This window comes from Desulfuromonas thiophila (genome assembly GCF_900101955.1).
Classification (GTDB): domain Bacteria; phylum Desulfobacterota; class Desulfuromonadia; order Desulfuromonadales; family Desulfuromonadaceae; genus Pseudodesulfuromonas; species Pseudodesulfuromonas thiophila.
In genome coordinates, this window is record NZ_FNAQ01000021.1 from 1 (window position 1) to 41101 (window position 41101).

Below are 41101 nucleotides of genomic sequence, written 5' to 3' on the forward strand. Positions count from 1 at the left end.
CGAGGATTTCCAGCGGTTCTGGGACTATCAACGCCCCGACTTCGCGGGAAAGTTTCTCGACAACTGGGTGACCCGGGCACTTCAAACCGACTTGGAGCCGATGAAGAAAGTAGCCCGGATGCTGCGCAGCCACAAGCCGCTGATCCTCAACTGGTTCAAGGCCAAAGGGCGGCTTTCCAGCGGGGCCGTGGAGGGTATGAACCTCAAGGCGAAACTCACCATGAGAAAAGCCTTCGGTTTTAAAACCCTGAAATGCCTGCAAATCGCCTTATATCATGAACTTGGCAAGTTGCCGGAACCTGATTATCTCCACAGATTCTGCTGACGAGCCCGATTTTTTTGAACAATCTCAATTATCACAGGCAGCGTATGCCACAGGTTTAACTAAAGGGTTATTTGGTGGTGGGGTAGAGGGTAGCCCCAATGATTATGCTCAGTTGTTAATTCATGGTGGCATGTCTGAAACTCAAGCCATCGCCTTCGCCAACAAATACACCGTTATTGACCAATACACTGATCCGGTAAGTGGATTTTCGGCTACGGTGTTTCAGGATACCTCTGGTCAGCAGTGTTTGGCCATTCGTGGTACACAAACGGATTTAGGCTTCATTATGGATGGCATTACAGACGTCGGTGTCTTTCTGGGGCTTAATGGCACTCAGCAATATCAGCAACTGCAGGCGTTTTATCAATCCCTAGTCGCTTCGGGAGATGTTCAGCCTGATAGCTTAAACGTTACTGGTCATTCACTGGGTGGACTGCTGGCACAAATGTTTGCGGTAGACCATTCCGGCGATGTTGCCCAGACCATGACTTTCAATGCGCCGGGAGTGGGCGGAATTGGCGCAGAGATTCTGGATTTGGTTGGAATTATCCCGGGTAGTGTTCCTGCCGGAAATGTTATCAACGTTATTGCCGATCCGGGTTGGTCTGTGACTGCCGGGCTGGGTATGCTACTGGGCGATATAAGTCATGTATTTATTGAGGATTCCGGGTTGATTGCAGGAAATCTTCTGGTTGAGAATCACTCTATTGCCAAACTTACCGATACCCTCGCCGTATATAATCTCTTTGCTACTGCTGCGCCTGGGCTGGATAGCACAGAAGGTCTCAATACCATTACGGCCATTCTTCAAACTTCATCAAGTAAAGCCGACCACACCCTCGAATCAGCCGTCACAGCATTGGGGAAATTGTTCGTCACCGGGTTTACCCCGCGCACCGGCAAAGAATACGACACCAACCGTGACGATCTGTATATCGATATTGCAAGCATTACCACCGTATTGGATGAGCTGGGCGACACCTCCGGCCTGAGCATCGAGGTGTTGGCCACAACCGATACCGAAGGCAACGTCACCCCTTTCTCCCCCTCCGCCATCGAAACCCAAGCCCGCAACAACATCGCCTACCGCTACGCCCTGGTCAATCTCAACCCTTTTGCCGTGGTCGGCCCGGATTCCATGTACGACGACTTCAACCAAAACGGCGAACTGGATATTTTTGACCCGTCCACCGGGGAAGGGCAGTTGAGTGACATGTATCTGACCGACCGCGCCGAGATGCTGGCCAATCTGATCTATTGCAATATCCATGATACCACCGATGTCGGAGGTGATGGTTCTCCGATACTGTATACAGATATCAGAGCGGGAGCTGAGAATCTAAGTATCAGTTCAGGCGACCATCAAATCCTGCTGGATCAGGCTCGCTACACCTTTGGTTCGAATGAAAGCGATCCTCTTATTCCCGGCACTTCAAATAACGATCACCTTTTCGGCATGGGAGGCAATGATACGCTTGACGGAAAAGGCGGCGACGACTGGCTCGAAGGTGGAAAGGGCCAGGACACCCTGAACGGAGGTGCCGGTGATGATGTGTATGTATACGCCCCCGGTGATGGAAAGGATATCATCATCGATACCGAAACATCTGATTCCGGCACGAACCATATCGTCATCTGCGATTTGGACCTCAGTGATGCGGCTATTGAATCGTATTATGGCAACGCTTCCCTGTCGCTCTATACGTTCACCGATTCAACTTACGGCCTCTCTTTCGAGTGGAATCCGCTGTCCCAGACCATGCTGATTACGGGTACCGCTCTGAGTGGGACAACCACCAGTACTGACAACAGCATGACTATCAACGATATCGACAACCCGAATCAGCTGCTGGAGCGCTTTGGCATTAACCTGACCTTTTGCCTTGAAGCCGCGCTGGCTCTTGACACCACCAATCCGTTCACCCTGCAAAACTACATCGCCGATGATCTCTCCTCAACCTTGACCGAATGGGGCTCCTTAAGTTTCAGCCTCGGGGTGAACCAGGCGTTATCATCCGGTGACAAAATCGTCATTCAGGTTTCCGGGTCCATTGATAGCAGTGTGTTGGCCTTGGTGTACAAAGGACAACAGCTCGATTTCGTCAATGGTGAAATCACCATCGACATCATTGAAGGGCAGTCCCTTTTTGCTTTTGCATTACTCCAACAAGGCGAACTCGTTGCCGATGCAAGCGCTGCTATTACAGCCACACTTATTACCGTTGATGATGACGGCAATGAAATGGAATACGATATTCTCAATGCGCTGAACATTAGCGTCGAAGATAACAATTTTATTACAGGCACCGCTGCTGCGCCGGTAACAACACGCGACATTGTCGGTGATATGAGCCCGGTTGATGCGGACCCCGATCAGGAGGGCATGCAATACAGTTATGATGATCTCGGCAATGTCGTAACCGATGACAATTCCGAGACACGAGACGACATCCTTTACGACAGTTCAGCAAATGACACAATCATCAGCGGCGAAGGAAATGACACTGTCTATCTGAATCGTGGCGGAGAGGATGTCGTAGAGCTTGGTGAAGGCGACGACTGGCTGTTGGTTGAGAGTGAGCACAGCGAGAGGATTATAGCTGACGGCGGTGACGGGCGCGACTATCTTGATGGTGGCCAGAACGGGGATGTTCTGAAGGGTGGATCGGGCGCAGACTTGTTACATGGCAACAGTGGTGATGATTTGCTGTTTGGTGACCACGAGGGCGACTGCGAGAATTTCATTCTCAACGGCGCGACTGAGGAGGCCAGTGGAGTCAAAGGTGATCTAATGGATGCCGCTGATGGCAATGATCAAATCTTTACGGGTGCCGGGAATGATTTTATTGCCGCAGGTTCCGGTGATGACCTGATCGTCACCGGGGGAGGCGATGATTTTATTCGTGGCGATCAGAACATTCATTCTCCTGACTGGAAAAACTGGGGACTGACATCAAACATTACTACGGATGCAAACGGCAGCACCACATACACCTATACCTATTCCAACCTAGCCGTCGAGGATGGCTCCGGTAGCGGCAACGATACCGTCTATGCCGGAGCCGGCAACGATACTGTCTTTGGCGAGAATGGTGATGACACGATTTTTCTGGAGGCAGGCGATGATATAAGCTGGGGTGGTGCCGGAACCGACATCGTCCTTGGCGGCGCGGGCGATGACATGATCAACGGCGACAATGGTGTTGCGCAACTGCCTGAAGCCCTGCATGGGGATGATTTTCTTGATGGCGGCATAGGAAACGATAAACTTTATGGCATGGGCGGTTCGGATATTCTGTTTGGCGGTGCGGGCGATGACAACTTGTACGGAGACAGCTCGGAACAGCAAAGCGGTGGAAATGATTATCTCAATGGCGAAGAAGGCAACGATACCCTGATAGGTGCCGCCGGAAACGATACTCTGGTTGGAGGTTCTGGCAATGATTTGTTGCTCGGGCTTGAAGATAACGATGTTCTTATGGGCGGAACCGGAGATGATGAATTACAGGGTGGCGATGGGAATGATTACCTTTGGGGCGAAGAAGATACCGACATCCTGTTTGGCGGGGACGGCGAAGATGTACTCAGCGGCGGTGCTGGCAACGATGAATTGCAAGGGGGTGTCGGCAATGACCAGCTCTATGGAGACGATGGTGATGATCTCCTTTTCGGCATGGAAGATGATGACTCGCTGTATGGTGGCACCGGAGATGATCAATTAGTTGGTGGAAATGGTTGTGACCTGCTTAACGGGAATGATGGAGCAGACTCACTTTGGGGAGGAGAGGATAATGATCTCCTTTTAGGCGGTACAGGCAGCGATGAATTGCAGGGTGGAGATGGTGAAGACATCCTTAATGGCAATGAGGACGCGGATATCCTGCTTGGAGATGAAGGCAACGATCTTCTCTATGGCGGCAGTGGCAACGACCAGCTGCAGGGCGGTGTTGGGGCAGATATCCTCTATGGCGAGGAAAATGATGATATTTTGTTCGGGGAAGAGGGCAATGATCTCCTATTCGGTGGCAGCGGAGATGATCAGCTTTACGGAAACGATGGTGCCGATATTCTGATGGGTGGTGATGGGGATGATCTGTTGCTCCCCGGCAGTGGTGCAGATATCATGAATGGTGGTCAGGGTAATGACATTTACTATTACGATATGGGCAGTGGAATAAAACATTTAGAAGATGATGGCGGTTATGATCGTCTAGTTCTGCGTGGCGGCATCAATCTGAGTTCGTTACGCTTATCTCTCGGCTCCTTGATGATCAATAGTGGGACAGAAGGTGATGAACTTCATCTTGATGGGGTCGACTATAGCAACTTAGCTGAGACTTCTCCTATCGATATTGTTGAGTTTTCTAATGGCCAGGCAATGGACATGGCAGCTGTAATTGAGGCCGTCGGCATTGATCATGTAACGACGGAAGATGTTGATGCCGTAACCGGAACTTCTGTCCGTGACAACATCAATGCCTTGGCTGGCAACGATGTAATTGATGGCCGTGGTGGAAACGATGTAATTGATCTTGGCGCTGGCGATGATTATGCACATGGCGGAGATGGAAACGATTCGGCACAGGGTGGCAGCGGAATGGACACCATTTACGGCGATGCTGGCGATGACACACTGAACGGTGGCGCAGACAACGACACGCTGTTCGGCGGCGCGGGCAACGATCTGCTCGACGGCGGCAGCGGTAGCGACACCATGACCGGCGGCGATGGCGATGATACCTACTATGTGGACAGCGACACGGACACCATCACCGAAGACGCGGATGCCGGAGACGATCTCGTCGTCAGCACCATTGATTATGTGCTGGGCGATAACCTGGAAAACCTGCAACTGGCTGAAGAATTAACGGCCGTAAGCGCAACCGGCAACAGCCTCAATAACCGTTTGGAAGGCAACAGTCTGGACAATACCCTGTTGGGATTTGCCGGAGATGACGAGCTGTTTGCCGGTGCCGGTGATGACATCCTCGATGGCGGTGCGGGCGCCGATACCATGAACGGCGGCGATGGTAATGATCAGTATCTGGTCGATGACGCTGCCGATACCATCGTCGAAGGGGCAGCTACCGGAACCGATCTGGTCACGTCCACGGTCAGCTACACTCTGGCGGACAACGTCGAAAATCTGGTTTTATCCGGCACGGAAGCTGTTACCGGTATCGGTAATGACTCGGCAAACGCGATCTACGGCAATGATATGAACAATGCCTTGATTGGAGGAGGTGGGGGCGATTACCTCGTCGGCGGCGCTGGAGACGATATCTATGATGTTGATGATGCCTCTGACGTCGTGATCGAAAACGCCGATGAAGGTATCGACACGATTGAAAGCACGGTTGATTACACCCTGGCGGATCATGTTGAAAATCTTACCCTGAGCGGTGAGGAGAACCTGACCGGCACCGGCAACGACCTCGTCAACATTCTTATCGGCAATGCCGGGGACAACGCATTGTCCGGCGGCGAAGGCGATGACGAACTTTACGGCGGTGCCGGCGCGGACACCTTGACCGGCGGCAGCGGGAGCGACACCCTGTACGGTGAGGCCGGTGACGACACCTACGTGATCGATAGCATTGAGGACACCTTGGTCGAGTTGGCGGATGAGGGCAACGATACCGTTGAAAGTTCCGTCGATTACACCCTGATTGATCATATCGAAAACCTAGCATTGACAGGCAGCGCTACAACCGCCGTCGGCAATGCTCTGGATAACAGCTTGACCGGCAATGACCTAGACAACTCCCTGGATGGCGGGAGCGGCGACGACGTTTTGTCCGGTGGCGATGGCGACGATACCTATTTTACTGACGCAAGCGGAGACCAGATTATTGAAGACGGCTATGCCGGGGACGATACGGAAATCCGCAGCTATGAGTCAACGACAGACCTTGCCGACAACGTTGAAAATCTGACGTTGGCCAATGGCATTCTCACTGGAATCGGCAATGCGCTGGACAATGTGCTGACCGGCAATGACGAAGACAATACGTTGTCTGGAGGGGAAGGAAATGACTATCTGGACGGCGGCGCGGGCAGCGATGTTCTCGAAGGGGGCGCCGGCAACGACATCTATGTAATCAATGATGGCGATACCATTACCGAATACGCCGATAAAGGAACAGACACGGTTGAAACCGCCGGAGATATCATTCTGGGAGCCAATCTGGAAAATGTTGTCCTGACCGGAGATGCAGTCGTTAACGCAACGGGTAACGAACTGAACAACCTATTGATCGGCAACAGTGCCGCCAATATCCTGGATGGCGGTTCAGGCGGAGATGAGCTGATCGGCGGCGACGGCGATGACATTTACTACACAGATTCCGAGAGCGATGTCATTACCGAGTCGGCGGACCAGGGGACGGACACGGAAATCCGTAGTCACGAATCCCTTTATCTTCTCAGTGCCAACGTTGAAAACCTCATCCTTACTGGCGCAGTCTATCGCGGCAATGGCAATGAACTCGACAACGTCATTAATGGCAATGACAGCGACAATAACCTGTGGGGGCGCGAAGGTCACGACACCCTGTGCGGTAATGGCGGTGATGACCAATTGATTGGCGCGGATGGAAATGATGTGCTTTACGGCGGTACCGGCAGTGACTTGATGAGCGGCGGTGCGGGTGATGATACCTTGGTTGGTGGCGATGGCGCGGATCAGCTGGATGGCGGTGGCGGAACAAACACTCTACGAGGCGGTCTCGGTGACGACATTTACGTCTATGGCGCTGATGGTGGGGTGAGCACGATCGACAACAGTGACGGCGGCATCGATTGGCTACTTTTTACCGACGACATCACCAGTGACCGTCTTGCCCACCTGCGTGACGGCGACAATCTGATCGTCCGGGTGGATGACGATGCCGCCACCCAAGTTGTTGTGAGCAATTGGTTTTTAGGCGAGGAGTATCAGCTCAGCTACATCCAACCGGCCAATGCCAGCGGCATCAGCGCCTGGACTATCAACCGCATGTTTCCACCGGAAAATCCCGAAGCGGATGGCATCACAACGCCGGATAGCAACTCCTTCGACATGCTGTGGTATGGCACCTCCTCTGGAGAGCAATTGATCGGCACGGACGGGGCCGATCTGATCCGTACCTACCAGGGAGAAGACAGCCTGTTTGGCCTGGACGGCGATGACTGGTTGCTGGGCGGTTCGGATACCGACTATCTCGACGGTGGCGCAGGCAATGACCTGCTCTTTGGTGGTGATAGCAACGACCAGCTGGGCGGCGGCAGTGGCGATGACACCCTGATCGGCGGTGCCGGGGATGACATTTACGTCTACGGTGCAGGGAGTGGTGCCGATAGCATCGACAACAGCGGCGGCGGTACCGACTGGCTGATTTTTACCGACGGGATCACCAGCGCTCGCCTGACCTATCTGCAGGATGGTGACGATCTGATCGTCCAAGTGGATAACGATGAAACCACCCAAGTAACGATCAGTAATTGGTTTTTGGACAGTAGCTACAAGGTCGACTACATTCAGCCGGATGGGGAGTACGGCATTTCGGCGACGCAGATCGAGACGCTGCTTGCCGCCGGTTCCTCGGATTTTGATACGGTTATCGACGGAACGGACTCCGCCGAACAATTGGTGGGCACTTCCGGTAGCGATCAACTCAACGCCTATGCCGGGGATGACCAATTGTTCGGATTAGCCGGTGTTGATGAACTCAATGGCGGTGACGGAGCAGATTACCTCGATGGCGGCGATGGCGATGATATTCAGTCGGGCGGAGCCGGCGATGATCAGCTCGGCGGCGATGCCGGTAACGATACGCTGATTGGTGGGACTGGCGATGATATTTATGTCTATGCCTCTAGCAGTGGCGCCGATACCATCGATAACAGTGACGGTGGAACCGACTGGCTGATTTTTACCGACATTACCGGTGATCGCCTGAGTTACCTGCAGGATGGCGATGATTTGATCATACGTGTTGATGCCGATGCCGCCACTCAGGTGACGATCACAAACTGGTTTGTCGGTTCGGACTATCAGCTGGCATACGTTCAGCCTTACGGAGAGAGCGCGATCAGCGCGGCAACGATCACTGCCCTGTTTGACGCCGGCGAAGAGGAAGGGGGCAGCGAAATTCCGGCCGCAAGTGCGTTTGACAGCGTCACCACCGGCACGGACAGCGCCGAACAATTGGTTGGGACCAGTGGCATGAACCTGTTACAGGGCCTTGCCGGTGATGATCAACTTTTTGGCCTGTCCGGTGATGACTGGCTGGTTGCCGGTGACGGCTCTGATTATCTTGATGGCGGTGCCGGAAACGATGTTCAGCTCGGCGGGGCGGGCTCTGACCAGCTCGGTGGTGATGCCGGTAATGACCTCCTGATCGGTGGCGCTGATGATGACATCTATGTGTATCGCGCGGGCAGTGGTGCCGACACCATTGACAACAGCGGCGGTGGCACCGATTGGCTGATCTTCACCGATGATATTACCGCAAACCGACTCGGCTATCACCGCTCGGGAGATGATCTGCTGGTGAAGATCGATGGCGATGAAACAACCATGGTGACCGTGAAGCATTGGTTTGACGGCGGTGACTATAAACTCTCCTATATTCAACCATCAGGCAGCTACGGTATCTCTGCCACGACCATCGAAAGCCTGTTGTCCACCACGCCGGGCAGTGGTTTTGACACGCTGGTTACGGGGACGGATAGTGCCGATACCCTGAGCGGCGCTTCCACCGCCGATCAGTTGCGCGGCTATGACGGTGATGACCAGCTCTCCGGGCTGGATGGTGACGATGAACTCAGTGGCGATGACGGCAACGACCTCCTTTACGGCGGAGCCGGTAACGATACCTATCTGTTCAATTTAGGGGACGGCAGCGACAGCCTGTATGATGCATCCGGCACGGATTCCATCCTGTTCGGCGATGAAGTCACGGCAGACGGCTTCGCCCTTTTCATGAATGGCGATACTTTGCGGATTGGTTATGGTACGGATGATGTCATCACCCTTGCAGATTACAGTGACTCCTCAACCGGCAATCGCATCGAAGCCCTGACTCTGGCGGATGGGAGTTATCTCAGCGATAGCGACATCACTCAAATTATTCAGGATATAAGCGCTTATGCCACTGCTGAAGGAATTGCAATGACCTGTCTGGATGATGTACGGCAGAACGATGAATTAATGACAATTATTTCGAGCGCTTGGGATGTTTTTGCGTAGATTTATCATGTAGTAAAAATGAGGTTGTCGACTACTCCTCGCCACAATTTTTGACGCAAAAAAAACCTGAGCACTCCTGTCGCTTGCGTGAAAGAACATTCCAACCTTGCCCCTTTTAAGGCAACAATCAAGTCATTATAAAAAAGCGGCCGCGCCCATCGCCAGCGCCTCAACAAAAGCCGACACAGGACGGACCTGACACAGAACGGGGCAGTTGCCTTAAGGCAACTGCCCCGTTCTGTCACATCAAGGTTTCAACCAGCCAACCCTCAAGCGCGTTCGGTCACCTCGATCAGATGATAGCCGAACTGGGTCTTGACCGGCCCGAGCACCGCCCCCACCTCACCGCTGAACACGGCTTCGTCGAAGGGCTTGACCATCTGACCCGGTGAAAAGCGCCCCAGATCGCCCCCCTTGCGGCCCGACGGGCACTTGGAATACTTCTTGGCGCAGGCGGCGAAATCGAGCGCCCCGCTTTCGATCTGACCCTTGAGTTCCAGACACTGTTCCTCTGTTGCCACCAGAATATGGCGGGCACAGGCTGTCGCCATGTTCAACCTCCCGAATGATTGGTCGCGGTCCTGTCAGCAGAGGCCGCGGCCGGGTTATTTCTTGCGATCAATATCGCCGACGCACTGTTGTACCAGACGCTGCACCAGGCTGTCGAGGGTGACCATCTGGCCTTCGCTGCCAGACACGCCGAGGAAGGAGGTGCCCTTCTTGCCGATTTCCATCTTCTGCTCATGATAGCCGGTCGTCACCTGCTCAGTGGTCGAGGCGTCAACAATCTTGTAGCGCATGCCGACAATCCAGACCCCGGCACTGTCGCCCAACTTGGTCGAGGACAGGGCGACATCACCGACATAGCCGCTGCGACCACCAACCAGGGCACCGAAAATGTTACCGGCCACGTTGCCATCAAGACCCGATTTGGCCTCGGCGACCTTTTCAGCCTTGAGCACATCAAAGGTGACAAACCACTTGGTCGATTTGAACTTGCCGCGTTTGAATTTCTGCAGTGCCGTCGGATCGCCCATGTTGACCGCCAGGCTCACCTCATCCAGCAGCGGCCCCAGATCCGAGCGTTCCAGCACGCCGAAGTTGGCGTTGGACAACTCCAGTTCACCAAAATCGGCGATATTGTTACTGGTCACCTTCTCCCGGAAGGTGGCGTTCATGCTCTTGATCTGGCCCGGCAGCACAATGACGGTCGGCCCCTTCCGGCCACTGTTGCTGTATTGTACCGGCTGATACATGGCCTGATCGGCAATCTGATTGGCATGCTGCGAGGACTGCATGGCCGGCACACAGCCGACCAGCAGCGCCAGCAGGCCCAGCAGCAACATCCCGATTTTCGATGGTTTCATGCGTTCGTTCCTCCTTGAAGGGTTGGTGAAAGAATCCCGCGAATGGGTCATTCCGTCAGCTTCTAACCGACTTAAAAATCGCGCACCTGCGCCTGGGCCGCCGGCAACGCCAACGTTGCCTGGGGTTGCACGGCTTGCAGCCGTTCGCGGGTGGACTCATCCTTGATCAGCGCCTGCAGCCGTTCGGGCGCAGCGGCATAGAGGGCCGCCGGCAACTGCTGATCGAGGGTCTGGTGCACAGCGCTGGCCGGTTCCGGCGAGATAAAGGCCACGGTGACGGTTTCGCCGCGCGCCGCGCGCAGGGAAAATACCGGTTGGCCAAATTTACGGTTGAGGGGTTCGAGCAGCTGGGTCTGGATGGCCTCAACAAAGTTCTGCCGGCTGCCACCGAAATCAATCTCAAACAGCGAGGTACCCTCGGCGTTGAACTCACGCAGATCCACATTCAGCACCGAACGCAGGCCGATGAATTCGCGCTTGAGCTGGGTAGCGCTGTCGTAATCGGGCAGACCGGTCAGCTGCAGAAAAAACAGCTTGGACGGCTGCATCAGATGATCGGTAAAAAAATCGCGGCTGAATTCCTCGCCGATCATGCGACCGATTTCTTCCAGCGCCTGTTCCTCATCGTTCCAGCTGCGCCCCTTGGGCACCTTGTTGTTGAAATAGATCTCCTCGCCACTCTGCAGGTTGAGACACTTGACCGACCAGCTGGTGAGCGCGTGTTTGGTCACGGTCAGGCCCGAAGCCGGCAGGCGGGCGCTGAGGGCTTTGAAACGGGCCTCGCCCTCAACGGCGAAATCGGCCGACTGCACCCCGCTCTCGCCGGCGGCCCAGACGCGATAACCGAAGGCACCGAAATGCTCCTTGAGAACATTTTCCGCCACAAAGGAGCGTTCGGCGTTGGCGTCGCCACCACGTTCGGTGTCGCGCACCACCACCTGCACCTCAATACGCGGATTGCCCTGCTGACGAATCAGCTCACGCCGCTCGTGGCGCCCCAGCTCCTCCAGCGCCGTGCGCACATCAGCCAGATAAACCTCGGCCTTGATAAGCAGGTGCATGAAACCATCGTCGCCCACAAAGGGCTCCGATTCCTTGAGAATCTGCTTGATCAGGCCCTGGGATTTTGTCAGCACCCGATCCTGCACCAGGGCGTAGTTCTCCACCAGGGTACTGCTGTCGACCAGCACGCCGACAGCCTTTTCAACGGCCTGCCGGCGGGCATCGGCCCGCAGATCATCGATCAGCAGACCCCGGTCTTTCTGGTAGATGGCCGCCTGCGGATCGGCGAGGCCCTCGGCCGAAACCACCAGCGTCTGGACGCTACCGGCTGTTGCCAGCGTGGTCAGTGGCAGCAGCGCCAGCAGCAAAAACAAACAGAAAACAACTCGCATGGAGAGCCTCCGATGAGAAAAGCAATCCGCCTCAGCGGGCCTGCTGACAGAAATCACGGTACAGCCGGGCAATGGCATAGTCGGCCTGGCGCTGCGTCAGTGCCAGCAGGGTCGCCTCAACCTGGGCATCGGAAAAAGCGGTTTCGGCCACCTGAACCGACGAGAGCGCACGGCCGCCAGCATCGCTGAGATAGAAGGTCAGCAGCACACTGACCTCATCAATCCCGACCACCGGATTGCGGCGGGTCTGGGTCTTCAGCTGGGCCCGCAGGACAAAACGGGCGCTGAACTTGCGGGCCGCCGCCAAGGCAGCATCGGCGTCGTTATTCATGAAGGCCTGCACCTCGGCATCGGCGATGCGCTGGCGGATCTGCTCCGGGCTGAAGGTTTTCAGGCCCAGCCGGCGCAGGCGGCTGTTGATGTGCTCATAGAGGGCTTCATCCTGCGGCGATGAGCGCAGATAAAGCGCATCGCCCTGCTGCTGGGTAAACAGAAACGCCGTGGTGGCACCCTTGAGGCGGGCAGCGCAGGGCGTGGCCAGAAGCGCGGCAATCTCATCCGCGCGTTGGCGCTGCTGTTCCTGTTCCGCTTCCTGCTCGGACTGTTCGTAGGCGCTGAAGGAAAAAGCCAACCCCGGCGCCGGCAACACCAGCACCAGCAGCACCGCTAAAAGAGAAAAATCCATCAAACAAACAGAACGTGCCATAGGGTCACCGATCCCCTTTCGCCAGCCGCGGCATCAGGCCCGGTCAGCGGTTGTCGCCATCCAGCAGATTACCCAGACCGCCCAGAATAGAGCCCTCGCCCTTGCTGCCGCCACGCTGGGGCGCCGCCTGCAGCATCCGGCCCGCCAACCGCGAGAATGGCAGCGACTGCAGCCAGATCTTGCCGGGGCCACGCAGCCGCGCGAAAAACAGGCCCTCGCCGCCAAGCAGCGCGGTCTTGATATTGCCGGCCTGCTGAATATCAAAGCCCACCTGGGGCTCATAGGCCACCATGCAGCCCGTATCCACATGCAGCTCCTCGCCCGCCTGCAGCTGACGTTCGACAATGGTACCCCCGGCATGCAGAAACACCATGCCATCACCTTCAAGCTTCTGCATGATGAAGCCCTCGCCGCCGAACAGCCCGGTAAGAATCTTGCGCTGCAGATGAATGCCAACAGACACGCCTCGGGCGGCACAGAGGAAGGCGTCCTTCTGGCAGATCAGCGTGCCACCCTGGCTTTTGAGCGACAGGGGAATAATGTTGCCGGGATAGGGCGCGCCGAAGGCTACCTTGGCCTTGCCACTGCCCTGATGGGTAAAAACGGTCATGAACAGGCTTTCGCCGGTCAGAACGCGCTTGCCGGCACCGATCAACTTGCCCATCAGGCCACCCGTTTCCTGGCGTGAACCGTCGCCAAAGATGGCTTCCATCTCTACCACGCTGTCTTTGTACATCATGGCACCAGCCTCGGCGATAACACTTTCGGCCGGATCGAGCTCAATCTCAACAAACTGCATCTCACTGCCGAAGATGGTGAAATCGATTTCATCGCACCGCGTCGGCGCCGCGCCACCAGGTGGCAGTGGCGGCGGAGCCAGTACCGTCGTCGATTGGGCCAACTCGGCGATCTGGCTGGCCGGCAACCAGTCGGAAAAACCCTCGCGCCAGGCAAAGGCCTGGGGCTGCTGGCGCACCTGTTCCTGGGCATCAGCCAGGGTCAGCGGACCGATCTGTTGACCATCCATCGTCAAAAACCATTGAGACATTGAACCACTCCTTTTCGCCGCCGTTATCAGAAATCAGCGGGCCCATGCGGCCCGGCCCGCCCCCGAACCCCTTGCCCGGAGGTGTGCGGAGGATTTTAACCGCTGCTCACCATTGTGCAAGTCTTACGATTCTGTCAGACGTTTTTTTTCACCGTGCGATGGCTGGCAACCGCCGTCAAGGGATCATCGGGCCAGGGATGCTTGGGATAGCGGCCCTTGAGCTCCTTTCTGACCTCGGCATAGGTCGTGGCCCAGAAATTGGCCAGGTCCCTGGTGGTCTGCATGGGACGGCGGGCCGGCGACAGCAGCTGGATCAGCAGTGCCACCCGGCCGCCGCCAATAACAGGCGTCTGCTGCCAGCCGAACAGCTCCTGCAGCTTGACCGCCAACAGCGGCTGCTGCGGATCGCTGTAATCAATGGCAATACGGGAACCGCTCGGCACGCTCAGGCGCTCCGGCGCCAGCGTATCGAGCAGCTGAAGCTGGGGCCAGGTCAGCAGGCTGGCCAGGGGCTCGGCCAGATCAAGCTTGAGCACCTGTTCGAGACGGCTCATGCCGCCCAGCCAGGGCGCCAGCCACTGTTCCAGCCGATCCAGCAAAGCGCGTTCGTCGACCTGCGGCCAATCAGCGACCAGTCGATACTGCTGGACAAAGCGCATCCGTTGCCACAGCCGCTCAGCCTCCTGCGACCAGCCCAGCCGCTCCAGCCCGCCAAGACGAATCCGCTGCAACACAAGGGCCAAGGCCGCTTCGCCATCGAGGGGCAGGGGCCGTTCGGTCAGGAGCAGCGCGCCCCAGCGCTGCACCTCGCGGGTCAGCACCCGCTGCCCCGCCTCATCCCAGACGGTTTCCCTGTGCCAGGGCAGCGGCTGAGGCCAGACCGACTCCAGCCGGCCCTCCGCCAGCGCGCAGGCGCTATGAATCAGGGCCTCACCAGCAGAGGAAAATTCCACGTCCACCGCCACCAGCCAGCGCTGCCGCCGCAGCCGACAGCGCGGTGACAGTCGTGCGCCACGGCCGTTGCTGAGCAGGAACTGTTCCGGGCTGTGGTCCCGCTGGCGGGCCAGCCGATCGGGGTAGGCCGCCAGCAGCAACCGCGCCATCACGTCAGGATGGTTGCTGGGAGCCGTGGTTGGGCAACAACCCAGCCGCCGGCACAGTTGGCGATAAGTCTGCTCGGCCGGTTGGAAGCCGGGCGAGGACAGGGTTCTGCGGTGTGGCTGCCAGGACTCCAGCTGATCGAACAGGTCGCCGTCACGGGCCGCCGCCCCCGAGCGGAATCCTTGCGGCGATTCCAGCAGTACGGCCAGCTGACAGGCCAGCACCTGCTCGGCTTCGCCCTGCGCCGCCACCAGCATGCGCGCCAGACGCGGATGCAACGACAACCGGCACATGGCCCGGCCAACCGCAGTCAGGCGACGCTGGCCATCAATGGCGTCAAGCTGTTGCAGCAGGCGAAAGGCGGCTTCGAGGTGAGCCCTGGGTGGCGCATCCAGCCACTGCAGCGCATCGGCCCCGCTCACTCCCCAGGCAATCAGCTCCAGGGCCAAAGCGGTCAGGTCGCTGCGCACAATCTCCGCTGGCACATAATCGCTCATGGCCGCTTCGCTCTGGGGTGACCACAGTCGATAACAGGCACCGGGCGCCGTGCGCCCGGCCCGACCCGTGCGCTGACGGGCACTGGCCAGGGAGATGCGCCGCGTTACCAGCCGGTTCATGCCGGTACGCGACTCAAAGGTCAGCAGCCGCTCCAGCCCGCTGTCGATCACCTGCCGCACCCCTTCAATGGTGAGACTGGTTTCGGCAATGTTGGTGGCCAGCACCACCTTGCGGCGGGCGGCCGGCTGCAGGGCCTGCTGTTGCTGCTCAAACGGCAGGGCACCATACAGGGACATCAGCACAACATCATCAGACAGCCGGCCGGCGAGAGCCTGCTGACAGCGCTGGATTTCGCGCGCACCGGGCAGAAACACCAGCACATCACCCGGCTGCCGTGCCACGGCCAGCTGCACCGCCCGGCTCACCTGCAGCTCCAGCGCGGCAGAATCATCGCCCAGGTGGGTCACCGTTACCGGATGGCTGCGGCCACCGCAAACCACCAGTGGACAGCCACCGAAAAAATCAGCCAGAGCGGCACCATCAAGCGTGGCCGACATCACCAGCACCTTCAGATCGGGCCGCAGCGCGGCCCGCACATCGCCCACCAGTGCCAGACCGAGATCGGCTTGCAATGCCCGCTCGTGAAACTCATCGAAAATCAGCAGTCCGACGCCATCCAGCGCCGGATCGTTCTGCAGCCGCCGGGTCAGAATCCCTTCGGTCACCACCTCAAGGCGCGTCTGGTCGCTGACCGCGCGCTGGTGGCGGATGGTATAGCCCACCGTCTGGCCCGGCTCTTCGCCCAGCTGGCGACTCAGATAACGCGCCGCATGCACCGCCGCCAGCCGGCGCGGCTCGAGCATGACCATCCGCCGGCCCTGCAGCCATTCGGCCTCCAGCAGCGCCAGCGGTACCCGGGTGGTTTTGCCCGCGCCCGGTTCGGCCTGCAGAATCACCGTGTCGCAGCGGGCTAGCTGGGCAAGAAGTTGCGGCAGTATCGCGTCTATGGGCAGCGGCATGAATCTCCTGCCAGCAGGGGTTGAATCCTCTGAGGACAAAAAAGGCCGCCTCGGAAGAAGCGGCCTTTTTTGATGTTCAGCTCAGAACAGCATCAGATGTCGCAACGCTTGTAGACAGCGTCGAACTCACCCAGTTCATCGAACTGCAGATAGCTGTAGACCTCATCCTTGCAAGGCGTGATCTTCTCCTTGTAAACGGCCAGGTACTCCGCCGGGGTCGGCAGGGCACCCTTGAGGGCCGTCACCGCGCCCAGCTCGGCGCTGCCGAGGAACACCTTGGCGCCGTTGCCGATACGGTCATCGAAGTTACGGGTCGAGGTGGAGAACATGTTCACGCCATCGGGCACGCGGGCCTGGTTGCCCATGCACAGCGAGCAGCCCGGTGTTTCGATGCGGGCACCAACCTGATTGAAGATGGCGAAATAGGCTTCGTCCTTCAGCTTGGCCTGATCCATACGGGTCGGCGGGCAGATCCAGATACGGTCGTTGGGGTTGAACTTGTTGCCGGCCCAGATCTTGGCAGCGGCACGGAAGTGACCGATGTTGGTCATGCAGGAACCCAGGAAGATGTCCTGAATCGGAGTACCCTGCACCTCGGACAGCAGCTTGACATCGTCCGGATCGTTGGGGCAGGCCAGGATCGGCTCGGTGATCTCGGCCAGGTCGATCTCGATGACAGCGGCGTACTCGGCGTTGCTGTCAGCCTTGAGCAGCTGGGGATTCTTGAGCCATTCCTTGACGGCGTCAATCCGCTTCTGCAGCGTCGGCGCATACTGGTAACCGTCGCGGATCATGCTCTCCATCAGGGCAATATTGGAGCGCAGGTAGGCGCAGACCGACTCTTCCGACAGCTGGATGCAGCCGGCGGCAGCGCTGCGCTCGGCAGCGGCGTCGGTCAGTTCGAAGGCCTGCTCGACCGACAGATTGGGCAGACCTTCCATCTCCAGGATGCGGCCGTTGAAGATGTTGACCTTGTTTTTCTTCGGCACGGTCAGCAGGCCCTGCTTGATGGCATAGTACGGAATGGCGTTGACGGCATCGCGCAGGGTGATGCCCTCGTTGAACTCACCCTTGAAGCGCACCAGCACCGATTCCGGCATGTCCAGCGGCATGAAGCCGAGGGCGGCGGCAAAGGCGATCAGACCCGAACCGGCCGGGAAGCTGATGCCGATGGGGAAACGGGTATGCGAGTCGCCACCGGTGCCGACGGTGTCCGGCAGCAGCAGGCGGTTGAGCCAGCTGTGAATGACGCCGTCACCGGGGCGCAGAGCCACGCCCTCGCGGTCAGCGATGAACTGCGGCAGCGTCTTGTGCATCTTGACGTCGGCCGGCTTGGGGTAGGCAGCGGTGTGACAGAACGACTGCATCACCATCGGCGCCTGGAACTTCAGGCAGGCCAATTCGGTGATTTCGTCGGCGGTCATCGGACCGGTGGTGTCCTGCGAACCAACCGTGGTCATCAGGGGCTCACAGGCGGTGCCAGGCAGGATGCCGGCGGTGCCGCAGGCCTTGCCGACCATCTTCTGGGCCAGCGAATAGCCCTGACCGGGTTTGGCCTGGGGATTGTTGGCCTGAATGAACATGGTCGGTGCCGGCAGACCCAGGGCCTTGCAGGCGCGCTCGGTCAGCTTGCGACCGATGATCAGCGGGGTGCGGCCACCAGCGCGGAACTCGTCGCGCACGGTGTTGGGCGCGATCTCAAAGCTGGCCAGTTCCTTGCCGTCGGCGGCGGTCACCTTGCCGGCCTTGGTGTTGATGGTGATGACATCGCCATGGTTGAGATTCGATACATCCATGCGCAGGGGCAGAGCGCCGGAATCCTGGGCGGTATTGAAGAAGATCGGCGCGATCACGCCGCCGATGATAACGCCGGCGCGGCGCTTGTTGGGCACCGCCGGAATGTCTTCACCAATGTGCCACAGCACCGAGTTGCAGGCCGACTTGCGTGACGAACCGGTACCCACCACGTCACCGACGAAGGCCACCTGATGACCGGCAGCGCGCCACTGGGCGATCTCGGCGTTGCCGGCGGGGAAGCGGGTCTTGCCCATGGCCAGCGCATGCAGGGGAATGTCGGGGCGGCTCCAGGCATCACCGGCGGGCGAGAAGTCGTCGGTGTTGATCTCGCCATCAACCTTGAACACCTTGACGGTGATGGTCTCGGCCAGTTCCGGCTTGGCAGTGAACCACTCGGCGGCGGCCCAGGAGTCAACCACCTTCTTGGCGGCGGCATTGCCGGCCTGCGCCAGGGCAAAGACGTCATCGAAGGCATCATAGATCAGCACCATGCCGGACAGGGCACAGGCCGCTTCGTCAGCCAGATCGGCGATCTGCAGAGCCGCCACCAGCGGCTTGATATTGTAGCCACCCATCATGGTGCCGAGAATCCGCACCGCCTCGACCTTGCTCACCAGCGGCGAGGAAACCGCGCCAGTAATAATCTTGTTGAGAAAATCAGCCTTGACCTCCGCCGCGGGATCGACACCCGGGGAGATACGCTCCTTGAGCAGGTTGAGCAGGAAGGCTTCCTTGCCTGCCGGCGGATTGACCAGCAGTTCACACAGGGACTTGGCTTGCCCGGCGTTGAGAGGCAGCGCCGGAATCCCCTGGGCGTTTCTCTCGGCTTCATGTTGCAGGTACGCTTCGATCATGTGCTTGATCCTCCTTAACAGGGTTGCGGTCCCAGCGGACCGGCTTGTAGACGGATACGTGGAGAAATTCTTCTTGTATGCCGCGCCACGAGGAAAACATCACATCCATGACATTGGCCTGCTGCAAAGCCGCAGCAGAGCCTAAAATAATCTGTACACTGTATACGATAGAACGGATTACTGTCAACCGGCAAGTCAGCCGGCTTCAGCGCTCCGACTCACGGCGGGCCTCCAGCGCCTCCCATTGTTCCAGTGCCTGCTGCAGGCGGCTGTCCAGCTCGGCATAGCGGCCACTGAGCTGCTCCAGCTCGGCTGCCGCCAACCCCTCGGGGGTACTCAGCTGTCCGGCAAGGCGGCTCTGTTCGTCCTCCAGCGCGGCGATTTCCTCCTCCACCTGCTGCAGCTGCTGCTGTTCGCGAAAACTCAACCCCTTGCGCTTGCGCGGTGCCACGACCGGTGCGGCCGGGGCCGCGCTGTCGGACACAAGCGGCTCTGGCGCTGCCGCGGCCGCCTGCTGCAACAGCAGATCACTGTAATTGCCGGCATAGAGCACGGCGCCACCGGCACCGTCGAGCTGCAGCACGGCCGTGGCCACCCGATCGAGCAGATAGCGATCGTGGGTCACCAGCACCACCGAACCGCTGAACGCCAGCAGCGCCTGTTCCAGCACCTGCAGGGTCGGGATATCCAGATCGTTGGTGGGCTCGTCCAGCACCAGCAGATTGGCACCCTCCAGCATCAGCCGGGCCAGCAGCAGCCGCGCCCGCTCACCGCCGGAGAGGGTTCTGACCGGCTTGCGCTGCTCTTCCGGCCGGAACAGAAAATCTTCCAGATAGCCGATCTTGTGACGCTTCTGGCCGGCGACGCTGACCCACTCGCCCTCGCCCAGCACCTGATGCAACAGCAGATCCTCGTCCAGACCGCTGCGCTGCTGGTCGATGAAGCCGACCTGACTGCGTTGACCCAGAATCACCCGGCCGCCTGCCGGCGGCTGCAGTCCCAGCAGGGTACGCAACAGGGTCGATTTGCCGCTGCCGTTGGCTCCCACAATGCCGAGGCGCTGCCCCGGTCGCAGCTGCAGATCAAGATCCGCGATCAGCAGACGTTCACCGGCGCAAACTCGCAGCTGCTCGCAGGCCAGGATGGTACCACCCAGCCGCTGCTCGGCGACAAAGGTCAGCTCCGGCGCACTGGCCTGGCGTGGTCCGCTTTTCTGTGTCCGCAACTGTTCAACCCGGTCAATGCGGGCCTTCTGCTTGGTGCTGCGGGCCTGGGCGCCGCGTTGCAGCCAGGCCTCCTCGCGCCGCAACAGATTGAGCAGGCGCTGCTGCCGCTGGCCGGCCTGTTCCAGCTCCGCCGCCTTGAGTTCGAGATACTGGCTGTAATGGCCTGGATAGCTGGTCAGAACGCCCTCATCGAGTTCGAACATGCGGCTGACCACGCGGTCGAGCACATAGCGGTCATGGGTCACCAGCAGTACCGCACCGGCATAGCGCAGCAGTTCCTCTTCCAGATAGGCGATGGTGGCGGTATCCAGATGGTTGGTCGGCTCGTCCAGCAACAGCAGATCGGGCTGCTCCAGCAGCACCCGTGCCAGCGCCACACGGCGCTGCTGACCGCCGGACAGCTGGCCGGCCGGCTGCCGCGGGTCGGCAATACCCAGCCGCGTGCAGACCTCGGTGATCCGGTGTTCCACCTGCCAGCTGTCGTGCTGGTCAAACCAACTGTGCAACTGCTGCTGTTCCTGCAGCAGGGCGGCAGCACTGCCACCACCGGCCTGGCGCAGCAACTCACCGATGGCATCGTAGCGCCGTCGGCGCTCGAACACCGGCGCCAGTGCCTGCTGCAGCAACTGTTCAACCGACAGCGCCAGGTCCAGATCGGGCAGCTGCGCCAGATAGCCCACCCGACTCTGGCGCCGCCAGCGAATTTCACCACCGTCGGCGGCGTCCTGGCCCGCCAGCAGACGCAGCAGGGTCGATTTACCACAGCCATTGCGGCCGATCAGACCGACTTTTTCACGTTCACCGATCCAGAAGCTGATCTGATTGAGCAGCATCCGGCTGCCAATATGCTTCTCCAGGCCGACCACATCCACCACATTCTGACTCACCTGTCGCCATCCTTACATTTGTGAAAGGGTTGTTGACCCGACCGCCCCGAGCAGACTACCATCGGGGTTCAAAAACGAGACCGTGTCGCCTTCTGCGCCGCAGCCCGCCAGACAGGGATTCATCGCATGCCATCCTCCGCCCGCGCCACCATCGGCCAGAAGGTCACGTCGATTGTCATGCTCACCAGCAGCCTGGTGCTGGTGCTGACCCTGGCCACCTCGGTGGTGATCCAGACCGCGACCTTCCGCGCCAGCATGACCGACAAACTGGTCACCCTGGCCGAGGTCCTCAGCGCCAACACCCGCGAGGCTCTCGCCTTCCGCCAGGGCTGGCGTGCCCAGCGCCTGATCGAAACCGTTGCGGCCGAACCCACCATCGAGGTCGCGGCCATCTTCAACGCCCAGCACCATCCGGTCGCCCAGTTTCTCAACCGCAACCAGACCAGTTTCGCCAGTGAAATGGAACGGGGCATCTTTCAGCGCCAGCAGCTGCTGCAGGCGGGCAGCACCGGACGCACGCTGAGCCTCTATCGCGGTCGCAGTCTGACCGTCTATGCCCCGGTGATCCACGAAGGCGAGCTGCTCGGCGGCATTTACCTGCAGGCCAGCCAGCTGCCTCTGCTGCGCAATCTGCTATGGGTCGCCCTGGCGGCCCTGCTGCTGCTCGGCCTGACCCTGCTGCTGGCCTACGGCCTCACCCTGCGGCTGAAACGGCTGATCACCTGGCCGCTGCACCAGTTGGTCGACCAGATGCAGCGCATCAGCAGCAACCCGGCCGCCGCGCCTGCCCAGGCAACAGTGACCGAACAGGTCACCCCCATCGGCGATGTGCGCGAGATCCGCGCGCTGCAGGAAAGCTTCGGTCAGATGCTTGACCAGATCCGCCGGCATGAAGCGGCCTTGCAGGCCCACAGCAGCAGCCTGGAGGAACAGGTGCGGCGCCGTACCCGCGATCTGCTCGAAAGCAACCGCACCCTGCAGGACACCTGCCAGCAGCTGGATCTGGCGCGCGACCAGGCGCTGCAGGCCAGCGCCGCAAAATCCCGCTTCCTGGCCAACATGAGCCACGAAATCCGTACCCCCATGATCGGAGTACTCGGCATGGCGGAACTGCTGCTGCAAGCCAGGCTGCTGCCCGCTGAACTGGAGCTGGCCCGCACCATCCACAGTTCGGGCGAAACCCTGCTGGCCCTGCTCAACGACCTGCTCGACAGCGCCAAGATTGAAGCCGGCAAGCTCGAACTCGAGCAGCAGCCATTCCGGCCTGTCGAGGTGATCGAGCAAGCCTGCGCCCTGCTGGCCGAAAGCGCCTTCGCCAAGGGACTGGAACTGACCATCCAGTGCCAGCCCGATGTACCCGTCGAACTGCGCGGTGACGGTGCCCGGCTACGGCAGATCCTGCTCAACCTGCTGTCCAACGCCATCAAGTTCACCGCCGAAGGCAGCATTCTGGTCAGCCTGAACTGTCATAAACAGCAGCCCGACCGCGCCTGGCTGCAGCTGCAGGTGCGCGACAGCGGCATCGGCCTGTCGGACAGTGCCAAGCAGACCATCTTCCAGCCCTTCACCCAGGCCGACAGCTCGACCAGTCGCCAGTACGGCGGCACCGGCCTGGGCCTGACCATCGTCAAACAGCTGTGCGAATTGATGGGCGGCAGCATCACCGTGGTGGACAACGTCCCGCGCGGCAGTCTGTTCAGCCTGCACCTGCCCTTTGACCGCACCAGCGAGCAGCGCGATCTGGCGGCCTGCTGGCGCGCCTGTCTACCACCGCTGCCCGCAGCGCGCCAGCTGATCCTGGCCAGCCCTTTCAGTGAGCTGCGGGCGGTGCTGCGACTGCATCTGGCCAGCCATTGCGAAGACAGCCACAGTGTCTGCAGCACTGCCGAGCTGTTGACATTGCTCAGTGACGGTGGCCCCGGCGACGCGTCGGGCCTGCTGCTGCTCGACAGTGCCCTGACCGACGATCTGGCCGGGCTGCTGCACCAGCTGGCTGAACAGCCGGGCCATGACCGCTGGCAGCGAATCCTGATCGTGCCGCCCCGGCAGCAACTGAGTGCCACAGGCTGTGCCGAACTGGGTATCGCCCAGCAATTGACCAAGCCCGTCGGCTGCAAGAATCTCTGCCAGTTGCTGTGCCCGGCACCGGCGTCTGCTTGTGCCTCTGCCGCGCCCGAACCGGACACCCCGATTGCGCCAGCAGCGGCTGCCAGCCAGTACCATATTTTACTGGCGGAAGACAACCCCACCAACCAGCGGCTGGTTCAGCTGATTGTCGAAGGCGCCGGCTACCGCCTCAGCATCGCCGGCAACGGGGCCGACGCCCTGGCCCTGCTCGAACGCGACCATTTCGATCTGATTCTGATGGACTGCCAGATGCCGGGCACCGACGGCTACAGCGCCACCCGCCAACTGCGCCGCCAGGGGTACCAGCTGCCGGTCATCGCCCTCACGGCCCACGCCGGTGACGAGGAGATTCTGCTCTGCCGGCAGGCCGGCATGAACGACCACCTGTGCAAACCCTTCCGTCGCCAGCAGCTGCTTGACCTGCTGATCCGGTATCTGACCGCCAGTTCCAGCGCCGGCACACGAAAGGAAGGGCCATGCTGAGCTGGCTGCCCGCTGTGATCGCCCCGCGCCGGCGGCGGCTGGCACTGCTGCTTTACGGCCTGCTGTGCGGCCTGGTACTGCTGACCCTGTGGTACCTGCAACCGGCACCGACCGGCCAGGTGCACCGCGTCAGCATCACCTCCAACGGCAGCCATCTGCACATTGACGGCCAGCAGCTTTCAGCCGACTGTCGGGCGGTTCTGGTCGAACGGCACGACAACCCGCAAGCGGTGCTGTTCAACCGCTTTTTGTGGCGCAACCTGTACGATGTCGCCACCCGCGACCAGCACGCCTTCGTCCTGTGCAACAATGTCGGCCTGGTCACCCTCGACCTGCGGCAACCGCGGCAGCCACGCATTGTCGGCGTGGCCCACAGCGAGCGGCGCCTGTGGCACATTGAACTGAGCGACAACAACGCCTACATCGCCTGTGGCAAGGATGGTCTGGTGATCTGCGACATCACCGACCCCAGCCAACCCCTGATCCGGCAGCAACACAGCCTGCCCTACCCGGTCAGCGATGTGACCATCAGTGGTGAGCAGCTGCTGCTCGCCGCCGGCAAAGAGGGCATCAAGGCCTTCGATCTCAGTGGCCGGCAACTGCTGGCAGAACAGGCCCTGGAAGGCTATATTAACGCCCTGACACAACAGGACGGCTGGCTCTATGTGGTCAGCGCCAGGGTCGGCAATCAGGGTTTGCTCCATGTGATTGACGCCCGCCATGCCGGCCAGCTGCGGCTGGCGGCCAGCGTAGCCTTCGAGGGTGTGCCCTGGGATGTGCTGGTGCACGGTGATCGCCTGTACATCGCCGCCGGTGGCGGCGGGCTGCTCAGTTTTGCCCTCGCGCGACCCGACAGTCCCCAACTTATGGGCAGCGCCGATCACAGCCTGCGCGCCATCGCGCTGCATCACCAGGGCGATCAGCTGCTGGCCAGCAGCAGCTCGGCCCAGCTGGTGGTCTACCGTCAGACCCGTGACCCGGCCCGCCCCCTGGTCGAGGAAAAACGTTTCCTCTGTGGCCGGATCAACCGCGGCATTGCCGTACATGACGGCCTGGCGCTGGTGGCTGCCAGCCAGCAGGGCCTGAGCCTGATCGATCTGGCGGCCGATCCCGGTCAGCCAGCCCCCCTCGAACTGGCCCTGCATGCCGACCACCAGACGGCCAGCTGGAGTGTCTCGCCGGCGTTCATCAGCATCCAGAACAAAACCGAGCTGGTGCTGCTCAAGCGGCAGCCGGACGGCCTGCTCCGGCCGTTCTGGCAGCAGGATTTCTCCAGACGGATCTACGACCACCAGATCAAGGACAACCTTCTGGCCATCAATCTCCGGCAGCAGGGAACCCGCCTGCTGCAGCTGCGTTCCAACCAGCCGCCCCTGCTGCTGGCCCAGTTGCCCGCCACGGAAGAACAGGGTCAGAATATCAACCGGCTTTATCTGGAACCCACGTCTCTCTCTCTTTGCGGGCCAAGTGGTCTGCACCATTTCAGCCTGGAACAGCTGCCCGCAGCGCCCGTCAAAACCTGGCAGCTGCCGGGCACGACCGAAGCGCTGGCCCGCAACGGCGATTTTCTGTTCGTTGCCCGTGGCCGCGCCGGCATCGAAATCTACCACCTTGGCCCGGGCAGTCCGCAACGTCTCGCGCACCTGACCTTTCCCGACCATTTTTTCGACAGCGCCAGCGCGCTCGATCTGCTGTGGCACGATGACGTGCTCTATGTCGCCTGCGGTATCCGCGGCCTGCTGAGCATCGATGTGCACAATCCGCGGCAGCCCCGCCTGCTCGATTCGCTGGAACTGGGGAGTTTCTGCGACCGGCTGAGCCTGGCACAGGGCCAGCTGCTCTGTCACAGCAATGGTGGCTTCTTCATGATTGACATCCACCGGCCCGAGCAGCTGTCGCGCCTGTGCCATTTCAAGGGTCTGCGCGATCTGGCCTTTGTCGATAACGCCCTGCTGCAACTGACAGCGGAGGGCATCCGCCGCACCACGGCGCCGTTGCTGCTGACCCCGCGACAGACACGGCGCCGCCAGCTGTCTTTTGAGCTGCCGCAACCGACAGCACTGCCGAACCGGCCAGCACAACCGCGCTTTTTCGACCTCTACCTGAGCCATCTGGGCGTACCCGGCAACCAGGTCGCCGAACTGACCTTCACCAGCAGCGGCCGCTGGCAGCTCGGCCAGAAGCCCCCCACCAGCTGCGATCCGACCACCCTGCCCGACAGCGAGCGCTTCTAGCAGGATGTTGAAAAAGTCCCTTCCGGGGCTTTTTCAACGACGCAAGCCGAAAATGCGATTTCCGTCTTGCTCACAAAATCAATCCATTACGAAGTAATGATTGATTTTGGTCGCCCGTCCATGGGCTCCAGCAGGCTGTTTTTCAACAGCCTGTTAGCCCACCACCCCGAGTCTTTTCGGCCAATGCTCAAAACGCCCAGTTGACCTCGACCCACAGCTGGCGACCGGGCTGATAGACCCCCGTCTGGGCGGTATAAACCTTCTTGTTGAACACATTGAACAGCTCCAGCGTCAGGGTCAGGCGCTGGTGCGCCACCAGCGGGCTGTGCCATTGCAACGCCCAGTCGAACAGGGTGGCGCTGGGCAGGGAACGCTCCTGGTAAATATCGATTTTGCTGCCGTCGGGCAGTTCGTAATTGTCTCCGGAATCGACGATGGCGTTATAGCCGCTGCGATAGCGGGTGGTATTGGTGAAACTGAAATGGGCCGGCAGCTCCACGCGGTAGATCAGATTCGCGCTCCATTCGCGGTTGTAATCGCTGCGCGGCAACCCGATGCGCTGGGTCACCTGACCGTTGTACCAGACCAGTTCTTCAAGCTCTTCGAGTCTGAGCAGATCGTCGTAGTCCTCGTTGCTGGCCTCGCTGTCCTGCCAGGTGGCGTCAAGCAGCAGATAATGCCGCGCCCACTGGCGCTGCCACGACAGCGTTACCTCCCGATGGCGACTTTCGCCGTTGTTGTTCCATTCGGAATAAATGGTATTGCTGTCATCCTTGTCCAGTTGGGTCATGCCCAGCAGATCCTCGCCGTTGCGATCGATATAGGCCAGGCACAACAGACCGCCAAGCAGCTCCTGTTCCAGCCCCAGCGTCCATTCGTCGACCCTGGGCGTCTCCAGGCTGGCCAGCCGGCTGGCGGTGACGACGCGCTCCGGCGGACTGGCGGGCCAGGGCACCGGCGTGCCGGCAGCGGTCAGCTTGGTGCTGCGATTCCAGCGGTCGTAGGGCGCGATCTCCTCGCGCAGGGCGTAGGTCAGCAGGGTTTTGCCGTAATAACGGTTGATTCCGCCACTCAGCAGGGTGCTACGGTCGCCGAACAGATCGTAGAACAGGGCCAGCCGGCCGGCATAGTCGTTGTTGCCGGTCAGATCGTTGTAGCTGTAGTTGAGCCCCGGCCGCAGCGTCCAGCGGCCCCGTTCGAGGCGATCCTCCAGATACAGCTCCAGCAGACCGATATCGGCATCGGCCTCGTCGACGGCGTAGTCCTTGCGGTAGTAGACAAACTGCTCGCCGGCCAGACATTCCACCGATGACTCGGGGCAGACCAGGCCAGTGTCGGCCCGATAGTAATAGTAGCGATGCGGCTCTGTCCGTTCGTAGCTGGCCTGGGCCTGTTCCAGTCGCAGGCCGGTGCTGAAATGGTGAGCGAAACCGGCAAACTGCCAGGGCACGAACTGACTGTGCAACGCCAGGCTCAGGCTGTCCTGCAACTGCTCGATATCGCCATAGCCGCCCTCTTTGCTGATCTTGCCGCCCACCAGCGTGCCCCAGTCCTTCGACGGCGTCAGCGCCCAGGCGTAGAAATCGGCCGGTGCCCGACGGCTGTTCTCACTGCGCTTGAAGCCCAGTTGCACCTCGACCTCGGCCAGCCGCAGGCGCTGTTTGAGACGGGCATTCAAGGCCAGGCCGCCACCCTCGATATCAAAACCGCTGTTCCGCGTGTCCTTGAGAAAATAATGGCCCTGGTACGGCGTCCACAGACCGGTCAGACTCAGCTCCGTGCCCTCGTGCGGCTGCAGGCGATATTTGACGAACAGGTTTTCCTGACGGCGGTACTGGTTCTGTGTTTCCTCAAGTAAATACAGTGGGATGCGCGAGTACTGCTGACCATAGGACAGCAGCACGCCGCTGCGTGGCCCCAGGGGCAGATCAAGCAGCAAGCGGGCGTTGTGGCGGGTAAAATCCGGCTGCTGGTCGGCGCTGGTCGAATGTTCGAAATCCTCGCGCTCAGCGGCCTCGACATGGAACTCGGTCCAACTCGACCGGGTGGTGCGGTAGTTGAGTTCAGCGGCGAAAACCTGGCCCGGATCACGCGTCTCGACCTCGACCACGCCGCCGGTAAAACCGCTGTAACGCGCCGGCACATTGCTGCGGTACAGGGTCAGATTGCCGAGCAGGGCGCGGTCAAGAAACAGCTCCTGCGAATGACCGGGCACGGCGCTTTCATCATCGACCGCGCCAGCCAGTGGATCGAGCAGGCTGTCGTTGCCCAGCCCATCGATCAGAAAACGGTTGTCGTACACCCGCCCACCACTGATCGAAATCTCCGGCGGCAGAATCTCGCCGCCATTGTTGGCGGTATAGGCGTCCTCCGCCAGCTGCACACCGGGCAGCAGCCGCAGCAGGGCCGTGATGCTCTGGTCGGGCGCCGGCAGCAGCGCCAGCTCCTCCGCTGTCAGGGCCGTGGTGCCGGCGCTGCGCTGCTCCGGCCGATCCCGTACCAGCATCTCTTGCAGAATCTGATCGGCGGAGGCACCAGCAGCCGTTGCCAGCAGCAGGGTCGTCAACAACAGACACAGGATCGCAGGCATGGCCACACCTCCTTACACGGTAAAAAAACACGGTTAAATCGCTGGTCGTCTGGCGCGATTTCCCCTACAATCGCCTGCCAACCCCGCCGGCGTTGCCGTACAGCGCAGCACCGGCCAGACCACCCTTCCCGCCCCAGGAGTGCCGCCATGAATGATCTCGACACCCTTGTCGCCGGTTTCCGCCGCTTCCAGGAAAACTATTTCACTGAAGACACCGCCCTGTTCGACCGTCTCAAACAGGGGCAGGAACCCCGCACCCTGGTCATCTGCTGCAGCGACTCACGGGTCGACCCCTGCCTGTTGACCGACGCGGCGCCGGGCGATCTGTTCGTGGTACGCAACGTGGCCGGTCTGGTGCCGCCGTACGAGCCCGACTGCCATTACCACGGGGTTTCCGCCGCGCTGGAATACGCCGTCAAGGTGCTGGAGGTGCAGCATGTCCTGCTCATCGGTCACAGCCAGTGCGGCGGCATCAACGGCCTGATGAACCAGCGCGCCGGTCAGGCCGACAACGAATTCATCAACCGCTGGGTGCAGATCGCCCAGCCAGCCCGCGAGGCGGTGGAACAGGCTCTGGCCGACAAGCCGCAGCAGCTGCGGGAACGAGCCTGCGAGCAAGCGGCCCTGCTGTTGTCGCTGGAGAACCTGCTGACCTTTCCCTGGGTGCTGCAGCGGGTGCAGCAGCGCCAGCTGGCACTGCATGCCTGGTATGTCGATATCCAGTCGGGTGCCCTGCTGCACTACAACGCCCGTCGCGGCCAGTTTGAAACCCTGGTGCAGCAGCCAGCCCTCTGAAGAAGACCGCCCCTCAGCCGCGCGCCGACGCCGGCAGGCGGATAAACTGCACCGCCAGCAACGACAGCGCACTGAGCAGCGCGCCGGCAACAAAGGGAATGCGGTAATCCACCATCCACAGCAGGCCGCCAATCAGCGGCAGCACCACGGCGGCCACATGATTGATGGTAAAGGCCACCGCCATGCTCGGCGCAATATCGCGCGGATCGGCCACTTTCTGAAAATAGGTGCCGATGGCCATGGCAAAGTTGTAGAAGATATGGTCAAGAATGTACAGTGCCATCACCAGCGGTAAGGATCGGCTGGTGGCGTAACCAAGAAACACCCCGATCAGACTGGCGTATTCCAGACTGAGCATGGCCCGTTCGCCAAAGCGCGCCACCGCCCGCCCGATCAGGGGGCTGAGGAAATAGTTGATCAGGTTGTTGACAACGAACAGGGCGGCGATCTGCGGCAGGCTGCAGTGAAACTCCTGCACCAGCAGAAAAACCGAGAAGGCGATAAAGATCTGGCGGCGGGCGCCAGCCAGAAAGGTAAGCACGTAGAACAGCAGGTAACGACGCCGCACCACCATGTGGCGATGCTGCGGCACCACGGCCGCGCTGGTCGGATTCTGCCGCAGGCCCCAGGCGGCCAGCACCAGCACGAACAGGCCGATCAGGGCAAAGATGGCGGAATAATCGCAGACAAGCGCCAGGCCGAACACCAGCACGCCGACCAGGATATTAACCGCCGCGGTCAGGCTGCGCAGCCGCCCCAGCACCAGCGGCGCCTGGCCAACCGGGAAATACTGCAGCGTCAATGACTGGTTGGTGGTCTCGAAATAATGAAAACCAAAACTGATCACCAGCGTCGACAGAATCAAACCAGCGTAGCTGGGCAGAAAACCGGTCAGCACGCTGCCCAGCCCCACCAGCACCACCGACAGACTGGCCAGCCGATGTTCGGCGGTCAACCGCAGCAGAAACACCACCAGCAGCGCCAGCAGACCGGGGACCTCCCGCACCGAGCCCAGCACGCCGATCTGCTGGCCGTTGAGTCCGGCCACCTCGACGGCAAAATTATTGAACAGGATCATCCAGCTTTGCAGGCCGGTGGCCGCCGCGATGGTCAGCAGCGCCAGAAAGCGCAACATGGCCGGCTGTTCCACCGCCAGCGTCTGCCGGGTCACAGTCCCTCCCCTGGCCGGATCGGCACCAGTTCAAAATGCAGCGGCAACCCATGCCAGGGCCGCAGCAACCGACCGGCGACAGGCCGGCCGGCAGCATCCAGACGCAGTTCCAGAGCGTCGCAACCCAGCGTCAGAGGTGGCCGTTCGAAGCGCAACTGCAGCGGCGCGGCCGGCGTCGGCCGCGCCAGCTGCACCGCGATGGTGCCCGCCGGATCGACCAGCCGCGTCCGCAGGGGGGCAACGCCCGGCGGCGGACCATGCCAGACCAGCCAGGCCAGCAGACTGAGCAGATCGGTCTGCGTTGCGGCATCAGCGGGCAGCTGGCGCTGCTCCACCACCACACCCTGCCACTGGCGCTGGGCCAGCAACCGCGCCCCATCGTCGGTCCGCTGCCATAGCCAGCCATAACGCAGCAGACGCCCTTTGCGCCAGAGTTCCACCTGCTGATAATGAGCCAGACCGCGCGGTGCGTCCCCATCACGCCAGCGCAGCCAGCTGATATAATGCTGGCGCCTCTGCCCACTGAGCCAGCCGGCCAGCCCGACAAAGCGCAGCTGCGCCTCGGCCCGCACCTGTCCGGCAGCGACCTCTTCCAGCCGCAGCTGCAACAGACCACAGCGACCGGGCCAGACACTGGTGGTGAGGGCATAGTGCTGTTGCCAGGGCAGCCCCGGCAACGGCTGGGCCTGCACCAGAGCCGGCACCAGCCACAACATCAGCCCGATCAACCTACGCATCGCAGCTTGCCCCCACAGCCTGCCGGCACGGCCCAGAGCGCCCCTTGGCGGGCACGGATCGTCCGGCGCCATCACGCACCGCAAGTGGTCATCCCCGCAGCCGACAGCCGCAACAACGCCGACCGGGCCGGAACCCCACTGGCCCCGGCGCCAGCTGGACGATACGCACAAGCACTCGAAAAGGCAAGAAAAAGCAAAGCTGCGACTTGACGCGCCGGTCACCTCGGCCTATAGTCCTTCCGATCCATATCCATATATTGCGTTTTGTTCTACCTGATGTGACGAACGGTCATTCTTTCCGGCTGCCGGCGCAGCCCCGAACCACCGAGGCGAGGTTGAAATGGACGAGATTCCCTTCGACAAGAACGAAAGCTATGCCCGCGAGGCCGAAATCCTCAAGGTTCTGGGCCATCCGATCCGGCTGAAGATTGTTGCCGGCCTGATTTCACAGACCTGCAATGTCAAAAAGATCTGGGAATGTCTGCAGTTGCCCCAGGCCACGGTGTCGCAGCATCTGGCGCTGCTGAAGAACAAAGGCATCATCGAGGGCCGGCGGGACGGTGTGGAGGTGTTCTACCATGTGATTTCCGACGAGGCTCGTCGCGTGGTACTGGCCCTGTTCCGCACCTCGCCCTGTGGCACCCCCTACGCCGATCGGCCAGCGCCGGCCGACCCGGCCTGAGTCCCGGCAGCTGACAGACTCTGGCCAGACCAGGCCGGCAGCGGGCGCGGCAGGATACGCAGGCTGTCGGCCTCAGCCAGGATCTCAACCTCGACACCATAGGCCCGCCGGATATTCTCCGCCGTCAGCACCTGCCGCGGTTCGCCCAGGGCCAACACCTGGCCGGCGGCCGACAGCAGCAGCACTCGACGCGACAACTGGGCGGCGGCATTCAGATCGTGGGACACCTGGATGATGGTCTTGCCCTCGCCGTAACAGAGCTGCTGCAGCAGCAGGGCCACCCGGTCGCGGTGGCCCATGTCCAACTGACTGGTGGCCTCGTCGAGCAACAGCACCGGCGTCTGCTGCACCAGCGCCCGCGCCAGCAGCACGCGCTGCAATTCACCACCGCTCAGCCGAGCGCAGGTGCGCCCCGCCAGATGACCCACATCACAGCGCTGCAGCGCCTCATCCACCAGCAGCCAGTCACGCCGGCCCGGCGCCGCCAGCGCCCGCCGGCGGGCGTACAGCCCCATGGCCACCAGCTCCCGCACCGGAAAGCCGAAGGGCTGTTCCAGCTGCTGCGGCACCACCGCCACCAGTTGCGCCATGCGCAGCCGGCTCAAGCGATGGGCTTCCCCCTCGGGCCAGAGCACCTGACCCTGTTGCGGCTGCAGCCGGCCGCGCAACAGACGCAGCAGGGTGGATTTGCCACTGCCGTTGGGGCCCATCACCGTCAGCAGATCGCCGGCGGGAATCGCCAGATCGAGCTGGCGCAGCAACGGCCGGCCATTGTAGGAAAACCCCAGCGCTTGCAGCCGGATCATGCCTGCCCCCGCCAGCGCAACAGATAAAGAAACAGCGGCGCGCCGATCAGGGCGGTAAACACCCCCACCGGCACCTCGGCCGGCGCCAGCAGACTGCGAGCCACGGCATCGGCCAGAATCAGAAAAGCCGCCCCCAGCAGTGCCGCCGCCGGCAGCAAACGGCGGTGCGCCGGCCCCCACAGCAGCCGGGCGGCATGGGGCACCACCAGACCGACAAAACCGACCAGCCCGGCCAACGCTACCGCCGTGGCCACCAGCAGACCGGCGGCGCAGAACAGCTGCAACCGCGCCCGACCGACATCCACCCCCAGATCGGCCGCCACATCCTCCCCCTGCGTGAACAGATCAAGCAACGGCGCCTGCCGCCACAGAAACAGGCCACAGAGCGCACAGCCCGCCGCCGCCCACGACAGCCAGCCCGGCGGTGCATGGGCCAGATTGCCGGCCAGCCAGAACACGGCGCTGCGCAGGGGATCGGCCGGTATCAGCCACAGCAGAAACAGCAGCACCGCCGTGGCCAGACTGCCAACCATGACCCCAGCCAAAATCAGGGTTGGGCCGGAGGCCTGCTGTGCCTGCGCCACCAGATAAACCAGCGCCAGCGCCGCCAGTGCACCGACAAAGGCGGCCAGCGGCAAGGCGGCGAAAAACCGCAGTTTCAACACCAGCGCCAGCACCGCCCCCAGGGCCGCGCCGCCGGAAATCCCCAGCAAATAGGGATCAGCCAGCGGATTGCGCAGCACCGCCTGAAACACGCTGCCCGACAGCGCCAGCGAAGCCCCCACCAGCCCGGCCAGCAGCAGCCGCGGCAGACGCACCTGCCACAGCACCACCTGTTCCACCGCCGTACCCTCGGGCGCCAGCAACAGCCGCAGCACCTGGGCCGGCGACAGATCAAGGGTGCCGCTGACAAGCGAAAACAAGGCCGCCAGCAGCAGACACAGCAAACACAGGGGCAACCAGGCCCGCACCAGAGAACGCCTCATGGCTGCACCTGCGCCGCCTGACGCACCACCGCCGCCAGTGCCTGCAGGCCCTCGATCAGGCGAGGACCGGGGCGCTGCAGCCAGTCGGCTTCCAGCTGCACCAGCCGACCCTGGCGCACGGCCTGCAATAGCGGCCAGCGTTCAAAAAAGGTTTCCGGCCGGGGCTGGCCCGGATGCGCCGACACCAGAATCAGCTGCGGATCGGCCTGCAGCAGGGTTTCCACATTCCACTGGGGAAAGCGCTGGCCCGGCGCCACATTGCGCCCGCCACACAGCCGCAGCATCTCGCCCATCAGGGTTTCATCCCCCGCCACAATCAGCGGTTCCACCATGACACAGAGCAGCACCCTCGGCCCCTGGGCCGGCGCCTGCCGCGCCACCTGTTGCCGCACGGCGGCAAAACGGCGACCCAGCTCGGCAGCGGCCGCCTCGCGGCCACAAAGGCGGCCCAGCTGCTCGAACTGACGCGCCACGCCATCAAGGGAACGCGGATAGACAATATAAACCGGCAGCCGCAGCGCCTCGAACCGCGCCAGCGCCGCCGGATTGGACATATCGGCCGACAGAATGACCAGATCGGGCCGCCGCAGCAACACCGCTTCGAGATTGGGATTGTCATAGGCCCCCACCGACGGCAGCTGCAGTGCCGCCGGCGGATAGGTACAGAAATCCGTCCGCCCCACCAGTTGCCCGCCCGCCCCCAGCGCAAACAGGGTCTCGGTGACACTGGGCACCAGCGACAGGATGCGGCAGGCCGGCCCGGCCAGCTCGACCCGGCGACCCAGATCATCCACCAGCGTCAGAGGCGCCGCCGCCACGGCAGCCGGCAGCCACCACAGCGCCAGCAGCCACCACAGCAGGAAAGGGCGTGACAGACAGGGCATGGATTCCTTTCCACGGTAACGGAGCGAAGCCGCTGAAAAAAACGGAGACAGGCTCACCAGACCTGTCTCCGCCGCGCAATGCCGCAGGCTGGCAGGCGGTTGAAAACCAGCCTGCTGGAGCCCCTGAATGGGCGACCAAAATCAATCCTTGCTCCGTAATGGATCGATTTTGTGCTGCTAGAAACGCAGCCGCGCACCGCCATAGAACGACTGGCCGGGCGTGGCGTAGCTCCAGGCCTCTTCGTAATCTTCATCGAACAGGTTGTCGACGCGGCCATAGAGTTCAACAACCTCGGTCAGCTGATAGCTGGCCGCCAGATTCACCAGCACATAATCATCCAGCGTCGTGACCGGCTGGCCGTTGACATCGCGGGCGCTACCAATGGCATCGCGCTCGTCATACCAGTAGCCATCAAGCTGCAGACACAGGGCTGTCAGCGGCTGATACCGCAGGCCGGCGTGGACCTGCTGCAGCGGCCGCCGCACCAGCCGGCGACCGTCGGGGTCGCGCGTGTCGGTGTAGCTGTAATCCAGCACCAGCTGCCACAGGGCCGACGGCCGGTAGCGCAGGCCCAGCTCAACCCCCTCGCTTTCGCTTTCACCGGCAAGCTGGTTATAGCCGCCCGGCCAGGGATTGCCGGCGATGACGCGGCTGTAATCCCAGTCAATCCGATCCTTGAACCGCAGGCGGAACCAACTGGCCGACAGCTGCAGGCGCTCGTCAAACAGCAGCTGGTCGATCCCCAGTTCCAGGCCACGGCTCTTTTCCGGGTCAAGGTCGCGATTGCCATACTCGGAATACAGCTCGTAGAGCGAAGGCGCGCGCAAACCGACGGCGTAGCTGGCCCGCAGGGTGGTGCCGGTCGCGGCAATGCGGTAAGCCGGCGCCAGCCGCCAGCTGTACTTGCTGCCGAACCGGTCATGGTCATCAAGCCGCACACCGCTGACCAGATCGACACCGTGCCACAGCCACTGGTGCTGCAGCCAGGCACTCAGGGTGGTGGCGTCCTCCTTGCTCTGGGCCGAACTGTCGGCCGTTTCGGTCTGGTGGCCGATGCCGCCGGTCAGGCTGTGGCCGCCACCCAGCTGGTACTGGCCCTGCCAGCGCCACTCGCGGGTCTCGCCCAGATAATCGTAAAACGGCTGACCGTCGTTGTCGTAGGCATCACGCTGCTGGCGCGCCTGGCTGAAATCGACATCCGACAGCAGGCGCCCCGCCAGCAGCACGCTGTGCAGATTGACGCGGCCGAACAGGCGCTCGGTGTCAATGCGGCTGTGGGTGCGGCCGGTCGGATCGGGCTGATACTGCCAGGTGGTCCAGTCCAGCGCGAAACGGTCGCCGGCGTAGCCGGCTCCCCAGTCATCCAGATCCATCTGGGCATCACTGTAGTGCACCAGCGCCGTCAGCGCGGTGGACGAACACAGCTGGGCATTGACCTTGCCGCTGAAGCTGGTGTTGCGCCAGCCATCGTCCTCGCTGGTGTTGCCCCCCTGGGCGATGGCGTTGTTATCGGCGTTGGCCAGGGAATAGCCCTCGCTGTCCAGATGCGACAGGGCCAGGGAATAGCCCAACGGCCCGACCGTGCCGCGCACATCGCCCGCCACCTTGCGGCTGTGATAGCTGCCCGCCTCGGCGCTGAGACTGCCCTGGGTCTGGTCTGTGGCCTGGCGGGTGATGATATTGATGACCCCGGCGCTGGCGTTGCTGCCATACAGCACGCTCATGGGGCCCTTGACCACCTCGATGCGCTCGATGTTGTCAAGACTCAGGTTGGCCAGATCGGCGCCGCGGTTGGTGTCCGTCGGGTCGTTGACCGCCACGCCATCCAGCAGCACCAGAGTATTCTTCGAATCAGCGCCACGCAAAAACACCTTGGTGGTCGTGCCCAGCCCGCCCAGCGGCGAGAGATTGACCCCCGGCACCAGCCGCAGGGCCTCGGCCACCGTCTGCACCTGACTGGCGGCGATATCCGCCGCGTTGATCACCGCCACCGACGCGCCGCCAACCTGCTGCACCGCGCTGCTGCTGCGCGTTGCCGTCACCACCAGATCCTCAAGGGTCTGCTCCGCCGCAGCCGTGCCGGCCGCCGCGCCACCTGCCAGACCCACCAGCAGCGCCAACGGCGCCGCCTTGCTCCACAACCTCATGTTCCGCCTCCAGAACGCCTGCGTCCGGGGCGCAAAAAACCCCGAACCGATAGTGAAAAATCGATTCGGGGTTGTCCCATTCTGCCCACAAATCGCCGTCCGTCTTCGCCACGAAGACCAACTAACAAGGGTTCAGGCAGGTCTTCTGACTCCCGGCTCAGCCGTCCGCCGCGCCTTCCCGGCAAAAGCCAGTGGCCTGAAGCAGCGTTCGTCCCCGGTTACAGCGGCGGGCCCGTTCCTGATTTGCACAGGATTCCCGTTTTAAGCTCGCAGGCGAGCACCTGAAACCATCTGGCGCGCACCATAGAAAGTCGGCCCGCGGCTGTCAAGGCCAAAGACCGGACAAGCCGTGCAACCGCGTTTTTTGCGTTGTATCGCCGCCAACCTTCGGCTAGGGTAGATGCCATGCTGCTTTGACCAGAGGGTCAAAACATTTCACCCCGTGATCCCCCTCCTTCACGGGGTCTTTTTATTCCATCAGACCGGCGGCGCCAGCACCTTCAGCAGATGCGGCAGCAGCTGCTTCTTGCGCGACAGCACCCCTTTCAACTCATACAGCCCATCCTCCAGTTGGGGATAGCCCATCGCAAAAGGCAGCGTGCTGTCGTGCGACACCAGCAGCAGACTGTCGCCAGCCACAATATCCGTCACCAGCAATCCGGTCAGGGCCAGATCCCGCTGCTGCCGCAGCCGTTCCAGCTGCGCCGCCAGCTCGCCCTTGAGACTGTGAAATTCGTGAAAGCCGACCACCTCCACCTGACCGATGCCGAAACGGCCGCCGCCAGCCTCGAACTGTTTGAAATCCGACAGCACCACCTGCTCCAGGCTGCTGTAGGCACTCATGGCGCTGGTAGCACTGAAGATACGCTGACCGAACTCCTGCGGATCGAGCCCGCTGCAGCGCCCCAGCCAGTCGGCCATGTCGCGGTCGATGGCCGTCGCCGTCGGTGACTTCAGCAGCACCGTATCCGACAGCAGCCCCGCCAGCATCAGCCCGGCAATGGCCGGCTCCGGCGTCAGAGCAGCCTGCTGGTACAGCGTCGCCACCAGGGTACAGGTACTGCCAAGCGGCTGATTGATGAAACGGATGGGTTTTTCCGTCTGCAGACTGCCCAGCCGGTGATGGTCGATGATTTCGAGAATCTCCACCTTGTCCGCCCCCGCCACCGCCTGACCCAGCTCATTGTGATCCACCAAAATCAGCTTACGGCGCGATGGCTGCAGCAGATTGCTCTTGGTCACCACCGCCAGCAGACTGCCATCATCATTGAGCACCGCCGCCCCCGGCACATCGCTGTGCAGCAGCGCCGCGCGCAGCTGCTCAATGCGGTCCTGCGGCCGCAGACTGGCAAACTCCGTCTGCGCCAGCGCCCCCACCGGCGTCGCCAGCCGGGTCAGCCAGGTACTGGTGGCCGTATCGAAGGCCGTCGACAGCACCGTCACCTGCTGGCGCCGCGCCAGCTCCAGAATCTCCTCCGGCACCGGCAGCGACCCCACCACCACCAGCACCCGCACGCCGTTTTCCACCGCCACCCGCAGAATCTCGCTGCGGTCGGCGGCAATCAACACCATGCGCCGCATGTCCTGATTGTGCATCTTGTCGGCAAAGGTCGGCGCCGACATGGCCGCCACATACAGGTTCAGATCCTCCAGCCGGTCGGCATCCACCGCATGCAGCGCCGTCGCCTTCAGACAGCGGCAGATCGACGCCGGCGAAGCGTACACCCGGCGCAGTTCCCTCTCCTGGCTCGGCACCAGAAAACGTTCCGACACCTTCTTCAGATACAGCATGCCCAGCGGCCGCTGGCGCTCGTCCACCACCGGCAGCAGCCGGATATTGTGCAGATGAAACAGCTCCAGCGCCCGTGACAAAGGCGCATCGGCGGCAATACTCACCGGCGGCTGATCCGACAGCACATCGCGGATACGCGGCACCACATCGGCCAACAGCTGCGGTTGCGGCACCGCCAGCTCCTGCAGAATGAACTCCGTCTGACGGTTGAGATTACCGGCCCGCGCCGGTCGCACCGACTCCAGCCCCTGCAGCTGCCGCAACCGGGCATAGGCAATGGCACTGCAGATGGAATCGGTATCGGGATTCACATGACCAATGACAAAGATTTCCTCCTGCGCCATCCAACTCCTCCTGTGGGGTCAAAAGCAGAACCTTCGCGGCCCAGGCCGCCATGCGCCGCCCATGGTAACCGCAGACGGCCCAAAAAGCCACGGCGAGTGCAAGCGCAGGCCAGTGATTTCCTCCTATGTGGCCGGGCGAACGCTGCTGCCGAAAAGACGCACGTAACAAACGATTCATTGACAATAGGCCGGCTCTGTACGATAAGCGTAAGGATAACCTTTCATCACCTAACGAGCCTGATCTAATAATTTCAGCTGCGGATTTGGACAGAACCTTGGCAAATTAAACAAGGGTGGCAAGGGTGTCAGCAGCCCTTTGGATGGACTTTGACCCGGTATAGGCAGATCTGTCTATCCCGGTGATGGTAATGAATATGGCGATCGTAACATGTTAGAATATATGACGAAGATGGATTTGTTGGCATTTTGATGGGAAATCATAGACAGCTTGGGCTTTCTGTGTTTTCTGTTTTATACAGAACTGTCTATTTATTGTTAGCTTTCGGACCTCCCATGAGCATATTCTCCGACATAAAGGCATTTGATTCGAAGGGCCTTCTCTCGCTGGCAGCAGCATGCTTGGGGCTTGTTGTACCTGGCTTCCTCACGCTTTACGTATTTGATAGGCAGGTCTTTCTCGAAGCGGACGTTGTTAAGCTGGTTATCCTATCAGCGTCAATCGCATCTCCGTCGTTCGTAGCACTATTCGCTACGACATTAATTGGAGAGCGCGTTTTCACTCAGTTGCATCCTCAAACGGCAGGCCGCTTCGGCGGATTCAAAGAATGGCTCGTTACGCATTCGTTCTCAAATTCAACCATATTCTTCACAGCTTTCCTGATTTATTTCGTAGCCCAGCTCTCGTTCCGGGGTTTCGTTGGCTGGATAATAGGTCTTCTGTTGGTATATGTGGGCTTCGAGTTTTATCGCCTTGTCCTTCTTGCCAAGGGACAAGCAAAGCCTCACTTTGAAGATCCAAGCGATGAGAGCTAACCAAGGGCTCCAGCGGATTTGCTCCACGCTGCGCGCTCCGCAAACGCGCTGAGCCCAAACGTTGGGCGTCAAGGAGAAAGCTGTGCCAATAACTGAGGAACAGATGAACGCGATTGACGAATTTTTCGCAGCTGCGGAACGCCTTAAAGCGCTTGGGATTATTCGCTCGGACCGTTATCTCGGAGACATCGCAGAATTTATTGCCAAGACTCAACTTGGAATGACCATGGCAGCAAGCTGCCGAGAACCCGGCCATGATGGGCATATTGATGGCAAAAGAGTTCAAGTCAAATTCAATGGTGGCACGAGTATCACGATAGACGTTGGCAATCCGGCCACTTACGACGAGTTAATTGTGATCCTCGGTCCCAATAGCGTAATGCGAGCCCCCGACTTACCCGAACCCTATGTGATTTATCAAATTCCGAGCGAAATCGTCAAACAAAAGTCCCCGCATAGGGACGGTAAGCTCCGCTTGGCTAAGGGCGATCTGCCCGCCCAATGTCGTGTTCAGCCATCGGCATGACGCCCAACAAATCATTCCACCGGACCTGCGCGAAAAGCCTCGCAGTCCGGTGAATTCAGACGTTATGTATCAAAGGAGAAAATATGAAATTTGAAGGCCCACCAGAGGATCTGGAGACAATAATTTCCGCTATCGGAAGAAAAATTGGAGCGGCGCCGGTTTTCTTGGACACTGATTTGGGGTAATGTCCCCGTGTCCAAGGAGATTAACAATGACCAAACAGAACCAGAACGAAACCGTCACAGGACCGTTGGCCGAGGGGCAGCGCTGGAGTGCCGCCCGCAAGCGTGAAGTGGTCCTACGTCTGCTGCGGGGCGAATCCGTTGATGCGCTATCCCGCGAACTGAGC

24 protein-coding genes, 1 pseudogene and 1 riboswitch are annotated in these 41101 nt (G+C 60.9%); of the genes and pseudogenes, 9 read left to right on the plus strand and 16 right to left on the minus strand.

The window, feature by feature from the left end:
* Both BLR80_RS11590 and BLR80_RS11595 read left to right on the plus strand, forming a co-directional pair.
* On the plus strand, positions 1 to 325 hold a 325-nt coding region (locus BLR80_RS11590; RefSeq protein ID WP_143012067.1), incomplete at its 5' end, for a transposase.
* On the plus strand, positions 276 to 9557 hold the full coding sequence (locus BLR80_RS11595; protein ID WP_143012158.1) for a hypothetical protein: 9282 nt from the start codon (positions 276 to 278) through the stop codon (positions 9555 to 9557). The genes BLR80_RS11590 and BLR80_RS11595, both read left to right, overlap by 50 nt.
* 269 nt (positions 9558 to 9826) lie before the next feature.
* On the opposite strand, the gene BLR80_RS11600 is transcribed toward BLR80_RS11595, so the two are convergent.
* From BLR80_RS11600 to BLR80_RS11635, 8 genes are all read right to left on the minus strand, one after another.
* Positions 9827 to 10108 carry a peptidylprolyl isomerase gene (locus tag BLR80_RS11600; protein ID WP_092080363.1) on the minus strand — a complete coding sequence of 94 codons (282 nt, stop codon included), beginning with the start codon at positions 10106 to 10108 and terminating at the stop codon, positions 9827 to 9829.
* 54 nt (positions 10109 to 10162) lie between these two features.
* Entirely contained in the window at positions 10163 to 10924 is a 762-nt protein-coding gene (locus BLR80_RS11605; RefSeq protein ID WP_092080366.1) for a hypothetical protein, read from the minus strand.
* 71 nt (positions 10925 to 10995) lie between these two features.
* Positions 10996 to 12318 carry a hypothetical protein gene (locus BLR80_RS11610; RefSeq protein WP_092080369.1) on the minus strand — a complete coding sequence of 441 codons (1323 nt, stop codon included), beginning with the start codon at positions 12316 to 12318 and terminating at the stop codon, positions 10996 to 10998.
* A gap of 31 nt (positions 12319 to 12349) precedes the next feature.
* The gene (locus BLR80_RS11615; protein WP_143012159.1) at positions 12350 to 13024 is read right to left on the minus strand and encodes a hypothetical protein; all 675 of its coding nucleotides are present in this window, start codon (positions 13022 to 13024) and stop codon (positions 12350 to 12352) included.
* A 43-nt stretch (positions 13025 to 13067) separates the two neighbouring features.
* Entirely contained in the window at positions 13068 to 14072 is a 1005-nt protein-coding gene (locus BLR80_RS11620) for a TIGR00266 family protein (protein WP_092080375.1), read from the minus strand.
* Between the two features lie 134 nt (positions 14073 to 14206).
* On the minus strand, positions 14207 to 16690 hold the full coding sequence (gene hrpB / locus BLR80_RS11625; RefSeq protein WP_092080378.1) for an ATP-dependent helicase HrpB: 2484 nt from the start codon (positions 16688 to 16690) through the stop codon (positions 14207 to 14209).
* 92 nt (positions 16691 to 16782) lie between these two features.
* Complete coding sequence (locus tag BLR80_RS11630; RefSeq protein WP_092080381.1) at positions 16783 to 19341, minus strand: bifunctional aconitate hydratase 2/2-methylisocitrate dehydratase; 2559 nt, start codon at positions 19339 to 19341, stop codon at positions 16783 to 16785.
* A 205-nt stretch (positions 19342 to 19546) separates the two neighbouring features.
* Positions 19547 to 21454 (minus strand): ABC-F family ATP-binding cassette domain-containing protein, encoded by a 1908-nt coding sequence (locus BLR80_RS11635; protein ID WP_245691518.1) that lies wholly within the window; start codon positions 21452 to 21454, stop codon positions 19547 to 19549.
* A 126-nt stretch (positions 21455 to 21580) separates the two neighbouring features.
* Here BLR80_RS11635 and BLR80_RS11640 point away from each other — a divergent pair, with 126 nt between their 5' ends.
* Together BLR80_RS11640 and BLR80_RS11645 are read left to right on the plus strand one after the other, a co-directional pair.
* Positions 21581 to 24064 carry a hybrid sensor histidine kinase/response regulator gene (locus BLR80_RS11640; RefSeq protein WP_092080384.1) on the plus strand — a complete coding sequence of 828 codons (2484 nt, stop codon included), beginning with the start codon at positions 21581 to 21583 and terminating at the stop codon, positions 24062 to 24064.
* Entirely contained in the window at positions 24058 to 26298 is a 2241-nt protein-coding gene (locus BLR80_RS11645; protein ID WP_092080387.1) for an LVIVD repeat-containing protein, read from the plus strand. The genes BLR80_RS11640 and BLR80_RS11645 overlap by 7 nt, the downstream gene beginning before the upstream one ends.
* Before the next feature lie 187 nt (positions 26299 to 26485).
* Here the strand turns inward: BLR80_RS11645 and BLR80_RS11650 are convergent, their stop codons facing one another.
* Positions 26486 to 28888 (minus strand): TonB-dependent receptor, encoded by a 2403-nt coding sequence (locus tag BLR80_RS11650; protein WP_092080391.1) that lies wholly within the window; start codon positions 28886 to 28888, stop codon positions 26486 to 26488.
* A 147-nt stretch (positions 28889 to 29035) separates the two neighbouring features.
* Here BLR80_RS11650 and BLR80_RS11655 point away from each other — a divergent pair, with 147 nt between their 5' ends.
* Entirely contained in the window at positions 29036 to 29683 is a 648-nt protein-coding gene (locus tag BLR80_RS11655) for a carbonic anhydrase (protein WP_092080394.1), read from the plus strand.
* A gap of 13 nt (positions 29684 to 29696) precedes the next feature.
* On the opposite strand, the gene BLR80_RS11660 is transcribed toward BLR80_RS11655, so the two are convergent.
* Both BLR80_RS11660 and BLR80_RS11665 read right to left on the minus strand, forming a co-directional pair.
* Entirely contained in the window at positions 29697 to 30854 is a 1158-nt protein-coding gene (locus BLR80_RS11660) for an MFS transporter (RefSeq protein ID WP_245691519.1), read from the minus strand.
* Positions 30851 to 31591, minus strand: a complete 741-nt coding sequence (locus BLR80_RS11665) for a hypothetical protein (protein ID WP_143012160.1) — start codon at positions 31589 to 31591, stop codon at positions 30851 to 30853. The genes BLR80_RS11660 and BLR80_RS11665 overlap by 4 nt, the downstream gene beginning before the upstream one ends.
* Before the next feature lie 349 nt (positions 31592 to 31940).
* Here BLR80_RS11665 and BLR80_RS11670 point away from each other — a divergent pair, with 349 nt between their 5' ends.
* Positions 31941 to 32273, plus strand: a complete 333-nt coding sequence (locus BLR80_RS11670) for an ArsR/SmtB family transcription factor (protein ID WP_092080428.1) — start codon at positions 31941 to 31943, stop codon at positions 32271 to 32273.
* Here BLR80_RS11670 and BLR80_RS11675 read toward each other — a convergent pair.
* The 5 genes from BLR80_RS11675 to BLR80_RS11695 all read right to left on the minus strand — a co-directional run bounded on the left by BLR80_RS11675 (position 32237) and on the right by BLR80_RS11695 (position 39233).
* The gene (locus BLR80_RS11675; protein WP_092080400.1) at positions 32237 to 33079 is read right to left on the minus strand and encodes an ABC transporter ATP-binding protein; all 843 of its coding nucleotides are present in this window, start codon (positions 33077 to 33079) and stop codon (positions 32237 to 32239) included. The genes BLR80_RS11670 and BLR80_RS11675 overlap by 37 nt on opposite strands.
* Positions 33076 to 34065, minus strand: coding sequence for a FecCD family ABC transporter permease (locus BLR80_RS11680; protein WP_092080403.1), 990 nt, complete (start codon positions 34063 to 34065; stop codon positions 33076 to 33078). Before BLR80_RS11680 ends, BLR80_RS11675 begins: the two co-directional genes overlap by 4 nt.
* Positions 34062 to 34949, minus strand: a complete 888-nt coding sequence (locus BLR80_RS11685) for an ABC transporter substrate-binding protein (protein WP_092080406.1) — start codon at positions 34947 to 34949, stop codon at positions 34062 to 34064. Before BLR80_RS11685 ends, BLR80_RS11680 begins: the two co-directional genes overlap by 4 nt.
* A gap of 177 nt (positions 34950 to 35126) precedes the next feature.
* Positions 35127 to 37097: a TonB-dependent receptor plug domain-containing protein gene (locus tag BLR80_RS11690; RefSeq protein ID WP_092080409.1), complete on the minus strand. Its 1971-nt coding sequence runs from the start codon at positions 37095 to 37097 to the stop codon at positions 35127 to 35129.
* A 118-nt stretch (positions 37098 to 37215) separates the two neighbouring features.
* Positions 37216 to 37397, minus strand: a riboswitch (cobalamin riboswitch).
* 177 nt (positions 37398 to 37574) lie between these two features.
* Positions 37575 to 39233, minus strand: coding sequence for a putative manganese-dependent inorganic diphosphatase (locus tag BLR80_RS11695; protein WP_092080412.1), 1659 nt, complete (start codon positions 39231 to 39233; stop codon positions 37575 to 37577).
* Positions 39234 to 39746: 513 nt separating this feature from the next.
* On the opposite strand from BLR80_RS11695, the gene BLR80_RS11700 reads away from it, so the two are divergent.
* The 3 genes and pseudogenes from BLR80_RS11700 to BLR80_RS13480 form a co-directional block, all read left to right on the plus strand.
* Positions 39747 to 40226 (plus strand): hypothetical protein, encoded by a 480-nt coding sequence (locus BLR80_RS11700; protein ID WP_092080415.1) that lies wholly within the window; start codon positions 39747 to 39749, stop codon positions 40224 to 40226.
* Positions 40227 to 40329: 103 nt separating this feature from the next.
* Positions 40330 to 40752 carry a DUF6998 domain-containing protein gene (locus BLR80_RS11705; protein ID WP_143012161.1) on the plus strand — a complete coding sequence of 141 codons (423 nt, stop codon included), beginning with the start codon at positions 40330 to 40332 and terminating at the stop codon, positions 40750 to 40752.
* 256 nt (positions 40753 to 41008) lie between these two features.
* Positions 41009 to 41101: pseudogene (locus BLR80_RS13480) on the plus strand (IS3 family transposase); the annotation flags it as partial.

Excerpts from the sequence above, each read along its gene's own strand:
- BLR80_RS11595 (WP_143012158.1), top strand. The coding sequence starts at position 276 with ATGAACTTGGCAAGTTGCCGGAACCTGATTATCTCCACAGATTCTGCT.
- BLR80_RS11665 (WP_143012160.1), bottom strand. The coding sequence starts at position 31,591 with ATGCGTAGGTTGATCGGGCTGATGTTGTGGCTGGTGCCGGCTCTGGTG.
- BLR80_RS11650 (WP_092080391.1), bottom strand. The coding sequence starts at position 28,888 with ATGCCTGCGATCCTGTGTCTGTTGTTGACGACCCTGCTGCTGGCAACG.
- BLR80_RS11700 (WP_092080415.1), top strand. The coding sequence starts at position 39,747 with ATGAGCATATTCTCCGACATAAAGGCATTTGATTCGAAGGGCCTTCTC.
- BLR80_RS11680 (WP_092080403.1), bottom strand. The coding sequence starts at position 34,065 with ATGAGGCGTTCTCTGGTGCGGGCCTGGTTGCCCCTGTGTTTGCTGTGT.
- BLR80_RS11610 (WP_092080369.1), bottom strand. The coding sequence starts at position 12,318 with ATGCGAGTTGTTTTCTGTTTGTTTTTGCTGCTGGCGCTGCTGCCACTG.
- BLR80_RS11600 (WP_092080363.1), bottom strand. The coding sequence starts at position 10,108 with ATGGCGACAGCCTGTGCCCGCCATATTCTGGTGGCAACAGAGGAACAG.
- BLR80_RS11675 (WP_092080400.1), bottom strand. The coding sequence starts at position 33,079 with ATGATCCGGCTGCAAGCGCTGGGGTTTTCCTACAATGGCCGGCCGTTG.
- BLR80_RS11690 (WP_092080409.1), bottom strand. The coding sequence starts at position 37,097 with ATGAGGTTGTGGAGCAAGGCGGCGCCGTTGGCGCTGCTGGTGGGTCTG.
- BLR80_RS11640 (WP_092080384.1), top strand. The coding sequence starts at position 21,581 with ATGCCATCCTCCGCCCGCGCCACCATCGGCCAGAAGGTCACGTCGATT.
- BLR80_RS11695 (WP_092080412.1), bottom strand. The coding sequence starts at position 39,233 with ATGGCGCAGGAGGAAATCTTTGTCATTGGTCATGTGAATCCCGATACC.
- hrpB (WP_092080378.1), bottom strand. The coding sequence starts at position 16,690 with ATGCCGCTGCCCATAGACGCGATACTGCCGCAACTTCTTGCCCAGCTA.
- BLR80_RS11685 (WP_092080406.1), bottom strand. The coding sequence starts at position 34,949 with ATGCCCTGTCTGTCACGCCCTTTCCTGCTGTGGTGGCTGCTGGCGCTG.
- BLR80_RS11605 (WP_092080366.1), bottom strand. The coding sequence starts at position 10,924 with ATGAAACCATCGAAAATCGGGATGTTGCTGCTGGGCCTGCTGGCGCTG.
- BLR80_RS11645 (WP_092080387.1), top strand. The coding sequence starts at position 24,058 with ATGCTGAGCTGGCTGCCCGCTGTGATCGCCCCGCGCCGGCGGCGGCTG.
- BLR80_RS11705 (WP_143012161.1), top strand. The coding sequence starts at position 40,330 with ATGAACGCGATTGACGAATTTTTCGCAGCTGCGGAACGCCTTAAAGCG.
- BLR80_RS11615 (WP_143012159.1), bottom strand. The coding sequence starts at position 13,024 with ATGGCACGTTCTGTTTGTTTGATGGATTTTTCTCTTTTAGCGGTGCTG.
- BLR80_RS11620 (WP_092080375.1), bottom strand. The coding sequence starts at position 14,072 with ATGTCTCAATGGTTTTTGACGATGGATGGTCAACAGATCGGTCCGCTG.
- BLR80_RS11630 (WP_092080381.1), bottom strand. The coding sequence starts at position 19,341 with ATGATCGAAGCGTACCTGCAACATGAAGCCGAGAGAAACGCCCAGGGG.
- BLR80_RS11655 (WP_092080394.1), top strand. The coding sequence starts at position 29,036 with ATGAATGATCTCGACACCCTTGTCGCCGGTTTCCGCCGCTTCCAGGAA.